This window comes from Aeoliella mucimassa (assembly GCF_007748035.1).
Lineage (GTDB): Bacteria > Planctomycetota > Planctomycetia > Pirellulales > Lacipirellulaceae > Aeoliella > Aeoliella mucimassa.
Genome location: NZ_CP036278.1, coordinates 5,075,086 through 5,132,756, shown reverse-complemented (window position 1 = coordinate 5,132,756; position 57,671 = coordinate 5,075,086). Strand labels below are relative to the sequence as shown.

Below are 57,671 nucleotides of genomic sequence, written 5' to 3'. Positions count from 1 at the left end.
GAAATCTGCATTCTCGCTATTATTCAAGGGCTCACTGAATTTCTTCCTGTAAGCTCGTCGGGGCATCTGGTGGTGGCAAACGCGGTTTTGGAATCGTTGGGCCATCCGCCAACAGAAGATCTGGTGGAAGTAAACATCGTGCTGCATCTTGGTACGTTGCTGGCCATCCTCGTGCACTATCGGCGTGAAGTCTTTCGTATGCTGCGAAGTGATTGGCATGTTGCCGCCTGCATCGTGATCGGAACCATTCCAGCCGCGGTGCTTGGCGTGTTGATTAAAAAGGGCCTGCCCGACGAATTGCAGGCGAGGGTGTTGGAAAACGTGCTGCTTGCTGGTTGCATGTTTCCGATCACGGCTGCATTGCTCTGGTTTGCGACTCGGCACAAGGATGGCGAATCGGATTATCCCCAGTTAAGCTTCGGCACCGCTTTCGGCATCGGCGTTGCCCAGGCCATGGCGCTGCTGCCGGGGATTTCCCGCAGTGGTTCGACCATCGCCGCAGGATTGCTTACCGGGTTGCGCCGGGAATCGGCGGCTACGTTTGCTTTTTTGCTTGCGATTCCTGCCATTGCAGGTGCGGGTGTGCTCGAGGGCATCGACATGCTCGAAGCCGAAAGTTCCACCACGCCGGCGGTCACGTTGCTGCTGGGATTCGTGGTTTCGTTCCTCGTGGGGTGGGGGGCATTGCTTCTGCTCATTCGCTTTGTCCGTCAGGGGAAGCTATCGCTGTTTTCCTATTACTTGCTGCCGCTGGGGATCGTGGTAGTCGCCTGGCAATTGTGGTTCAGCTAAGTTGCCAGCATCTTGTGTGAGGTTGGAAAGTCGCTATTTCTAGCGGTTTTAGGTCCCAAGATCGGTTCGCCGACGACGAAGACGAACTATTGGATACTATTGCCCCTTTCCGAATTTCGAGCCTTCCATGAGCATGGATCCCCAAGAACCCAAGGCCCAATCGGTCCACGATTACCTGCTATATTCGCTAAGTCTCCCCGAACGAGCCCTCCGCAGCACGGTTGGCGTCGCCGGCGGGGTGGTACGCGAGGGGGCCAATCTGCTGGTGCCCCAGGCGTTTCGCAGTTCGAAAAGCTACGAGATTGTCGTTCAACAAGGCCTCGACTTTCTGACACGGGATATTGGTGGAGTTCGTTCATCACAGCCGGAAGGGGAATCGGAAGTAGTAGAGGACTTTGTCGCCAAGAAGGCGGTCGGTGGTTTCATTGAAATGGCGAGTCTGGCGACGTTGCACCTTTCGCCAGCGTTGTTGCTAGCCATTGTGAGCGATGTGGCTTACGGGTCGCAGACCTACCTGAAAGAGCTGGCGATTGAACTGAAACGCGAAGGGGTGATCGACGAGAATTCGACCATCGACCATGCGAATGACCTGCTCGACGCGATTCGCGAATCGTCGGCCGTAGGGGCTAAGGTGTTCGATACGCCGCCGCTGTCGGTCGACGGCATGACCGAAGCCATCCAAACCACCACTGCGGCGGTTCGCAAAATCGATCCCACCAAAGTACTGCCGGCAGCGGAAATCGAACGACTCTGGCGCGAGATGCATGAAGTCTCCCGCGGCGAGGAAGTCTCGCTGCTCGAAGTCTCTGGTGCCATGACGCTGCATACGTTGGATCGACTCGGTAAGGTAGGGCAGGGGGCTATTTCGGGATTCACCATCGCGGGTACGTTGCTCGATCGTCATGTAATTGACCACTACGAAACCGCGTTGACCGACATCCATCAGCGCGGTTACTACAACACGTTGGCCGAAGTCAGTCGGCCTTATATCTCGGCGGTCTGGGAGAACTTCTCCACCGACCGGCGGACCATCACTGAGGAGTTGCTCGACGGCACCTTAGTTGGCCAAGCGGCCAGCTCGGTGCGGCGGTGGTTCGGCATGAGTCCTGCGGCCGATACCCCTGAGAACACCCCTCCTGCAGTGTAGTTTTTTGCAGCTATCGGAAATTTCTGGCAGAATGTTCGGAAACTCCCATGGACAGCCGCCCGCAAAGTTTCCCCGTCTTGTCAGCGGCGGACCACAGGTCGCAACTTTTCTGTCGTCGTAAGTTGTTTGCGCAAAAAGGCTTACGTCTTTCGGGTTTTACTATTCTGCCGGAATTATAGATTCGCTACCCTTCGCGGCAGTCTCGCATTACCGGAACAGACGATACATACCTTACTACCTGTCATTAGCTCGCCAACCAACTCCGTTGGATTTGTTCTCGTGTCCACATCAATCGCTCAGCTCTGTCATCATCTTCGTTCCATCCTCGCGGTTGGTTTGACGCTGGTAATCTGTACGCTGACCGGCGGAGTGGCCAACGCCCAAACCTCAGCGGCAGTTGAGCAGTCGTTCGGATCTCAGCCAGGGCTCGGTTCGCACTCGCAGTTTGGTTCGCTTTCGCACATCCTGCCGACGCAGTGGATTTCGGACGAGCCAACCGGAGCGGTTGTTTCGGAACCCGAATTGGTGCTCGGCGATTACTCGAGCGGTTCCGGTTACTGCAATCCCAACTCTTGGGGTGAGCAGTTGATGCCCGATGGTCTGATCTATCGCAGCTACATGGCTGGTCCTCGTGAGTCGAAGTTTCAGTTGAATACGTTAGAGGAAACTGGCACCGGTCAAACTCTCTGGGACGTGATCCTGGGTGGTCGTCGTGGTGTCTGGCGTTATGGCTCTTTCGATACGTTGCATCCCGAGGGATGGCAGCTCGATATGGAAGGTGCCGCGCTGGTGCGATTAAACCTTGATAACGAACGGGATGTCGATTCCTCCGATTTTCGTTTCGGCGTGCCGCTTACCTATGGTTCTGGCAAGTGGCAAACCAAGTTTGGTTACTATCACTTGAGTTCTCACCTGGGCGACGAGTTGATTGTTCGTACGCCTGGTGCGACTCGTAAAAACTACGTTCGCGACGCGATCATCTTTGGTCTCTCCTACAACCCGACACCCTCCTGGCGACTGTATGGCGAAACGGCTTACGCCTTCTTCACCGCCGGCGGGGCCGAGCCGTGGGAGTTCCAATTCGGTGCCGAGTACGCCAAGCCGGGGGTTACCGGCCGGGCGGGGACGCCGTTCTTTGCGACCAATGGCCATCTGCGTCAGGAAATCGACTTCGGTGGAGACTACACCGCCCAGGTTGGTTGGCTGTGGCGGGGTGGTTCCGGCAGTCAGTTCCGTACAGGCTTCAACTTCCAGACTGGTCATAGCAACTACTATCAGTGGTACAACGAGTCGGAGAAGCAGTTCGGCTGGGCCATCTGGTACGACTATTGATCGCGAGCAGCGACCACCAATCGCACGTCGGTGTAGGTCATGCCGGCGGCCTTGGCGGCAACGATGCCTGGATCGCCATCTTCGAATACATGGCACTTCGTGGGATCGACTCCTAGTCGCCGAGCGGCTTCGAGAAACACTTCCGGCGACGGCTTCGGTGGAACCGGATCGCTGGCAGTCACCAGTACGGGAAACAAGTCGAGCACGCTGATCTGCTCCAGCGTAGCGGTCACCACATCGACCGGACCGCCCGACACCACGGCCATCGGCAGCTTGCCGAAGTAGCTCTGCGCGGTTGCCACGACTTCCTCAATCGGTTCAACCAACTCGATGTGCAAGCGGAAGCGATCTTCTTTCTCTTCGCTGATGGCCGGGGGATCGAGCGTTACTCCCCAGCAGTTATTGATGTCTTCCACGATCAAATCGGTCGGCACGCCAGCGTGCTTGTCGATGAACTCGCGAGGCAAATCGACCCCGTGGGCGGCCATGGTCTCGCGCCAGGCTGCGTAGTGCAGCGTCATCGTATCGGCCAGCGTTCCATCGCAATCAAACAACAGCGCTTCGGTATCGGAGGGGAAAGGTAGCATGAATCCTCTTTATGGGGTTCGTTGAAAGGGTTATTCAGTAATCAGTTTTTCGAAATCCGCCTCGCTCAACACCGGTACGCCCAGTGAGTTTGCTTTGTCCAGTTTGCTGCCCGCATTTTCGCCAGCTACCAAGTAGCTGGTCGACTTCGACACGCTGCTGCTAGCCTTGCCGCCATGCTGTACGATTAGCTCTTCGATTTCTTTTCGCGAGTATTTCGTCAGCGTTCCGGTGACCACCAACGATTTACCCGCCAGCGAGGTGCCGGCCGATCCGCTGGTTTCGGCCTCCGGCATCTCCAGCGAAACACCTACCTCGCGTAATTCGGCAATCACCGCGGCGCCGGTACTCGAGTGGAGGAACGTATGAATCGAGCGGGCGATCTCGGGCCCGATGCCCGACTCGTTTTCTCCGATTTTGAAGGTGGCAATCTCTTCTTCGCTCGCTTCCAGCAAACCATCTATTGTACGATAGTGCTCCGCAAGAATTCGAGAAGCGGTAGAGCCAACATGCCGAATACCGAGCGACGCCAAGGTGCGTGCGAGTCCCCGCTGTTTCGACGCGTCGATTGCGGCAAACAAGTTCTCGGCTTTCCGTGTGCCCATCCGTTCGAGGGCGAGCACGTCGTCGCGTCGTTCGTGTAACCGAAACACATCGCCGATCGTTTTCACGAGATCGGCTTCCATCAATTGCTCGATCACTTTAATGCCCATGCCGTCGATGTCCATTTGCCCACGGCCGGCGAAGTGGGCCAGGCGTTCGCGGAACTGTGCGGGGCACTCCGGATTCATGCAGTACCGTGCCGACTCGTCGAGCCCCGACAGCGGATCGGGCTTAGGGATGTCGGCTGGCTCTTCCGAGTTTTTCTCCGCTCGCTTGCGTTCGCGCTCCACGCGTGCCTCCCACGATTCGATGTCGTGAACGCGACGCTTGTCATACTCGATAGAAATGCTGCCGCCGCACTCGGGACAACACTCCGGAGCCACCGCAGGCTCGGCGGTCTTCGGGCGTTCGCTCTTAACCACCTCGACCACCTGCGGAATGATCTCGCCCGCTTTTTCGAGGATCACGGTATCGCCGATGTGGACGTCTTTGCCAAGCACCTCGCCCATGTTGTGCAGTGTTGCGTGCTGCACCGTGGTGCCAGCGACGAACACAGGTTCGAGCTTCGCCCGTGGGGTGAGTTTGCCTGTCTTGCCGACCTGCCATTGAATCTCGAGCAGCTTGGTAGTCGCCTGCTCGGCCGCGTACTTGTAAGCAATGCACCACCGTGGGAACCGGCTCGTGAAACCGAGTTCGTCCTGTAGATCGAATTGATCAACTTTTACGACCATGCCGTCGACCGCGTAAGGCAACGTATGTCGCGTGGTGTCGAACGCATCGATCACCTCCAACACTTCGTCGATACTGCTGGCGGTTCGAGCGTAGGGATTTGTGGGGAGTCCCCATTCGGCAACCTGCTCGTAAAACTCCGTGACGCTGGTCGCCGTGACACCATCGAGCTCGCCTCGCCCGTGCACGCAGAACTCCAACCGGCGCTTGGCGACGATCGTCGTATCGTGTCGTTTCAGCAGACCTGCGGTCGCGTTCCGCGGATTAGCTAGTTGCTGTTGTCCTTCCTCTTCGAGTTCTTCGTTCCACTTCTGGAACACCTGCCAGGGACAGTAGACCTCGCCGCGCACTTCGAGCACTGCAGGCGGGGGAGTGCTGCTGACATCCAGCGACAACGGAATCGAGCGAATCGTGCGGGCGTTCTGGGTGACATCGTCGCCTTGTTGGCCATCACCGCGGGTGGCAGCCAGCACCAGGTGTCCCTCTTCGTAACGCAGGCTGATGGCAACGCCATCGATCTTGGGATCGATCAAAAACCGGTCAACTTCCGGCGGTAGGCGATCGGCCCATTTGTGCAATTCGTCGGCCGCGTAACTGTTGTCGATCGAGTACATCGGTCGGGCGTGGGCGACCGTCTCGAACCCATCGATCGGGGTACCGGCTACCCGCTGCGTGGGGCTATCGTTCGTGAGCAGTTCGGGGTGCTCGGCTTCAAGCGATTTTAGTTCGTCGAGCAAGCGATCGTACTCGCGGTCGCTGATCGAAGGGGTCGCGTCGACATAGTAGCGGCGATCGTGCTCGCGAATCTCGTGGCGAAGTTTTTCGATGCGGTCGGCGGCGGACATGGCAGCAGAGTCCATTCGTGAGTCGGGAAAACCGGTTTTTGCCCCCAGGGGGAAAAGTGGGGGCAAAACGATTTAACGTAAGGTGTTTGATGGCAACAGGTTGCAGAACTGCCCCCGCCACCAAATCGCGGAAAAACGATTCGTGGGGGCAAAATAACTCTCGCTATTCTCGCCGGTGGTGAGAATCTTGCCCAGAGTACTTGGTGATCGAGCGTTCATGATTGGCGGTTTAGAAGGAGGTTTTTCCCTGTTGCGAGTTCTAGGCTGCTAAATAACCTCTCTATTAGATCAAAGTAGGTGGCCATTTTTAAGCAAAAAATGGGGAAATCAAACACCTAATTGGGTCCGCAATTCGGCTAGTTTTTCGTGCGTTCCGTGCCGCTCGCACCAAGAGGCGATATAGGGCCAGTCGAGCGTTTCGTGTTGGGTCGCCATCACGTTTTGGGCGTCGTCCCTGTCTTTGCCTCTGCCGGTTTTTTGTGACCAATTGAGTTTCGTGATGATTGTATCTTCCGGGGTCGCTACCCACGCACGTTCGTCGTACAGATCGATCGGTAGTCGACGTTGAAATCGAGCTTGGTCATGTGGATCATTGCTCAATTCGAAGATCTCGACCTTGAAGTCTGTATCATCCGCGGTTAGCAGCACACGCTTGGTAGCCGTAACCGACTCAAAGCCGAGTTGGGGGTCGAGGTGAATTTCGGGATGCGACTGGGCGATTTCTCGGGCCGCAGCGATGAATTCTGCTTCGACTACCAGGTCGATATCCTGAGTACCGCGAGGGACGCAGTAGAGATTCGTCGCGTAGGAGCCCACTAGCATGAACGAGTGGCCGTGCTTACTCAGCGAGGCGAGCACCTGCTTGACAATTTCCTCCGATTTGAGCATCTCGAGACTCCCATTTCTGAATACGAGCCAGCCGTTCGCGACGAAGCTCGCGAAGCTCCGCTTCCGATAGATCGGGATACTGCATTTTGAGCCCTTGGGTCATCAAATAGATGGCCCTTTCAAACAACTCGTGCCCAATGCGTACCCGCTCCTGCGGGGTCATTTGCTTGGCACGTTCGATGTCTCGCCAGTAGTCGGCGTCCATCTGGGTGTTTTCGGGAATCTTCATGGCTCGTATATTCTACCACATAGCCTGCTTGTCGGAAGTTGCAGGAATCCCCCCTACTTACCCCCATCCCCACGCGAATTTTTATGGCCCTTGCTGAATTACGTGACGTTACCATCGCTTATCGAGGGCCGGCGCTGCTGGATGAGGTAACCTGTCAGATTGAAACAGGACAGCGAATTGGCCTGCTGGGGCGGAACGGGGCGGGCAAGACCACACTGATGCGGATGCTCGCAGGCAACGTGCACCCCGATCATGGCGATGTGGTCATCGCCGCTGGCGCGAAGGTGGCCATCCTGGCGCAGGACGTGCCGCATCATTTGCAGGGGCCGATCACCCAAGTAGTGGCCGACAGCCTGGCCGAGCACGATCCGCACCTAGAAGAGTGGAATCGGCTGCCAAGGGTCGAGAAACTGCTCTCCCGCATGGGGCTCGATGGTGATCTGCTGGTCGAGAATCTCTCGTCCGGCATGAAGCGTCGGGTGTTGCTCGCCCAAACCCTGGTGGCCGAACCCGATTTGCTGCTGCTCGACGAACCTACCAACCATTTAGACATCGACGCGATTACCTGGCTCGAAGAGCTACTGCTCGGCTGGCCGACCACGCTGCTCTTCGTGACCCACGACCGGGCGTTCCTGCGGCGTCTGGCGACGCGTATTCTAGAGATCGACCGTGGCCGGATCTTCGACTGGTCGTGCGACTACGACACGTTCCTGGTCCGCAAAGAGCAAGCCCTGGCGGCCGAAGAGAAGCAGAACGCGCTATTCGACAAGCGGCTCGCCCAGGAGGAAGCCTGGATTCGCCAGGGCATCAAAGCGCGTCGCACCCGCAATGAAGGCCGGGTGCGAGCCTTGAAGGAGATGCGCAACGAGCGAGCCCAACGCCGCGAAAAGGTGGGCAAGTCGAAGCTCGAGATCCAATCGGCCCAGAAAAGCGGAGCCCTCGTCGCCGAGTTGGAAGAGGTAAGCTTTGCCTACGACGAGCGGCCGATCGTAAGTAACTTCTCGACCTCCGTGATGCGGGGCGACAAAATCGGCATCGTCGGGCCCAACGGAGCAGGTAAGAGTACCCTGCTCAAGCTGCTGCTCGGCAAGCTCGAGCCGCAATCGGGCGGGGTGAAGCTCGGCACCAAGGTGGATGTCGCTTACTTCGATCAGCTTCGCAACACCCTCGACGGCGAACAGACCGTGCAGGAGAACGTGGGCGAGGGGTCCGACAGCGTCGTGATCAACGGCAACAGCCGCCATGTGCTCGGCTACCTGCAGGATTTCCTGTTCACCCCCGACCGCGCCCGCACGCAGGTCAAGTTCCTTTCCGGCGGCGAGCAAAATCGCATTCTGCTGGCCAAGCTGTTCTCGAAGCCAGCCAACGTGGTGGTGATGGACGAACCAACGAACGATCTCGATTCCGAAACGCTCGAGATGCTCGAAGAACGACTCATGGAGTTCGATGGAACGCTGCTGGTGGTGAGCCACGACCGGGCGTTCCTGAACAACGTAGTGACGAGCGTGATTGCCTTCGAGCCCGACGGAGTCCGCGAGTACGTCGGCGGCTACGACGATTGGATTCGCCAACGCAAGTTCGATAAGCAGTCGCCGCAGGAGTCGAAACCGAAGGCCGAGAAGAAGGCCCCGGTGGAAACGAAACCGGCCGCGTCGACGGACAAGAAGAAGCTGTCGTACAAAGATCAGCGAGAACTCGAAATGCTGCCGGCTCGAATCGAGCAACTCGAGTCGGAGACCGAAGAGCTGACTGCTGCGATGAGCGATCCGGAGTACTTCAAGCAGCCCGCAGAGAAAATTGCCGAAGCGAGCGAACGTTTGAAGCAGCTGAACGACGAGCTATCGCACGCCTACGCCCGCTGGGAAGAGCTGGAAGCGTAGCTCTCTCGAAGCTGGTCGACGGCAAGGCATAAAAAAAGAGCCCCGCACGATGGTGCGGGGCTCTTTGTGTTTAACACTCGGAGCAACTCGACTAGGCGGGTTGCAGTTCGGCTTTGCGTTCTTCGATGATGTCGGCCTGAATGTTCGACGGCACCGGAGCGTACTTGCAGAACTCCATGGAGAACGTGCCTTGACCCTGGGTCTGGCTACGCAGATCGTTGGAGTAACCAAAGGTCTCGGCCAGTGGTACTTCGGCAATGATCTTGGTAAGGCCATTGGTGGTTTCGGTCTCGACGATCATGCCACGCTTGGCGGAGATCTGACCAACCACCGAACCCTGGAAGTCTTCGGGGCACTCGATTTCCATCTTCATGATTGGCTCGAGCAGCAAAGGCTTCATGCGATTGAAGTGTTCGCGGAAGCACTCGCGAGCGGTGAGCTTGAACGCCATGTCGCTGGAGTCGACGTCGTGGTAAGTACCGTCTTTCAGCTCGACAGCCAGACCGACCACGGGGTAACCCGCCAGCGGGCCTTTGTCCATCATCTCTTCGAAGCCCTTCTTCACCGCGGGGATGTATTCCTTCGGAATACGACCACCGGTCACTTGGTCTTCGAAGTAGAACTCGCCAGAAGTTCCGGCTTCTTCCATCTTGGCACGGTCTTCGTCGGACATCGGACGCATGACGCCCACGATGTGACCGTACTGACCGGAACCACCCGATTGCTTCTTACGCTTGTGATCGAACTCGAAGGCCTGTTGGCCGCTTTCGCGGTAGCTAACCTTGGGAGCACCGACTTCGACTTCGACGCCATATTCACGCTTGATACGTTCGACGTAAACTTCGAGGTGCAACTCGCCCATACCGGCGATAATGGTCTCGTTGGTTTCTTCGTCGGTAAAGACGTGGAACGTGGGGTCTTCCTTGCGGAACCGTTGCAGTGCCTTGCCCAACTTGTCGGCGTTGTCGCGCGACAGCGGGTTGATCGACATCTTGATCACCGGCTCGGCGACGAAGATGTTTTCGAGCGTGCAGTAGTTGGCCGAGTCGCAGTAGGTATCACCACTGGCACAGTCGACACCCATGATGGCGATAATATCACCCGCTTCGGCGGAATCGATCTCTTCCCGCTTGTTCGAGTGCATCCGCACCAAACGGCTGAAGCGTTCCTTGCGACCGGAGCGTTGGTTGAAGTATGTGCCACCCTTCTCAACCTTACCCTGGTAAATACGGGTGTAGGTGAGCTGACCGTACTCGTCGTCGGTGATCTTGAAACCCATGGCCACAAGCGGCTGCTTGGAGTCGGGCTTCAGGGTGATCTTTTCGCCAGTCTCGGGATTCATGCCGGTGTTGACCACTTCGGTCGGCGAAGGCAAGTAACGCGAGATCGCATCGAGCAGCGGTTGCACGCCCTTGTTCTTGAAGGCACTGCCCATGAACACGGGGGTGAACTCTTGCTCGATCACTGCGTGACGGCAAATGTCGTGGATGGTTTCTTCGCTGATCTCTTCTTCGCCGAGCAGCTTCTCCATCAGCTCGTCGCTGTACATCGACAGTTCTTCGAGCATGTGGTGGCGGGCTTCGGTGGCAGTGTCGAGCATCGCGGCCGGAATCTCTTCAGCACGAACGGTCTCGCCGTTGGCGCCGTCGAAGTAGAGGGCCTTCATCGTGATTAGGTCGATGACGCCTTCGAACTTGTCTTCCTTGCCGATTGGCACTTGCATGGCCACCGCGTGGGCGCCGAGCTTGTCTTTGACCTGCTTGATCACGCTATCGGGGTTGGCACCGGTGCGGTCCATCTTGTTGATGAACGCCAGGCGAGGCACGTGGTATCGCTTCATCTGACGGTCGACCGTCATCGATTGCGATTGCACGCCACCGACCGAGCAGAGCACCAGGATGGCACCGTCGAGCACGCGGAGCGAACGCTCCACTTCGACGGTGAAGTCGACGTGGCCCGGGGTGTCGATCAGGTTGATCTTGTACTTGTTCCACTCGAGCGACGTGGCCGCACTGGTGATGGTAATACCACGCTCTTTTTCGAGTTCCATGTGGTCCATCGTGGCGCCGTCGCCGCCGCCGCGGACGTCTTCGATCTTGTGAATCCGCCCGGCATAGAACAGGATCCGCTCGCTCAAGGTCGTTTTGCCCGAGTCGATGTGAGCCGAAATACCAATGTTACGTACTTTACGAAGGTCCATTTTTTCTCTCTAACCTTTGACCAAACGTTCTCTGCCGGTAGCAGGTACCCCGCTTTCTAAGGAATAGCTGGGTTCGAAGGAACTATAGGGAATCATCCAGGACCACTCCATCGGGCTTGGGGTTCAGGATCGAAGCGATCCCAGGCCGAAGGCGTGGATATATTTTTCTCGTAGGGCTAACAGTATCTGGTGGTGCAACCAGGATTCGCGGCGGGCGAGGCGGAAGACGCTTTCGCCAGGAGGGAGCTATGTTTTGGCAGTTTTCGCTCCTGTGATTATGATCGTTTTCAGTCGCTCGCTCCTGAGCGAGACCGCGATCACCATCGAAGAAGCTAGGGTTAAACACCATAGTACGCTCCCCGCGCATGCTGGCGAAGCCTGTATAATAGCTGATCGACAGCCAATCGCTAGCCCAAATTCACTCGAACTCCAGTTAAGTTCGTGCAAAGAGGACAAGCAGGCGCGTAAAGCGAGGCACTGGGGGGGACTCTGGTGGAATTGTCGTAAGCTGTTGCAGCTGAGGATGTTACGGCATAATGTGGGGCCCGCCAGCGGGCGGATTCATCGGAAACTACCGGAGGCATCAAGCACTCAATGAGCGACGAAAATCTCTCTCCAGCGACCGCAACGTCGGAAGACACCAAGCACAATCAGCAACGAGCCCTGCTCGCGTTCCTGCTGCCGATGGTGGTTTACATGGTGATTCAGTCGGCCGAACCTACCCCTCCGAGTGCGGTGGTCGAGTCCGAAGCGGCCGAGTTCGACCTGGATCTCGCTAGCGACGACCCGTTGCTCGAGAACTCCGGGACCGACAAAGTGTGGCTCGGCATCATTACGATTCCTGCCGAATACTACCCCGTGGTCTACACCATCAAAGTGGTAGCGACGCTAGCGGTGGTGCTCGCCTTCTTGCCGGTGTACCTGCAATGGCCGTTTAAGATCTCGCTGCTAGCGGTCGGCGTGGGACTCGTCGGCGGCGGGCTATGGCTCTTCTGTAGCTACTTGAATCCGACTGGACACTTGGCCGACTGGCTCGGGCCCGAGCATTGGCTTTACTCCTGGATCGCCCCCGGCGAGCGGGCCGCGTACAACCCGTTGTCGGCTGAGGCCCTCGGACCCACGACCATGGGCTATCTGTTTCTCGCGGTGCGATTCATTGGGCTCGCGCTGCTGGTGCCGGTGATCGAAGAGGCCTTTCTGCGGGGCTTCCTCATGCGATTCGTAATGCACGACAACTGGACCGAGATACCGTTCGGCCATGTGAACCGCATGGCCGTGCTGGTCGGTGTCGGACTGCCGGTGCTGTATCACCCCGAACGACTGGCCGCCTTGGTGTGGTTCAGCCTGGTGACTTGGCTGATGGTTCGCACCAAGAACTACTGGGACTGCGTTACCGCCCACGCGATTACGAACCTGATGCTCGGCATCGTGGTCGTCACCACTGGGTGGTGGGAACTCTGGTAACTCACCCCGACTAGTCGCAGGCTTCTCCATGAGCGACCTCAAGTCACCCAAGCTGATGTACCTGAAGGGTGGTCTGTTCGTGGCGATCGGCCTGATAAGCGCCGTGTTGATGGTGGTGCTCACCCGCGACTGGCGCGTCGCAGTGCTACTTGCATTGTGTGTGTGGGCATGGTGCCGCTCTTACTACTTTGCCTTCTACGTGATCGAGCACTACATCGATGGTGAGTACCGCTTTGCCGGACTAATCGACTTCGTCCGGTACCTGCTTGGGCGAAAGAAATAGCTTGTCGGAGTCGGCCCGTAGAGGGGCGATAAGCGGGCAATCAACGAAAAAGGGCCCAGTCGCGCTCGATCGCGACTGGGCCCGCTCGTTCTCCCCCACCCTCTATACGATTGTGCTACTCGACGTAGCTGGCCTGTTGGATGTTACCGGCCGGCTCCGAGATGTAAGGTTGACCTTTGGTGTACAGCTGACGACGCCAAGTGTAGTTCTCACGGTCTTTCTCGGTAGCCATTTCCAGGGCTTTGTCCATCATCGCGACCGCGTTCTGGTAGTCGCCGCTGGCGGCCAGACCGGCTGCGAGGGTGTCGTATTCCAGATCGTCGGGCTCTCCGGACAACTCGATGGCTCGTTTGGCCAAGGCGACCGACTTGCTGGGGTTACGGCACTCGCGGTCGGGGCAAGTAGCGTACAACCAGGCCAGGCTGCGGTGAGCATCGGCAAAAGCAGGAGCCAGTTGAATGGCGGTTTCGTAGTCGTTCATCGCACTGCGGTAGCGGCCCATGTCGTACAGCAGGTCGCCACGGTTGTTGACGATGCGAGCATCTTCGGGAGCCAACCGAGCAGCGGCATCCAGGTGCTGCAGGGCGAGTTCCATCCGGCCCAGCATGTGACACACGCGGCCGCGACCTTTGTGAGCGACTGCCAGATCGGGATCGAGTGCGATCGCCTGGCGATAGTCGGCCGAGGCCTTTTCGAGCTCGCCGGCTTGCACGTACAGGGCACCCCGGTTCGAGTAAGCCTTGGCAAACTCAGGATTCAGTTCGATGGTCAGGTTGAAATCGTCGAACGCGTCGGCAAAGCGACCCGCCTGGGCGGCCAGCACACCACGGTTGTGGATGGCACGGTACCGCTTGGGATCAAGGCGAAGCGAATCGTTGAAGTCGAGCAGAGCTTCTTTGATGCGACCTTCGTCGGTCTTCAGCTCGCCGCGGCGATTAAGTGCCCAGCTTGCGAGGTCATGGCAGTAGGCCACAGCGACCGGTGCATTTTCGATCGCCAGCACGTGGCGACAAGCTTGCACGACCGCGGTGTAGTCTTCTTCGGTTTCCGCAGCACCAGCCAGCTTGTTGGCTTCGGCCAGCAGTTCCACCGACTTGGTCGAAGGCTGGTCGGCCACTTCCGGAGCCGGGGTTACCGGGTTGGAATGCATGGCAGCGGCCGCTTCCTGAGCCTGGATTTTCACCAACGGTTGGCGAGGACGCGACGCCTGAGTGCTGACGATAGGTGCAGGCCGTGGAGTCACGTGGTTCGAAGCCACATGCTCATTCACGATTTCTTGAGGCTTGGCGACTGGTGGCTGCGGCGTTGCAACGGGAGCCTGGGGCTTCGGCTGCGGAGCCACGGTGGCGACTTCGTCGGAGATCTGAACGATATGGCTACTGGCCGGCAGCTTAGCAGCCGCTTCGGCAATTTGTTGGCTGATGGCTTGCTTGACTTCCGGTTCGGGGCTCTCAGAAGGTTCGATCGCAGGGCTGCGGAACTCAGGAGTCGAAGTAACGGTAGCGTCGGCGTCCTGCATCGCGAGCTGGATGCCGAGGTCGGCTTGATCCGAAACCATGGCCACGTCGGCTGGCTCTTTCGGCATGGCCGGAGTTTGGTCGGTCACCATCGCATAGCTTGGCTCCTGGGGAGCCGAGGTGGTCATCGGCAACGGCAAAGGTGCGTTACGCATCGCAACTTGGTTCGGCATCGAAGGAACCGACTGAGCTACAGCGGTGCTAGCGCTACGCGACTTGTTGCCCCAGCTGCTCGGCTTCCGCGAGTTGCTGCGAGCAACTTGCTGAGGGCTGGTTTGCGAAGGGGTGTTTGCTTCGTTCTTATTCGAATCACCGGTCCACAGTGAGAACAAGCTGGTTGGTTGGTTGCTCGATCCATTCGAACGCAGTTGCATGTTCGAGTTGTTCTGACGGATGCCATTCGTGTTGGCAGTCGTCGAACCAGCGCGGCCTTGTTCGCTTTGCAACTGAGCCATGCGTTGCATGTTCTGCTGCTGGGCGAGTCGTTCCTCTTGTTCTTGGCTGGCATTCTTGTTGCCGCCGAACAGTCCGCCGAGTTTGCCGAACAAGGTTGGTGGTTCTTCCCGCTCGGGCATTGCGTTGGTGCGTGGCATTTCCAAAGGTGGTAATTGCTGCACCGAAGGCCGAGGGTAATTCGACGGAATCACCTGGTTGGAGGCTCGCAGCGGCATCGGCATGTTGCTCTGATAACCGTTGGCAGCCGCGCGTTGGCTTTGAGCGGCCAAGTCGTCGACGTAAACAACGCCCGACGTTTGTGCCTGGGCTAGGGAGCCCGAAATTGCCAGGGCCAAGCTCGTGGCCAGGGCAAAGTGCTTGGGCAAAGTGATTTGGGGCCATCCGGTGGTGGAAACCAGTTTAAGCATCGTGCTTCACCAATCTGGAGCGGTGGGGAGAAGGTTTTGCGATGAGCGTCGGCGACTATCTGCGACACGCTAGCACCAACATGGCAGTCGGCAGCCGAGCGCGGATAAATCGCCTGCAAACTCCTATCGGCAACCGGAACAGAGATCCTGACCCAAAAAACAGTGAAAACCGGAACTGCTTTTCTAACCGGCAACCTTTGCCACGGGGCATCCTGCCAGAGGGCAGCCGCTCGACTATGCTGGCAGTATCGAAAGTCCCATCCGACGAAGCGTAAGAGGTGCTGAGGAACCCCCCATGGATTTGTCTATCAGTTGCCGTGAGACCAAGGACCTGCTCGATGCTGCCACGCCAGCACCGGTGTTCCTCGATTGCCGCGAGCGCGAAGAGTACGACCTGGTTCACATCAAAGGTTCGATCCTGCTGCCGATGAGCAAGATCGGCGACCGCATCGGCGAGCTAGCAGGCCGCGAAGAAGATCACCTGATCGTATACTGCCATCACGGGATGCGGAGTGCCCAGGTCGCGCAGTGGCTAAGGACTCGCGGGTTTCCGAACGTGCAAACCATGGATGGGGGCATCGATCAGTGGGCCGAAGAAATCGACCCAAGCTTGCCACGCTACTGATTTGGGCTGCGTGCAAAGTGCGGGCTGCGTGCCACACGCCAGAAACAGTGGGCGGGCGAGATGCCCGCCACTGGAGAGTACCGCCGAGAGGAGTCGAACCTCCACCCACTTGCGTGGACATGGACCTGAACCATGCGCGTCTGCCAATTCCGCCACGGCGGCGTGTGCGAAACTAAGAGAATGCCACACCAGCGACGTTTCCGCAAGGGTGGCGGATCGCCTTTAGTCGCGAATGGGGACCTCGGCCTGCATCAAGGCCGTATAACCCTTAATTCCCAAGGCAATTTGCTCCAGTTCGATCCATTCGTCGACCGTGTGCGCCTGGGCGATATCGCCAGGACCAGTGACCAACGTGGGGATGCCGGCGGCGGCAAAATGATTGCCATTGGTGGTAAACAGTTCGCCGGAAATCTTGCTGGTGATGCCGACCGACGCCAGGGCGGCGACGGCCGCTTCGGACCAGGCTCCTCCATCCACTACCGCCATCGGCGGGGCCGACTCGAAGTGATGGTGGTCGACTTGCATGCCGGGGCGGCGGGCGATTAACTCGGCTACCAACTCCTTCACCCGGGTGAGCTCGGTTTCGCCGATCTCGCCAGGCACGAGCCGGCGGTCGAACGTCAGGGTGGCTTCGCTCGGAATCACGTTCACCTGGCGGCCGCCAGAGACGACCGTGCCTGCAGCGCTCGCCCGACCGACCAGCGGGTCGGTGGCTTCGATCTTGGCGATGTAGTCGTCTTCAAGCATCGTAATCAGCCGTGCCATGTCATAGATGGCATTGTGCCCTCGATCCGGCTGGCTCGAATGGCACGCTTTGCCGAGCGTGGTCATCTTCCAGCGGATGAAACCCCCGGTGGCTGCCAGCACGTTCATGCGGGTTGGTTCGCCGACCACCACCGCTGCAGGACGCCAGCCGAGCAACGCGAGGTGCTGGTCGACAAAGGCTCGGGCGCCGATCTGCACGTGTTCTTCGCCCACGCTCAGCAGCACCGCAATATTGTTAGGCTGCGACTCGCTCTGGGCATATTGTTTGAGCGACCACAGCATCGTGGCCCCGGTGCCCTTGGTGTCGCAGGCCCCCCGCCCGTACATGCGGCCGTCGCGAATCGCCGGCTCGAACGGCGGGATGCTCATCCCCTCGGTGCCGACAGTGTCGAGGTGCGAATCGAACATGATCCAGGGTGCCTGCTCGTCGACCAGGTGCTCGATCAGCAGATTCGGCCCCGCCCCGTCGACTGGTAATTCGCGTATCCGAAAGCCCCACTCAGTCGCCAAACCGGCCAAATAGTCGGCCAGCGGCTTCTCGGGAGCTTCGCGGCCCGACTGGTAAGCCACGACGGTGTCGAACTCGATCATCCGGGCAAGTAGTTCTTCACACGTTTGGGGGGGCTGGGGCATCGTATCGGATCAACGGGGGGCGAAAGGGCACGGAGACCGCGCACAACCGGGCGCGAATCGATGATTCTAACGTAGTCGCCAGCCGGCGAGGTAGCCCATCCGCGGGGTGGGAAAACCGATTCGCCAGGTGCGGCATTGGCAACTAAAATAGGTGTTTTTCTGCGAAAACTCTCGAAACCAACGGTGCCCCTCAGGGGTTTTATCGTTGGAGGTAAATTATGCACCGGTATTCATTCGTCGTTCTTTTGTTCGCCGCCCTGATGTGGGTTGGTTCCGCTGATGGTGTGCTTGCTCAAGGCCCTGGCGGGGGAGGTCCCCCCGGCGGTGGTTTTGGTGGCCGTGGTGGTTTTGGCGGCGGAGGTCCCGGCGGCGGTGGCGGCCCAGGCGGAGGATTTGGCGGGCGAGGCGGCTTCGGTGGCCGAGGTGGTGATCGCGGCGGTGACCAGGGGGGTGACCGAGGCGGTGATCGCGGAGGCGACCGTGGTGGAAACCGCGGCGGCGATCGGGGCGGCGATCGCGGAGGAGACCGTGGCGGCGGCGACAACGGCGGCCGCGAGCAACCTTCGGCCGACCAGCGCCGCGAGTGGTTCTTCCGCCGACTCGATCGCAACGGCGACGGGAAGGTCGAAAAGTCGGAAGTCGACGAGCGGATGTGGGGCTGGTTCGAACGCAGTGCGAAAGACGCTGGCCTCGATACCTCCAAGGCCGTGAGTTACGACCAATACATGAATGCGAAGAAGAATCAGGACCGGGAAAAGCTGCGGGAAGAGAACCCAACCGCCTTTCTCCCCCCGATAGAGCTGGAAAAGGTGCCTGGCTTCGACACTGAACTAACCGAAGATGAGCTCTACTTGCTGAATCCCGACAAAGTTCCATCGATGGAAGTCACCGCCGAGGAAGAGCCCGAAGAGCGTGGGCGGTGGTTCCGCGGCCGGGGCGGTGATCGACAAGAAGAGCGGGAACCTGCAGAAGACCGCGAACGCGACAGCGGCGATTCCGGCGACCGAGCCACCCAGTTTGCCAAAGGCGTCATGGAAAAGTACGACGAAGACAAGAACTCGGTGATCGAGGGGGGCGAATTCGAGAAGATGCGGAGTGCCGATCGCTACGATTCCAACAGCGATAAGCGGATTACCATGGAAGAACTTCTTGCGGTTGCCCGCGGTGGTAGTTCGGGCAGTCGTTCCTCGAGCGGCAGTAGCTCGTCCTCCGGCAGTGGCACCTACCGCTTCACCTCGGCCTTGGATCGGCTCCCCAGCAGCGCTCGTAGCTGGGTGAAACGGTACGACGAAAACGAGGATGGCCAGGTTTCGATGGCCGAGTTCAGCAGTACCTGGAGCGAAAGCAAGGTCCGCGAGTTCCAGAAGTACGATCTGAATGGCGATGGCATCGCCACCGGCCAAGAATACGCCTCGCGAAACGATCGCTAAACAACAGCGATCTTGCTGCCGTCTTTCAGTGAAATGGTTAGCTAGCTTCGAGAGAAACAGATCGGCCGCGACGCGCGGCTTCTGCCACGGCGGCAGTCGATCCATTGATGGCTACAGGCTTACAGCTTACTGCGGGGGATTCGCGGTAGTACCAGCTCTGCACCCAACCCTGCGATGCTCAGTCGAGCGACGTGGGGTGGTGCAGCTCGCTAGCTAAAGTGCCATAAAAGGCACAGTCCAGCTCCCTCAGCCCTCAGGGATTCTCACTTGGCTCGCAGTCGATGCGAGATCGCGAGACGCAAGCTGGGGAGGTCTACTCCTAGAGACTAAGAAAGAAACAGCCGTCGAGCACTTGCTCGACGGCTGTTATGGTTTCATTTTGTCGTTGGTCGATTGTCAGGTACCAACACGACCGGCCATTGCAGGCATCTGTGCTCGTTTAGCCGCGGCCACCGCCGCCACGACCACCACCGCCGGGGGCTCCTCCTCCGCCACCACCACGACCGCCACCGCCACGACCACCGCCACCGGGGAACCCTCCGCCGCCACCTTGCATGCGTTGGCGGAACTCTTGGATGCGGCGAATCATTTCTTGTTGCTGACGGGCCTGGTCGCCACCGTTGTTGTTATTGCCACCACGGTTCGCATCTTGCCCAGGTGCCTGGGTGGTGCTGGTGACCGCTTGGCTGCCGAGGAAGCTCGACAAAGCTTCCTTCATCATTTCGGGATTGCTGTTGCGAAGCGAGAGCACCACGGTGCTTTCGCTAGTATCAACTTGCACGGTATCGAGCTCTTCGACAAGCCGCTTTACATCAAAGAACAAGGCGTCTTCCGCTTTCACGATCAAGCTGTTGCTACGAGTGTCGACACCAATCGACATCTTCGAAACCTCTTGGCTATCGGCTCCGCCGCCTCCGTTGTTTCGCAGGGCGCGGATCAGGTCTTCGGGCGAAGGTTGTCCGCCGCTGGCTCCTTCGATCCTGCCGGGGTACATCTGCTTGACCACTTCGGCAATATCCGTGGCACTGGTGTTCACCACTGGAATCAAACGCGGAACGCCCTCGGCCTCGATCTCGGTGGGGCCGATGCGTTGGTCGAGCACCTGCAGCAGGCGGAAGGCCATGTCGATGTCGTCGGGACGTGCGTAAACGATGATCGCATTCAAACGGGCGTCGGTTACGATATCGACACCAGCCGCCGAAAAACCGCTGGAGGAGCCGGTGCCACCCAAACCGAGCAGGTCGCCCATCAGGCCACCGCCGATGTCACCCAGGGCGCTATCGACGATGCCACCCATCAGGTCCCCGCTCGACGAGGTGGAACTGCCGTAGATCTCGCCCAGGATGGCAGCGGCGGTATTTGCCTTGGCGTGCTTCAGATAGAACACCGCGTACTCGCGACCACCGGTGGTGTTTTGCAGGGTCGATGCTTCCAGCAACCGCTCAAAGGCATCCAGAGCTTCAATATCGTCCGAAGCAATAATCAGCCCACTCGGGCCAGGAGCCACCAGGATGGGGGCATTCGGCTTTGAGGGCGACTTGGGTGCTACCGGTTGTACGTCGCTCGGTTCACTCTCGGCGACCGAGTCCTCCGCAGCGGCTGCAACTTCGGGCTCGCTGGCAGCTTCCTCTTGAGGGAAGGCGGCCAGCATGAACTTCGACTTCAGGCTGTTGCGCGTTTCGCGGTCACTGCCCGAGGTGGGCGTGTCCTGGGGATCACCAAAGCGGAACAGCTGGTCGAGTTCTCTTTCGAGCTGATCCTCTGGAGAATCTTGCTCCGAAGGACTATACGACTTAATGGCAGTCGTCGGAGTCACTCGGCGAATGGGATTCGCTCGCAAGCTTGGCCAGATCGCTTCGAGCTGCTCTAGCGCCGTACGGGCTTCGGTGGAACTGAGCGGGACCACCCGAATGTTGCCACGATCAACGGCAGCCGCCGCGACGGCCGAGTCTTCCGACTCGCCCATCTGGTTGAGCAGCAATCGAATCTGCTCGATCTGGGCTTTGCTGCCTCGCACGAGCAGACTGTTGGTCGATAGATCAGCATCGACGATGGGAGCACGTGGATCGGGTTCCTCCTCGCCAGTCTTGTTCAGGCCAAACAGCTTGCTGATCGAAAGAATCGCTAGCTGCGGATCGACCGTCGAAAGTGGAATCACGGCAATTTCGCGGGCGTCCTCCTGCATTTGTTCCAGCGTGGCCCGAATGGTTGCGTGGTTGGCCAGCGAGGCCAGGGCAACCAGACTGCCGGTTTGCGGATCGATCGTCAGGCGGGTGCCAGGCTCTTCGGCCAGAATTGTTTGCAACACTAGCAGCGCTGCGTCGGGATCGGCTTTGCTAATGGGGTAGACGTTCAACTGCAAGGCAGCCATCTGACCACCCGCAGCGCTGGGAATATCGATGATCGTCAGCAACTCTTCCAGGCGGCCAATCATCTCCGGGTTGCCATAAGCCAGCAGGCGATTCGGCGAGGTCGAGTCGAGGGCAATCTGCAACGTGCCTTCGGGGGTGCTGAATGCGTCTTCCGGAATACCGAGCATCTGACGCAGCACCGGCAGCACTCCAGCAGCCGAAGCGTATTGCATGTCGTAAGGACGGATACCGCCGAGCTTCGACGACTCGGGGCTTTCGATTGCGTCGATCACGTCGCGAATCGCCCGCAACCGCCCGGCGGTTTCGGTGATTTGCAACATGCCAGCACGTGGCAGCACCACGACCTTGCCTTGCGGGCCAATTAGTCGGCTGACTTCGTCCGAAGCGGCTTCGGGAGTCATATTTCGTACGCGGAACAGCACACGAATCAACTCAAACTCACCACGCTGGTTGAGTTCTTCCAGCGGTACATCGGTCACCAGATTAGGCGGAACACCATCTTCCAGGTTCACGAGCACCAGCATTTGATCCCGTCGCACCAGAGTGTAACCCTTGGTGAGCAGCACGCTGTTGATCACGTCGAGCGCTTCGGCCGGCGTGTAACGTCGGGTGTCGGTGTAGTTAAACGTGCCAGACGGAGGCGATTCGATCAGCAGCGACAGCCCGTTTTGATCAGCGAACCAATCGAGCACGTCTTGCCAGGGTTGGTAGCGGAAGCTGAACGACAGCTTGCCGTCGGCGTCGATTTTGGGGAAGTCTTCGCGGCTCGAACCACTGCGTACCGATGAGCTACCGCTGCGGCTGCTGGAAGACTCGCGATCATCGCGTCCGAAACGCGAGCTGCTGCCGGAATCGCGGCCGAATCGTGAGGAACCACCTTCGTCGTCGCCACGCGAGAAGCGGCTGGATCCAAAACGGCCCGAAGGGGCTGGCTCGTCGCCGGCGTCTTCGTCGCGGCCCTCTTTGGCGGGGGCTTCTGCGTAGTCGTCCTCGGGAGCTTCCTCCATCGTCTCGTCGGCCGGCGCTTCGCCAGATTCTGTCGAGGCTTGCTCCTCGGCTGGTGCGGCGTCCTGGTCGGCAGCGGCTGGATCAGCCGGCTCTTCGCTGGTGGCTTCATCGTTGGCTGGCTCAGGATCGCCCCCTGCTTCTTCGCGGGCGAACTGCTCCATCATCATGTCTTCGTCGATCGGTTCTTCGTCGGCGGCCGGTTCGGCTTCGACGTTGGCCGCGGGTGCATTGCCAGAGAGCGGCTCGTAGTACGGATTCGGCTTGGCAGCAGCCATCGTGCTGAGTTGCTTGAGCTGGTCGTCGCTCAGGATGCCAGCCATCAAGCGTTGCGATTCCACACGCAGCGGCCGGAGCTTCTCGGCACGCTCTTCGCCCGACAAGCCACGGACCTGACTGGCCACGGCCAGGGCCGCCTGGTCGCGACTGTCCAAGAGATCGTAGAGCTTTTCTACTTGTTCTTTAGAAAGATCCAGCTCCTTGATGGTGCTGTCTTCGGCGGCCAGGGCTAGCACTCCCACCAGTTCGGCGTCGGCCGCGGTGGCCTCAGTGGCGGTTGCCCGCATGAAGAGGCCCGCTGCAGCACATAGCAGGAGCAAGCGGAGGGCAAGTGTGGTTTCGGTAAGGGTTGGCATCGCAGATTCTGAAGGGTTTAAGCGCGGTGAGCACAGGCGGTGAGCTAGGTTCAGCACCGCATAAAGGTGGCTTTAGAAAGCTAGCGTAAGCTGGGGGGAAGGGGAGTGATGGCGGGTGTTTTCATCATAAGTAGCCAAAAAACGTGTTGCTACACTCCCTAACCCAGCAAATATCCGATTTGTTTCGATCGTTTAAGTAGGAAAACCGACTTCGGGTAGCTCCCGAGGACTGGTGGTATTGGGGAATCTTGGCAAAATCGACATGTAAATATGGATGGAGTGGGAAAACTGTGACGATACAGCAAATGCAGTAAGCTAGCGACTGGTCATTGACGACCGGTCTGGCGAGCCAAGTTGAGCGGTGCTGAACCGCCTAAAACTGGGTTTGCCGAGCGTGCCAAGGACGACCAGGCCAAATCCAGCCACAGTATTCAACCCCAATCGCAGTCCTTGGTGTCGATGCGTTCCATGACCTCTCGCCCTGAATTTCTATTGTTTACCGAAGCGCTTCGGCAAAGCTCCGGCCAATTGATGTGGCGGATGCTGCTGCTCGAGGCTGGCAGCGACCACTCGATTACCGCCAGCGACGAGGTGGACGAAGATTCGGTTACCCGAGCCGAACTGCTGGCCGTTGTCCGCGGACTCGAGGCCCTCGATGGGCCGGCCAATGTCCGCCTGTTTACCGGCAGCGGGTACGTGAGCCGCGGTTTTTCTCGCGATTTGCCCCACTGGCGAGCTCAGCACTGGCACTGGGAGCGGTTTGGCCGCCGGGTGCCGATTCGGGATTCCGACCTTTGGCAACGCGTCGACCGAGCGCTAGAATTCCACCTTGTGGATTGCCGCCCTTGGGGCGAGCCGAGTCTCACAGGTGCCGAAGCGGTGGTGGGAGCCACCGAGGCGCCAGTCGAAGACCTATCGAACAAGACGACCACCAGAATCGACGAACCCTCCATTCTGGTGGTACCGAAACGTCCCCGCCGTCGTCGCGGCAGTCGCATTGCGGCCGCTTCGCGATCGACTCTGAGCCAGTTGCGGCGGGGCCTTGAGACACTCGTAGAACCAGCCCTGTTGCCCACTGGGTAGCAGGCGGCTTTGGTTCGCTCCACTCCATCCCGATCGTTTGCCACCTTAGCGAAATCGAACTTCCCCCCACTTCGATCCCAGAACCTGAAAATCATGCGTACGCAAGTTAGCTTGGATGCGGTTACCCCGCTTGTGAATGGATATCACGAAAACCCTTTCGAGGTGTTGGGGCCGCATGAAATCATCGGCGACGGCCGCCGGGCGCTTGCTGTACGGGCTTTTCTGCCCGAATCGCAACAAGCCTGGTTGGTGGACGAAGCCCACGGACGGCGACGTCCGATGCGGCGGATCCACCCGTCGGGGCTATACGAAGCCATCTGTCCCGCACAAGATGAAGGAAGAACTGCGATCGCCGGAGGCAATTACCATTTTCAATTAACCGACAAGCACGGCACTCATCGTACCATGAAAGATCCCTACGCATTCGACCCACTGCTCACCGACTACGACCTCTACTTACTTGGCGAAGGGAATCACTGGGATTGCTACAATCGCCTCGGTGCCCAGTTACGCGAGATCGATGGCACCAAAGGGGTGAACTTCGCCGTGTGGGCGCCGAACGCCGAAGGGGTGAGCGTTGTCGGTGATTTCAATGAATGGTCGGTGAAATCGCACCCCATGCGAAAGCACCTGCCCGGCGGCGTGTGGGAGTTGTTCATTCCCGAGTTGCCGGTTGGCACGCTCTACAAATTTGCGGTCAAGCAGCAAGGCGGCCGGGTGGTCGAGAAGTGCGACCCCTACGGCTTCGCAGCCGAAGTCCCTCCGCGGACGGCCAACATCGTGACCGACTTATCGGCCTACGAATGGCAAGACGAGCAATGGTTTACCGATCGTAAGAAGCACAACGCGCTCGACGCACCGATGTCGATTTACGAAGTGCACCTCGGCAGCTGGCAACGCGATCCGGAACGTCCCGACGAGTGGATGAGCTATCGCGAACTGGCTCCCAAGCTGATCGAGTACTGCCAGAAGATGGGCTACACCCACCTGGAATTGCTGCCGGTGAGCGAGCATCCCTTCACGGGTAGCTGGGGTTACCAGCCGGTCGGTATGTACGCCGCAACCAGCCGGTTTGGCTCGCCTCAGGACCTGATGTTCCTGATCGACATGTGTCACCAGAACGGCATCGGTGTCATCATCGACTGGGTGCCGGCTCACTTCCCGAAAGACGATCACGGTTTGCGTCGCTTCGATGGCTCGGCGTTGTACGAGCACGAAGATCCCCGTAAGGGCGAGCACCCCGACTGGGGCACCCTGATCTACAACTATGGTCGTAACGAGGTACGGAACTTCCTGATCTCGAACGCCCTGTTCTGGCTCGACAAGTACCACATCGATGGCCTGCGTGTCGACGCGGTCGCCTCGATGCTTTACCTCGATTACAGCCGTGAGGGAGACGACTGGATTCCGAACATGTTCGGTGGTCGCGAGAACCTCGAAGCGATTGACTTCCTCAAGAAATTTAACGAAGAGTGCCACCTGCAGCATCCTGGCACGTTGACCATCGCCGAAGAGTCGACCGCCTGGACCGGCGTGTCGCGGCCCACGTATGTCGGCGGCCTGGGCTTCAGCCTGAAGTGGAATATGGGCTGGATGAACGATACCCTGCGGTACATGCGGCACGAACCGATTCACCGCAAGTATCACCATGATGAGCTGACTTTCTCGCTCATCTACGCGTTCACCGAGAATTTCATTCTGCCGTTCTCGCACGACGAAGTGGTGCACGGGAAGGGTTCGTTGCTCGACCAGATGCCAGGCGACCTGTGGCAACGTTTTGCCAACCTGCGTTTGCTCTACGGCTACATGTTTGCCCACCCAGGCAAGAAGCTCAACTTCATGGGTGGCGAGTTCGGTCAGTGGAACGAGTGGAACTACAACACGAGCCTGCAGTGGGATCTGTTGCAGTGGGAATCGCACCAAGGCCTGCAAAACTACATGGCCCATCTGAACCACCTGTATACTTCGCAGCCAGCGTTGTACGAAGTCGACTTTGAGAACACTGGTTTCGAATGGGTGGATTGCCACGATCATGAAGCCAGCACCATGGCGTTCCTACGTAAGGCGAAGGATCCTAAGGACTTCGTACTGATCTGTAGCAACTTCACGCCGGTTCCGCGGCAGGGTTATAAGATCGGCGTGCCGGAAGCTTGCTGGTACGAAGAAATCAGCAACAGCGACTCGGCCTACTTCGGTGGCGGCAACGTCGGCAACGACGGTGGCATCAAAGCCGAACCGAAGGAAAGCCATGGCCGCCCAGCTTCGATGGAAGTCACGCTGCCACCGCTCGGCACGGTGATCTTCAAGCCGAAACGCGACTAGCACGCGAACGCGACGATTCACTACCCATGGACTACGCCTGGCCGGCGGAGCACTTGCTTCGTCGGCCAGCTAGTTTTGGTAAGCAAGTGAAGTCGCGCAGCACCTGATCGCGAGGGCTAATGCCCGAACGCTCCCCAGGCGTACACCGCCGTGAAGGTGACGAACAGCACCGTTAGCAGGTAATACCCCGCGGTAAGCCACCACCGCGTAAGGTGCGGCTTGACGTCGAACACTCCCTGCAGCGACAAGCGGATAGCCCAGAAAGCCAGACCGTAGCAGCAGAACGCCCGAGCGAGCAGACTGCCGCTGGCTAGCTCTTCGTGGCATACCAAGCAAATAGTGCCTAGCGATACGATGCCGAGCACGATGTAGCCGCCGTACACCCAGTACATCTGTCGGTGCAGCTTTGGCAGGGAGGCCAGTTCGCTTTTCCAGTTCAATTGCAGCGGCACCAACGCAGTGGCCACCAGCACACCAAGCTGTCCGATGCCTGCCAGGAAAATCGCGTTCGACAAAGTAGGTTGCATAGGGGATTATCGCTGTAAGCAGGAATCAGGACGCACCGATCGCTTGCATAAACGGTAACACGATTCGGCAGACAAAGGGAGCGTGAAACAGCCAAGGGGCCGGCCCAGCGACCACCGCAAGCGTGGTGGCTCGCGAGAGCCAGGCTTGGCCGAGCAAGGCCGAGGGAGCCCACCGAGTGCGTTGCCACTGAATGCCGAGCGCCTGCAGCAGGAAGTAGAGCGTGGGATAGCCATACCCACCGCCAGCAGGCAGCGAGATCACTGCGTCGTGCACCAGGCCGCTAAACAGGAACCCGATCAGAAACCCACGAGCGGGGCCCCAGTGTCGACTCAGCGGGCGGAACAGGAAGCGGTAGGTGAGGTCGCGGAACGCGGTATTCCACCGCTGCCCCCAGAACTCAGCGACCGTCTGGCTGGCGATCGGCCATTGCATCAGCGGCTCGGCCTGCACGCCGAGGAAACGCCAGAAGCACGAGAGCAGATGAAACAGCCCGAAGTGCAGCGTGAAGACGATGCCCACCATGCCGACCCATCCGAGCAGCAAGCGTTGTGAGGGAGCGATCACCCACTGCCCTCCATAAAGCAGCGTTAGCCCAAGGCCGAGCTTCACCGCGGCTAGCAGCCATTCCCCACGGCGGGGCGTGATGACCGAACTGGCCGGCGCGGCCAGAAACGCATCGGCATCGAGCCCTGGCCAGGCAAGCAAGTACGCTACGGCCCGCCAGCGGGAGGGGGACTCGACGCGGGCGCGACGCATGGTCAGCCATTTCACGCCGAGATAGATCGCGATGGCCAAGCACCACATCAGCACCCATCGCGGCCAGTCGACCGGCACGAACGTCTACACTGCCAGCGGTAGCACCAACAACGGCAGCCAGTCACTGCGCGATTTCATGTGCCTTACTGGAGCGGTGGAAACGAACTGAGTGGTGGATCTCGCCGCGACTCACCGAAAAACCAAGTGCTACTTGGTTTCGGCTTCGGTGTCCGCTTCCGACTCGGCTTCTGCTTCGTCGGCGGTTTCCTCGCTGTCGCTATCGGCTGCGTCCTCCCGTTTCCAGGTGAGGTTCAAGTCGTTGAGCAGAGCTTCGATCACGCTCGAGCGGAATTGACCCGCCTTGGCGTTGCGGAACTGACCGCGACCATCCCAGTAGTTGGCGACTTCGAGGAAGTTGCTCCGCAGCATCTCGGGCGATTCCACGTCGTCGGCGTTGCGAACGATGTAGATAAGCGACTTATCGAAGTTCTGCAGTGCGGTCACTTCGCCCTCGGAGAGCTTGAACAGCTCGGCGAGGAAGTCGGGACCAACGTCCTTCAGGCCTTGTGGCTGCGACGGACGGTAGGTTGCCTGTCCCGTGGGAGCAAAGTCGCCAGCGGTGTACAGCGTGAAGCTGGGGGTCTTGGTGACCTCAACCACCTTGTCGTCGCCGACAAAGTAGCTTTCCAGGGTGAGACCAGAGTCCTGAACCTTGATGGCCAGGGCCTTGGCTTTCTCTAGTGCCTTGTCGGCAGCTTGCTCGCGTTTCCAGGCGGCGATCACGTCGTCCTTCACTTCGTCGAAGGTCGGCACCCGACTCGGGGAGTCGCTGAGCTTGATGACCACGTAGCGGTCGCCGTAGCCGGCGATGTCGGAACTAATGGTCGGCTCAAAAAGGTCGATGATGTTACGGAACGCCGCGGCGTATACCTGGGCTGGCATGTCGCCCATGTACTTCGAGTCGCAGAACGACTTACCCGCTTCGGTTTCGAACAACTCGTAGAAGCTGAGTTCGCCGGTGTCTTCGACTTGCAGTCCGTACTTTTCGCCCAGTGTGGTCAAGTCGGAAAGCTTAATCGCTGGTTCAGGAGTTCCCTCGTCCATCGAGAGCGAATCGCTGACGTACTTGCGATAGGCAGGTTGAAGGTCACGGGCGGCCGACTGCATGACTTCGTCGATTTCCGTGGTATAGCGATTCTCAGCCAGCAGGCGGCGAATCTTGTCCTTCACCTTTTCGAGCGGTTCGTACTGAACCTCTTCGGTAACCTCAGGTTCGGCGGTCTCCTCAGCCATGACTGCTTCCGAATCGGTATCCGCCGCGGCTTCTTCCGCGGGGGCCTCTTCAGTTACCGCCGGCTCGGCCGGGGTTTCGGTTTCCGTTGCTTCCTCCGTCGCTGGCTCTTCGGCAGGAGTTTCTTCCTGCAGCGATACCAGGCGGAACGGGCTGGGACGCGACTCGGTGGCCTCGCCCGACTCGGTGTTTTCGCCTTCGGCTTCACCGGTCGCGGGCTCTTCCGTCGCGGGAGACTCGCCCTCGGTAGCTGGTTCTTCGGCCGGCTCAGCCTCGGGAGCCGGCTCTTCAGTGGCTGGCTCTTCCGCAGCGGGCTCTTCCTCGGCCGGAGCTTCTGGCTCCGGTTGTTCCTCGGTCATCGGCTCTTCGGCCGTTTCACCTTCGGCGGCGGGCTCTTCCGCAGCCGGTTCTTCGGTGGCTGGTTCTTCAGAAGCCGGTTGCTCCTCGGTCATTGGCTCTTCGGCTGCTTCCGCTTCGTCAGCGGGCTCTTCCGGGGCCGATTCCTCGGTAGCCGGAGCATCGGTATCGGTCGATTCTTCGGCCGCAGGTTCCTCGGCGGGAGTTTCTTCCTCCGGAGCCGGATCGTCGAAGATGCTCAGATCGTCGTTGATCGTGAACTGGAACTTGTAGTCTTCGTAATACTGGGCGATCTGCTCGTCGGTCACCTCGGACTCGAACTTCGCCACGATTTCTTCGTAGTCGGCGCGAAGATAGGCAAGCTTCACCTTGCGGGGGATCATGAATCCAGGGGTCGGAGCTGGCAGCATCGTGCCGTCTCGCAGCGGAATTGGGAACGCTGGATTGTCCTTGTACTTGACGTAGTAAGCCTGCAGTTCGTCGGCGGTTGGCTCGGGAACATCAACCATGGACGACGACGGATCGATCGCAGCGGCTTCGACAATGATGTAGTCGTTAATGCGTTTCCATTCTTCCCAGCGATCAACCGGCAATTCGGTCGCACCCAGGTCGAGCCCCGAGTAGGTGCCGCTGGCACCGTAGGCACGCAGCGCTGCTTCGGTCATCAGTTCGCTACGGAGCGAATCGAACAAATCGCTCGTCGAAGGAGACCGCCCGGCCGGATTCATGGCCGACAGGATTGCTAGCACATCGTTGGGGTCTAACTGTCCAAGTCCGAGTTCATCGATGTACCGACGAATCACATCGTCGGAGATATAGATGCCCATATCTTCGGCTCGCTGAGCAAGAATATGCCGGCGCACGACATCTTCTTCCAGCACGTCCCGGGTCCATTCCTGTCCGATCAAGGCAACCGGCACCACCCGGGGAACCGGGGTTAACTCGGCTTCGATGGACCGCTGGTAGCCAACCTGTGCAGCAGTCTGTACAAATCCAGCAACGATTTGCCGTTTGTAAAGAAGACTGCTAAGTTCCCCTTCGGAGAGCTTTCCGCCATCCCAGGTAACCGCAGTGGCATTTGGGTTGCGGCGGTCGCCCGAGTCGTCTTGCGACCGAACCCAGCCGTTTAACGCGTCGCCGACAGTGAACACCAGCATCAGGATGACGCCACCGACGACGATGAAAATTTTCTGGTGGCGGCGGAAAAACCGGAACATTGCGTATATCCTCTCGGTCTAGCTGGCCCCCTCGAAGTCGAGGGGCGGAACCCTTGACAGTTTGCCGGGCCGATCCTATTGGTTGGACAAGTAAGGCTGCTGAAGGCAAGCTATCGATTCTAGGATAGATCGACGTAAATGCAATCCCAGTCAGCAGTAGTGGAGAGACCCCCCGGGTACCCGACTAGACTTACTACCCCTGGCGAGGCGACGATCTACCCTGGCTGAGGGGCCACAAAATGCCCAAGGTTGGTTCAATCCAGTTAATTCGAATCTTCCGCAGAGTCCGCAGACTATTCGCCGATTGGGAGATCGATACAGCCTGCGACCGACGAATGACGAAGTACCGAGATAAACGCAGCCAAAAGCGCAACCCATATACCCACTGAGCACCCACATGGCAAAGAAGAAGGCAGCAGGCAGCAACCAGGCATTGGTGATTGTGGAATCACCGGCCAAGGCCAAAACCATCGGAAAGTACCTGGGCCCCGGCTTCACGGTCGAGGCTAGCATTGGCCACGTTCGCGACTTGCCGCAGGGAGCCAAGCAGATTCCCGCCAAGTTTAAAGGCGAGTCGTGGGCGAATCTCGGGGTGAATGTCGAGAACGACTTCGAGCCGATCTACGTGGTACCGCCCGGCAAGAGCAAGCATATCAAGATGCTCAAGGACAAGCTCAAGGAGTCCGACGAGCTCTATCTGGCGACAGACGAAGACCGCGAAGGAGAGGCCATCAGCTGGCACCTGCTTGAGATCCTCAAGCCCAAGGTGCCGGTCCGGCGACTGGTGTTCCACGAAATCACCAAGGATGCCATTCAGGCCGCCTTGGCGTCGCCCCGCGACGTGGACGACGGGCTGGTTCGAGCGCAGGAAACTCGCCGAATCCTCGACCGTTTGTATGGCTACGAAGTCTCACCGCTCTTGTGGCGCAAAGTCCGCCCGAAGCTCTCGGCTGGTCGCGTTCAAAGTGTCGCGGTGCGGTTGATCGTCGAGCGCGAACGCGAACGCATGGCGTTTGTCTCGAGTATGTGGTGGGATTTGCTCGGGCTGTTCTCGAATGCCAAGCAGGAGAAGCTGGAAGCCACGTTGGTTTCGGTCGAAGGACAGAAGATTCCCAGCGGTAAGGACTTCGATCCTGCGACGGGCAAGCTCAAGAACGACGGACTCCGCCTGCTCGGCGAGGCCGAAGCGATGGAGTTGGCCGAACGCATACGCGCTGGCGAGTTCACCGTGACCAAGGTGGAAGACAAGCCGTACACCACCAAGCCTTACGCCCCATTCACCACCAGTACGCTGCAACAGGAAGCGAACCGTAAGCTCGGCTTTACCGCTCGTCGCACCATGCAGGCGGCCCAGAGCTTGTACGAAAACGGTCATATTACTTACATGCGTACCGACAGCACCAATCTGGCGTCGGTCGCGGTGGAAGATGCCCGCAAGCTGATTGTCGATGAATACGGCGACCAGTACTTGCCGGCCTCGCCGCGTACGTACGTGGGCAAGGTGAAGAATGCCCAGGAAGCTCACGAAGCGATTCGCCCCGCAGGTCATCCGTTCCAGTTGCCCAGTGCGATTAAGGGTTCGCTCAACGCCGACGAGGCGAAGATCTTCGATCTGGTTTGGAAGCGAACCGTCGCCAGCCAGATGGAGGACGCCCGCGGCCGCCGTATCTCGATCACCATCGAGGGGAGCGGTTGCGTATTCCAGGTGAGCGGCAAGACCATCGACTTCCCAGGTTACCTGCGGGCGTACGTCGAAGGTTCCGATGATCCCACGGCCGATCTCGCCGACCAGGAGCGGATTCTCCCCTCGGTCGAAGTTGGCGAGAAGCTCGATTGTCGTGAGATCACGGCCAAAGAGCACAACACGATGCCACCGAGTCGTTTCAGCGAAGCGGCCCTGACCAAGGCGCTCGAAGAGCGAGGTATCGGTCGCCCGAGTACCTACGCTTCGATTATCGAGACCATTCAGGCACGCAATTACGTGTTCAAAAAGGGTAACGCCCTGGTGCCGACCTGGATCGCCTTCTCGGTGACCAAGTTGCTGGAAGACCACCTGGCTCGGTTGGTCGACTATCAGTTTACCGCCCAGATGGAAGACGATCTCGACGCGATTAGCCGCGGGGAACGCAAGCACATTGAGTACCTCGAGTCGTTCTACTTCGGCAACGGCACGCCCGGGCTGAAGAAGCAGCTCGAGCACAAGGTCGACGAAATCGACGCCCGCGGCATCAGTCGCATCCTGATCGGCAAGCCCGAAGGGGGCGAAGAGGTTTACGTGCGGGTGGGGCGTTACTCGCCGTTCGTGGAGCAAGGGGAGCAAACCGCCTCGCTGCCCGAAGACCTTCCTCCCGATGAAGTGACGATGGAGAAAGCCCTGGAGCTGTTGGCCCAGGCTGAAAAAGCGGACGAACCTCTCGGTACTTGCCCCGAAACAGGCAAGCCGGTCTACCTGAAGATTGGGCGGTTCGGTCCCTACATCATGCGTGGCCATCCCGACGACGAAGAAAAGCCGCAGAACGCGGGGCTGCTCAAGGGAATGTCGCCGGAAGACATCGACTTTGAGACCGCGCTGAAACTGCTGTCGCTCCCCCGCGAACTCGGGGAGTATCACCCCCCTGCGCCGGCCGAGGCGGAGAAGAAAGAGTCGGACGAAGAAAAAGCCAAAGAAGGCGAGACCGACGAGAAGAAGGAAGAAGCCAAGAAAGAGGCCAAGGGTGGCAAAGTGATGGCCTACAACGGTCGTTATGGTCCCTACGTGAAGTGTGGGAGCGAAACCCGTTCGCTGCCGGCCGACATCTCGCCGTTGGATGTGACGCTCGAGCAGGCGATCGAGCTACTGAAGACGCCGAAGACCCGCGGCCGCGGTGCTGCCAAGAAAGAACCGATCAAGGTGTTCGATGGCGAGTCGCCGGTGACCGGCATGAAGGTCCAGCTGCTCGATGGTCGGTACGGTCCGTACGTGACCGATGGCGAAACCAACGCGTCGCTTCCCAAGGGTACCAGTCCTGAGGAGCTGGAATTCAACGAGGCCTTGAACCTGCTGGCTGCTCGTGCTGCTGCAGGTGGTTCGAAGAAGAAAGCGACTAAGAAAAAGTCGACCGCGAAGAAGAAAACCACCAAGAAGGCTGCTAAGAAGAAGTCGACGAAAAAAGGCACGACCAAACGCAAGACGACCAAGAAGGAAGCCTAACCCGCTTGCTGCGGGAGGCCTTCGATGGATGGAACTGCGGTGCGTTTATTCTCCCTCGGCGATCGCGTAGGCAATCGCGTGCGAACGGGCGTGCGAGATGCTGATGTGCACGCGGGCGATGCCCTGCGAGTCGGCCACTTCGCGGGCACCAGCGTGCAGTTCGATAGTGGGTGCCCCGCTCGAGAGGTTCACGACTTCGACGTCGCGCCAGCTGATGCCGCGCTGCCAACCAGTACCGATCGCTTTGAGCACCGCCTCCTTGGCCGCCCAGCGGCCAGCGTAGTGCTGTGTGGCGGCTTTGCGGGTGCTGCAGTACTCGATTTCTTGCGGTGTGTAGACTCGGCAGATGAACAGCTCGCCGTGCCGTTCGATCATATTGGCAATGCGCAAGCACTCGGTGATGTCGGTGCCGATTCCAATGATATGCATAAGTAAGACGCTAAAGAGTGGAGTGCGGCCAGTGCCAGGTTGCACTAGCCTTCGTCGCTTGTTGACTGCCAATAATTGCTTAACACGACGATACCTACCGCAGCAGCGGCCAGCAAGCAGGCGTCGAGGCTCCACCACATGAGTGCAGTACTCGTGGCTTCGGAGCTCATGTACGAGAAGAACCCCTCTTCGGCCCAGCCAGGACGGAAGAGTCCTGCGGCCGGTTGCTTTGCCAACGCTTCGCGGCGCAGTCGCAATGCGGTCAGGTACAGCCAATAGTGTTCCGCGAATACCGCAACTATTGCCGCGAGCAGCGGAGTGATCCAGTGGATCCTCGCGGCTCGGGCCATCGTCAGCACGCCTATTAGCATCACTCCCAGCACCAGACCAGCTAGGAGCGATTGCACGCCGACGCGGAAGTAGCCCGCGACCTGCGGCATCGCAGCCAACATGCCTACCAACGCACCCACCAGCACGGCGGCTGCGAGTTGCAGCGGCCACTTAATGGATGCTCGCGGCGACGGGAGTGGGGAAGGGGAGTCCATCCCGCTATTGTCGAGTGGTTACGCGGTTGTGTCGAGCGCCTGCGATAGATCGGCGATCAGGTCATCGCTATCTTCAATACCGCACGACATGCGAATCATATTATCGGGAATCCCGAACTTCTGGCGATCTTCTGGAGCGTAGCTGTAGTAGCTAATGACCATCGGTTGCTCGATAAGCGACTCGACTCCGCCCAGGCTGGGAGCGATGCGGGGAATGGTCACCGAGTCGATCACGTCGGCCGTGGCTCGCCAGTCGGCGTCCTTGATCAAGAAGGTGATCAGCCCGCCGAAACCGGTCATCGAACGCTTGGCGACTTCGTGGTCGCGATGCGATTCGAGGCCGGGGTAGTACACCTTTTCGACGCGGGGATGCGATTCGAGGAACTGAGCGACCTTCAAGCCGTTCTCGTTGTGCCGGGCCATGCGAAGCTGGAACGTCTTCAGGCCGCGGAGCAGCAGGTAGACGTTCTGTGGACCGTTGATGCCACCCATTATGCCGCGGAGGTTGCGTACTGACTCCATGCTTTCGGTGCTGCCAGCGACCACGCCGGCCAGCAGGTCGTTATGACCGCCTAGGTACTTGGTAGCCGAGTGTAGCACGTAGTCGACCCCTGCTGAGATCGGGCGGAGGTTGTAGGGGGTCGCCAGCGTGGCGTCGATCAGCGTTTCGACCCCGGTGCGCTTGCCGAGGTCGGCAAAGCGTTCGAGGTCGACCACGCTCATGTGCGGATTGGTCGGCGACTCGCTGATCAGCAGGCGCGTGTTCGGCGTGATGGCTGCTTCCATCGCGTCGTAGTCGCACGCTGGTACCTGGATGGTCTTCACCCCGAACCGCGACATGTGCTTGGCACAAAACTCACGGCTGCGGTGGTAGCACTCGTCGAAGAAGATCACTTCGTCGCCCGAGCTGAGCTTGGCCATCAGCAAACCGACCAAGGCGGCCATGCCGCTGGCGAACAGCACTGCGTCTTCCGCACCTTCGAGGGCGGCCAGCTTGCGCTCGGCGACGCGTTCGCCGGGGTTGCCGTAGCGGCCGTATTCCTCGCGTGGCTGCTCCTGCTCGATGTAATCGATAATGGCTTGCGTGTCGCGGAAGGTGTAGGTCGACGCGCAGAAAATGGGGTCGGTGATTGAGTCGCCTGGTTTTTGACGCTGTTCACCGGCATGCACCGCAACGGTCGACATACGACGACCTTGCGAGTTGGATGATTGGGAGCTCAAGGAATCGACCGTTTCCTCTGGGAGTTCGACGCTACTCATCTGACTAAACCTTCGCAAATTACGGGGGCAATCAGGGTTGCGTCGATCTGGCGCACAAAAATCCGCAGACTGCCCGTCACTAGGCATCTGCGGCATTGCACCCGATAGAGTTTGACACGCAACTTGGGGCGCAAAAGGCCCTGGGTCGCGTGGGCACTTTAGCAGTTCGGCTGCAAGCGGCCACAAATCCCAGTCTCCCTTAACCGTACCCGGGAGACGCGTTGAAATCAAGGAGGTAGATTGCCTATTTCATCACGAACGGCCAGCCGAGGGCTAGCCGAACGGGCGTCGCATGAATCTGGCCCCCGGGGGAGGGGCGGGGGGAGCTTACTGCCGAATTGGATTTCGCAAATCAACTCCTGAAACCGTTACTTCCTGCGCGGGCGACAATTTCCACCTGCTAAAACGCGCAACATTTGGCGACGAGCTGCAAGATTGTCGAGGTACACTTTCGTGTATCAGATGGTCGATGCAGTGAACGCGTCGCTTCGTTACTCCCAAATCCGTGCGGAGGGATTTCCCATGGAATTCGGCTTCTACCTTTACCAACGCGGCATCATCACCAGCGAACAGCTGGTCGAGGCGCAAATGCTGCAAAGCGATAGCAAGCTGCCGCTCGGCGTGCTGGCCATGGAGTCGGGCAAGCTCGATGTCCGCGACGTGTTGAGCATCTTGCGCGTGCAAAGCGATTTGCCTCAGGACCGCTTTGGCGATATTGCTGTCGAGCTCGGCTTGATGACCCGTCGCGACTTGGCCGAGCTGCTGCTCGAACAGTCGGACCGCCGACGTCGCATTACCGAGTGCTTAGTAGAACTCGATTTCATGACGCAGCAGCAGGTCGACGAGGAGCTAGCCGCTTTCCGTCGCGACCGCGAACGCCGTGGCTCGGGCCGAGTGCAACGCGTGGTCAAAAAGGGAAGCACACCGGCCGAAATCCTGCAGCAAGCAGCCACTCGCTAGTCGCGCCGCTGCAGAGCGTTGGCTGTTAAATCGACTCTTCCACAACTGGGTTCGTGAGGTCGCCAATCTGGTCGATCGACACGGTGACTTCGTCGCCTGCCTTCAGGTAGACCGGAGGCTTGCGGGCGAAGCCAACCCCGTGCGGTGTACCGGTGAAGATCGCGGTTCCGGGAAGCAGGGTGGTGCTACCGCTCAGGAACTCAATCAGAGTCGGCACATCGAAGATCATGTCGTCGGTGTTCCAGTCCTGCATCACCTCGCCATTCAGCACCGTGCGAATGTCGAGCGAATTGGGATTCGGAATCTCGGCGGCAGTCACCAGCACTGGGCCCAGCGGGGCGAACGTGTCGAAGGTTTTGCCGCGAACCCATTGGCCGCCGCCACCGTTGCGCTGCCAGTCGCGGGCGCTCACGTCGTTGCCGCAGGTGTAGCCAAACACGTAGTCGAGCGCTTGCTCACGGCTCACGTTCTTGCAGGCTTTGCCGATGATCACCACCAGCTCGCATTCGTAGTCAACCTTGTCACTGTTCAGCTTGCGGGGCAGGGCGATCGCTTCGCCGGGGTGCTGCACTGCTGCGCTGCTCTTCATGAACACTACCGGATTCTCGGGCACCGGCTTGCCACCTTCTTCAGCATGGCGGGCGTAGTTGAGTCCGATGCAGTACAGGTCGCACGGCATCACCGGTGCTAGTCGTTTGGCCTCGGCTACCGACTCGCCGGTGTCGGTCAGGGTGCCGAACAGGTCGCCTTCGAGCCGGGTGATCGAGCCATCAGCCTGCTCGCAACCGAGTACGACTTCGCCAGCGGTGTTTTCGACTCGTACGATTCTCATGATTGCTTTCCACTCTTTGGGGGAAGGATGGTGGTAGTTTTCTTCGCGTGGGGGATTCTCGTCCCTCGAGCGGTGTATACTGTGTGTTATTGAGATAGAGAGTCGCTCGGCGGGGTGCCTGCGTTCGCTCTGCTGTTTGTTGAACGTAGGAAAACCATCATGGATAATCCGTATTCGTCTCCGCAAGTGGCCACGGCGTTGGACGTAGCTGAATCGGTTCCGCCGCCGCCCGACCGAGAGCGACTCGCCTTGTTAGGCGAAGTGTTTATCGCATGGGAGCGTTTGCGAATCTGGTACAATTTGGTGCTGGGGGGCGTGAGCTAGTTCGTGGTCCTTATTCTCTCGTATGACTTGTTTTTTCTCGTCAGGCAAGCTGAAGATCTTTTATTGGCCGCCATGGGAGCTAACCTCTGCTTCATGGCTGGTCCATGGCTCGAAGGCTATGTCACATGGTGGTGCGGTCGAGTGCCATGGTTGCGGATGGTGGTTTTTACGATTGGTACTCTGGGGGCTGTGGGGCTGACAGTCTATGTGCTGTGTACGCTTTCTGGGATTTCAGCGGGACTCGTCTTGCCCTACTAAAAGCTAGCCATCAGTTGCTCGACTCTCCATGGTTTGCCGAGCACCGCAGTGGCTCCCAACTGTTTGGCGGCTTGTTCGCGGTCGGCTCGCGGAAAGTCGAGTAGCACCACCAGCGGAGCCCCTTCGGCTAGTGTTTGCTGGAACGCTGCAAGCTGTGCTTCTTCCGCGGAGTCGAGTTGACTGCCAACCCACACGCCGGCATCGGGGGGCGAGGCCAATCTTGGCGTTTGCCGGCGAGGTTGCCAGATGGCGCGACCTCCGTGATCTTCAATGGTGGTCACCAGTGTGTCGGCCGAAGCGTGATCGACCGCGTCGATGGCAATCACTTTGCCAGCCAGCGAAGTCGTGGTGGGCAGAGGTTGACCGCTTGGGCGTTGCCAGTCGGTCGCTTCGCCACGTTGCCATTGGCCGCGAGCGCGCTGCCACCAGGCAGGAAACTGATACCAGAACAATCGTTCCGCGTGCGGCAGCGGAGTGCCGGTACGCATCTCCCCTTCGCACCAACTACCGAGCACCACCACCAGCCCTGCGAGCGGCATTCGCTCTCGCAACACTTCGACATCATTAGCGCACACCGTACCTGGCCGCGCTTGGAACACCACCACCAACGCGTACGGTTCCTGCGGACCTACCAACTGCGTGTGGTCGTCACTAGCGATCGCCGAATAGGCTTGCTGAAAATCGCGATGCGTGGTGTCGCCCCACGCTAGCACGCGAAGTTTATTGGTCATTTGTTTGTCGGGCTTGGGTCGAATTGGGCACGATGCCCGAGGATTAGAGCCCGTTGATAATGGTCGTGAAAACAAGGTAAACTCATTGCTCGTTGAACTGCATGCTAGCAATTGTTGGGTGCAATTGCCAAGCATTGCGAGTAGCACAAAGTCGTGCAAACTCGCCTTGACAGTTTTTTGTGATTCCGCGAAACAGGCCCTTGTCGGCTGCAACACCCGCGCTGCCAAGGATGGTAGCAGCAGCAGACAACCACCGTTAGGTGGACCCACACGGCAAGACAGGAGGTCGCGCCGATGATTGCTAACACTCATCCCTTCCATTCCCACGCAACATTCATTTCGCAAGCTTTGCCATCCGCCCAGTTGGCAAGCGGCGTCGATGTTGCCGTGACGAGTTGTACCAACCAGTCGACCGCGGTACGCCCGGGCGATGCGTTTGTGGTTTGCCAGAACAATACGCTGGCAGCCGACATCGCACGCGAGGCCGTCGAGCGGGGAGCGACTGCAGTGATCGCCGAGCAGTACCTGCCGGTGTTTGGTGTTCCTCAATACCTGGTCGACGATGCCAGCCAGGCTTACAGCGAACTTTGCAACGCGTTGCTGGGTCATCCCGGACGCGAGCTGAATCCCATCGCCATCGCTGGCACGCATGGCAAGACCTCGATTGCCATGTTGGTCGATTCGATCTTCAACATGGCCAAACGTCCGGTCGCGACCGCGACCAATCAGTTCACACGCGTCGATGGCGAGTGCCAGGCGTTGCTGCCACCGACCACGGCTCCAGCGATTGCCGACTTCGTCGACGAAGCCTTGGCAAGTGGTTGCCGTCAGGCAGTCGTGGAACTCGACGAGCAAACGCTGCACACCCAAGCCGCTAGTGCGATTGAGTTCGACGTTGTTTGCCTGGCCAATATGCATGGCGATAGCAACTCGCCAGAAAACGCAGCAGCTCAGCGTGAACAACAAGCCATGGCACTCGACCTGCTCTCGCCGCAAGGCATGGCAGTGCTGAATGCCGACGATCCCAACTCGATGCGAGTGCTGGCCGAATACGATGGCCCGGCGCTCACCTTTGGGTTGTCGGACGCTGCCGACATCACCGCTTTGGTGACCGAGCAGTACGTGAACGAACAAACCTTTGTGTTGATATGTGGCGACGAGTCGGCTGCAGTGCGGGCCAAAGTGGTCGGGGAAACGCACGTGCAGAACTGCCTGGCCGCCGCGGCGATCGCCAAGGTCTACGGCATTTCGCTTACCGACATTGTTCGTGGTATCGAACGAGTGACCGTAATACCGGGCGTGATGCATCGTTTCGATGCTGGTCTCGGGGTTTCGGTTTTTGTAGATCGCGGAAATTCGGCGATCGCCCGCAGTTCGGCCTTGAAAAATGTTCGAGAAGTTACTACTGGAGACATGTACGTTGTGGTTGATCATCAGTGCGTCGTAACCGACACACTCGCCGACCGCACGATTGCGACGAGTTGCTTGCAAGATTGCCGAGTCGTGACCAACGCGGTGGCCCGCGTGCTGGCAGCCTTGGAAGTAACCAACGACGAGCACCTGCGAACGATCGTCCAAAAACTTGGCGGCGTCGCCCAGGCGTTGCTCTTGGCCGAAGAAGGCGACACCGTCGTCGTAAGCGGCTGGGGCACACTGGTGCCGAATGGTCGTCGGGCAACGACGGCCGTTACCGAAGAGCAACTGCTGCAGTCGTTGATGTACGAAATTGCCAGCGAATGGAAACGAGCAGCTTAGCCCAATCTTCCGCGTGCGGAACTGCGAGCCGTGCGAGTCGGATTGGAGAGTTGTCGGAGTCATTGGCATTACGAAAGAGTGAAACCAAACCATGCTGTAGTTCCGTCGTTAGGCTACGCGGATTGCGGGGTCTTGCGTGGCTGCCCTCCCCTTGGGTTGGAGCAATACAGCCAGTCCCTGGGCGATTACTGGGTCGATCGCCCTTGATTGGTGCTTCGCGATGGAACTAATGAACTGAGCGTCGGGGTGGCGAATCATCGCCGCCTCGACGACTCAGTGGATACAACCGATTTCGCTGTGCGGAGTTCGAAATCGACCACCTGCCTAAACCTCGCTCCGCTATCTGCACCACCCCCGCTTTCTGCATTTCCATGTCCAGTTCGCTTGAAATTGTGATTGCCGGTGGCGGCTCGCCCAGCCATGTCCATCCTGGTTTGGCTTTGGCCGAGGCTCTCGAAAGCCATCTGCCTGGCGTATCGCTCCTGTTTGCTGGTACCGGGCGGCCCTTCGAGCGCCACCTCGTCCGCTCGGCGGGATACAACTACGTTGCCTTGCCGGCTCGACCTGCTCCGCACAACCCGATCGAAGCGGTGCGGTTCGTTACCGACAATGCGATGGGCTTTATGGCCGCCGCTTGGATGCTTCGCGAACAACAATCGTCGCTCGTGATCGGGCTTGGTGGTTTCGCTAGCGCTGCGACCGTGCGAGCGGCCGTTGGGCGAGGGATTCCGACGGTATTGATGGAACAAAACGCCGTGACCGGCCGCACCACGCGTTGGCTCTCCGGCATGGTCGAATCGGTTTGCACGGGATTCTCGGAAGTGAACGCCTATTTGTCGCCGCTGGCCGAGGTGGTGCACACCGGCACGCCCTCCCGCCCGCAGTTCCTCAAGCAGTATCGCCAGCGCCAGCAGAAGCCAGTACTGCCAGCGTCGCGCGAACCACGCCTGGTGATTCTCGGCGGAGCCTCCGGTGCCCAAACCTTGAACCAACACATGCCGCAGGTGGTTGCCATGCTTGGCGACGAGCTGAAGGACTGGCGCATCGTTCACCAAACCGGCGAAGGCCAGTTGCAGGCGACCGAAGCTCGTTACCCGGCCGATCAATCGCGGGTGCTGACCGTAAGTTATATCGATGAGCTTGCCTCGTTGTTGTTCGAAACCGATATTGTGGTTTGCCGCGCGGGGGGCAACACGCTAGCCGAGCTAGCGCTGGCCGGCGTGCCGGCCGTGGTGGTGCCGTACCCCGATGCGGCCGAAAATCATCAAATGGCCAACGCTCGGGTGTATGCCGAAGCGGGTGCCTGCGTGGTAGTCGACGAATGGCAAGCGGGTGCGCGACTCACCGAGTGCCTGGCGACCGAAATCCGGCAACTCGTTGCCAGCCAGGAGCGTCGCAACCAAATGCGAGAAGCGATGGAAACGCTGGCTCGCCCGAACGCCGCCGACGACATCGCCCGGCGGTGCTGCGAGATTCTCGACGTCGGTTTCCTGCATGCTGCCGCCTAGCGGTTACCAGCAGCATCTCTCTGGCAGCAGGGAAAATAGATTCCCAAAACTGCGTAACACGATTCGATGGGAAACTATTTTCCCGCGACTTACGTCGACGCGCGGTGAAGTTTGCTCGATGTTTCCAGGCTGTTTTTGTCATGCTCTCGTCGTAAGTGATGAAACAGGCCGAAAATAGATTCCCACCGGTGGGAATCTATTCGCCGGATGGGAATCTATTTTCCCACAGCCAACACCCGATCGGGGGATGTGGCTGCCAGTGCTGTCAGCGGCAGCTACCGAATACTGTACGGGCGCACATATCCACCCTTGGTTGTAGCACAAGAGGTGGCCAATTGCTACGAAAAAGCTGGAAGGGCAGGGGCATCGAACCGCAGAGAAAGCTCAGTCGAACTTAGTGACGCCCGAGCTCCACGTCAGGTTGCTCGTGAGCACCTCGTGGTACTTAGGGATGTGGTTGGTTGGCATGAAAGTCAACGCGTACTCATCTCCTCCGGTGTCGAACGACACTAACGACCGACCGGTCTTACCAACCAAACCACTTACATGACGAAAGAAGACCTCGTTGTCGCCATCGAACGACTTCAGGGTTTCCCAGTCCAAGTCGATGTTTCTCGCTGAACGGAGACTCTGAAGGCTCTCAACGATCGCATCGGTGAACTCTCTCCAGTCGACCACCGCTACGATGTTGTTTTCGCTAAGGCACTCAATTAACGCGAACCAGAAGTCATCCTCGGATTTCGGAGCATCTACACTGGTGAGCAGCTTCTTGTGCCAGCCGCGAACCACTTGCGAATCGTTTTCGGCTAGCGCTTCGGCAACGCTTTGCAGCCAACGGGGAATCGTGATGTTCTTCTTAGGTGAGCGATGTTTTGGCCAGACTCGGTGTATCCGAGCGACTGTCTTCTCAAGACGCGGATTGGCGTACTTCGCAAGAGCCTGATCGATCGCTGTGTTTATCAACTCGGTCGTCGCGCCCGTCGGTAGCACCGGTTTGGTGGGATCGTTGGTGTTGGGGTGCGGAGTGAACTCCGCTAGGGCGTCGATGCCAACCAAGCAGTGTTCTTTATCTCCTCGAATCCATAGGGTGAGTTCTTCCCAGGTGGGATTCAGGTCGCGAAGCAGGCGGCCCCATTCCAAGTCGGCCGGCGAAGTGAACTGTTGACGCAACCAGGTAATCGCTTGTCGCTCCCCAAGTGCTTGCAGGGCGGTGAGCGCTTGCTTGCTGGAAAGCCAATGGCGACGGTCGATATTCGACAGGCGTGAAAGTTGGGGCAGTTCTGACATGACAAGCGACACGAAACGAATAACGGCAATGCACTACAGGCCCTCCAGCTTACTTGCTTGTGCTGCGGGGTGCCAGTTTGTGTGACGTGTGCTAAGTCGGAGAGATACTTCGCTTGCTAGACCACCGAGCCGATGTTCCAGCTCTCCAGGCCGAGCGAGTTCAGCTCGCTGGTCACTTGATCGGCGGCAGCCGGATCGACCACCAGCACCAGGCCGACGCCCATGTTGAAGACGCGCGCCATTTCGGCGTCGTCGACTTCGCCGAGTTGTTGCAGCCACGAGAACACGGGGGGCACGGTCCAGCTATTCGGCGTGACCTCGATCGCTCGTCCGGCTGGCATGATGCGGGTGACGTTCTCTTCGAGTCCGCCGCCGGTGATGTGAGCGATGCCGTGAATCGGTTGACCTTCGACAATCGTGGTTAGCAGCTTGCGGATCGGCTTCACGTAGATGCGCGTGGGGGTGAGCAGCACATCGGCCACGGTATTGCCGCCGCACTCGGCGATGGTGTCGTCGATGCCGAGGCCGGCGATTTCGAACACAATCTTGCGAACCAGGCTGTAGCCGTTGCTGTGGATTCCGCTCGAGGCGATGCCGATCAGTTGGTCGCCTGCGGCAATCTGGCGGCCATCCAGCAGATTGTCGCGCTCGGCCACGCCGACGCAGAAACCGGCCAGGTCGTAATGTCCGTGAGCGTAAACGTCGGGCATGATGGCGGTTTCGCCGCCGACCAGGGCCATGTCGCCTTCCAGGCACCCGGCGCTAATGCCTTCGACCAAGGCTTCGACCCGCTCGGGGTCGTCGTGGCTCATCGCCATGTAGTCGAGAAAAAACAGCGGTTCCGCGCCCATGCAGAGGGCGTCGTTCACGCACATGGCGACCAAGTCGATGCCGACGGTGTCGTGCCGGTTGGCCATCTGGGCGACCACCACTTTGGTGCCGACTCCATCGGTGCACGAAACGAGCACGGGGTCCTTATAATCGCGACGAAACAGTTTTCCCGGAAAATCGAGCGAGAAAAGTCCGGCAAATCCTCCCTCGGCCGGCAATACCCGCGGAGTGTGGGTTCGCCGCAACAGCCGAGGCAGCTTGGCCATGCTCTCGGCATAAACCTCCAGGTCGACACCAGAATCTTTATAAGTTGCTTTCGCCATAAAACTTCCCTGAAAAAACGGAGTGGTCCGATTGTAGGACTCACAACAAATGAGTGTCAACGTGCGGCGAGATTAGGGGATGTCGAAGCACAATTGGTGCCTATTGTAAAGGAAGGAAGGATAAATCCAGTGTTTCTTGCCGTAGCATCCCCGGGAACCATTCTGGGGAGTGAAACTGTAAGGTACGATGATTCGTAAGTGCAGGGCTGCGATTCAGGTGGCCGACGAGACCCTTCAGCCGATCCGTGTTTGCGCACGGTTCCCGTTTCGGCTAGTTTCGCGTCATCCTTCCTGTGAGCCCTCCCCCCATGCAATTACAGGCGACCTCACTTTTTGCCCGTCCAGCGGGCATTGTAATGCCTCAGAAGCAATCCGCTCAGCCCATCCCGCAGTTTAACTATCCCCTGCCGTATGGCGCGATTCTGCACGATCACGGTGTGCAGTTCGCCGTGTACAGCCGGTCGGCTACGGCCATGCGCGTGTTGATCTACAATCGCGTCAGCGATCGAGAACCCTCGAAAATCGTGGAACTCGATCCCATAAACGATCGCTGGGGCGACATCTGGAGTGTGGTGGTACCCGACCTCAAGGCCGGTGCCCTCTACCACTTTCAGGCCGACGGACCCTACGAACCGGCCAAGGGATTGCGATTCCAAAAGAACGCCCGCTTGATCGATCCGTACGCTCGGGCGCTGGCTGGCAAGTACCAGCGATCGTCCGACGGAGTGGTCCGCCCGCCGAAGTGCGTGGTGGTCGACGACACCTTCGATTGGCAAGGCGATCGCCATCTGCGTCGCCCGCTGGCCGAATCGATCATCTACGAGATGCACGTGCGTGGGCTCACGCGCAGCTCGACCAGCGATACCAACCAACCAGGAACCTACCTGGGGGTGATCGACAAGATTCCTTACCTCAAATCGCTCGGCGTCACTGCAGTTGAGCTGATGCCGGTGCATGAGTTTCCCATGGCCGAGAGCGATGGCTCGAAGCCGCGGCGAAGCAACTACTGGGGCTACGACCCCATGGCGTTCTTCGCGCCGCATCGGGGTTACATGCATGGCAACAAGCCAGGTGCCCAGGTCGATCAGTTCAAGACCATGGTTCGCGAACTACATGCGGCCGGCATCGAAGTGATTCTCGACGTGGTGTTCAATCACACGTCGGAAGGGAACGAGCATGGCCCCACGTTCAGCTTCAAAGGCCTGCAAAACAACGTGTACTACATGACCACCGAAGATGGTGGTTACAAGAACTACTCGGGGTGTGGAAACACCGTGAATGGCAATCATCCGATTGTCCGCGAGATGATTTTCCACTGCCTGCGTCATTGGGTATACAACTACCACATCGACGGGTTCCGTTTCGACCTAGCGAGCATTTTGAGCCGCAACCGGAAAGGCGAACTGGTACCGAACCCACCGTTGGTGGAACTGATTGCTGAAGATCCGATGCTGGCCGATACCAAGATTATCGCCGAAGCGTGGGATGCAGCCGGGGCGTATCAGGTCGGTACGTTTGCCAACCTGCGTTGGGCCGAGTGGAATGGTCACTACCGCGACGATATCCGCCGATACTGGCGGGGCGACTTCGGCGTGACCGGTGCCATGGCCACCCGTTTGGCAGGTTCCAGCGATCTGTACCAACCGAGTGGTCGCAGTCCGTATCACAGCATTAACTTCATCACGTCGCACGACGGCTATACGCTGAACGACTTGGTGAGCTACGAGCGGAAGCACAACCTCGACAACGGCGAGGACAATCGCGACGGCGATAACAACAACTACTCGGCCAACTATGGGGTCGAAGGCCCCACGCGCCGGGCGGCGATCGTCTCGCTGCGGCAGCGGCAAGCAAAGAACATGATTTCTGCGCTGCTGCTGAGCCAAGGCGTGCCGATGATAGTCTCCGGCGACGAAGTGCTGCGTACCCAGCGGGGCAATAACAACGCCTACTGCCAGGACAACGCAACGAGTTGGTTCGATTGGCGACTCGTGGAACGCAATGACGAGATGCTGCGATTCACTCGCGAAGTCATCGCGTTCCGTCGCAGCCAACCGGTGCTCCGTCGGCAGAAGTTCCTGACCGGCACCGCTAGCCGACCAGGGGAACTGCCAGATGTCAGCTGGTACGGCGTCGAAGGTCAGTCGATCGACTGGGAGAGCACGTTCCATAGCCTGTCGTGTGTGCTCGGCACCTGTTGGCTTGAGGATCCCGCGGCTCGTCCCGTGTTGATCTTCATGCACTCCGGTGGCCAGCCGCAGGAGTTCCATGTGCCCGAAACAGCTCGCCAACTGAAATGGCGGTTGCTGATCGACACCGCTGCCGAGGCTCCCAAGGACGTGTATCCCAAGCACGATGGTCCAGTGATTTCTGGCCATTCGCCGGTAACGCTCGACCACCATTCGCTACGTTGCTATGTAGCCGAATAGCGAGCGGTCAGTTGTCAGTGGTCTGTTGTCGGTGGTAAATTGAGCGAATTCAACTCACGCCACGGACAACGGACAAATGACAAAGATCTCCATTATCGGCATTGGTGACGATGGCTTGCAGGCGGTGTCCCCCGCGGTTAGCAAGCGAATTGAAGAAGCCCAAGTATTGCTGGGACCGGAGCGGGCGCTCGATTTGCTGCCCACTTCGGTCTCCGGCGAGCGGGTATTGCTGAGCGGAGATCTGGCAGAACTGGCCGACCAGATTCGCAAGGTCGGCGATCGGGCTGCCGTGGTGCTGGTGTTTGGCGATCCCATGTTCTACGGACTCGCCCGCTACATTACCGACGAGTTCAGCAAGGATCAGTTCGAGGTCATTCCGCACGTCAGTAGCATGCAGCTGGCGTTCGCCCGCGTGATGGAGAGTTGGGACGAAGCGTTCCTGACCAACTTGGCGAACCACAGTATCGACTCAGTGATCGAGAAGTGTCGCATCGCCGACAAGGTGGGCTTATTCACCACCGCGGAAGTCGGTCCGAGCGAAGTGGCCAAGTCGCTGCTCGCGAAGCAGATCGATTACTTCGATGCTTACGTGTGCGAAAACCTCGGTGCCCGCAACGAACGGGTGACGCGCGGATCGCTCGAGGATATCGCTCAGCAAACGTTCGAACCGCTGAACGTGATGATCCTGGTGCGGCAGCGAGAGCTCCCCGATCGTCCGCGCGAAGCAGTCGGCAAGCGATTGTTTGGCAACCCCGACGAGGCGTTCATTCAATCGCGGCCGAAGTATGGCTTGATCACCCCGGCCGAGGTTCGCTCGCTGGCGCTCGCCCAGATGGACATCTGGCGCGACAGTATCGTATGGGACGTTGGTGCGGGTAGCGGTTCGGTTAGCATCGAGGCCGCCCAGCTGGCGACCGAAGGTACCGTGTATGCCATTGAGATGGACCCCGAAGATCACCAGTTGATCAAGGCCAACTCCAAACGCTTTAACGTGGCAAACGTGCTGCCGATCCAAGGTCAGGCCCCCGAAGCTTGGGAAGCCCTGCCCGATCCCGATTGTGTATTCATTTCGGGAGGTGGTCGTGAGGTTTGCCGAATCGCCGAGGCCGCTTACGCCCGGCTCCGCCAGAGCGGCCGCCTGGTCGTGAATCTGGTGAGTATCGACAACCTGACCGAACTCACCACGGCGCTGCGTGCCAAGAACGACGGGGTGCAGGTCTGGATGGTCAACATCTCCCGCGGCACCGAGCAGCTCGAGCGACTGACGTTCGATGCACTGAATCCCAGCTTCCTGATCGCGGTTACCAAGTAGCCATCGCTACCGGTCCGCCCTGGCAAACTGTCGGGCGAGGTCGATTTGTTTCCGCTCCCAAAACGTTGCCTAATAAATAGGTATCGAGCGGCAAGGGTTTGAATGCCTAACTGTACTAACTGTCAAAGTCGCACCCCTACTACGCTCGGCGTGTCAGAAGCTGGTTGTTTGTAGCGGTTGTTCGCGCTGGATTGGTTCTAACGCTTAAGCCTGCGTGATCGTCACCGCCATCAACAACTCGCCTGCAGGTATCCAAGAGTGAACTGCGTTGGTCCATCCAATAGGCCAAGCTCATGCAGCGTACACCTGGACCGGTCTAGTCTCGCTGCAATGCAGGCTATGGAACCAGACACTTAGGGCATAATTCGGCCTCTAAAGGCCTAAGGCACTCACCAGCGATGAGCTTCTGCTGGCCAGGCGGCCATCCCTTGATTCGCCGGTGAAATCGCAAGTTTAGATGCGATTATCGAAAAACAATTTAGCGATCACGGACAACCGATGGACGCTCGAATATGCGTGCTTTCTACCAGTTGATCCTCCTACAATCGCACTATTTGGAGCATCACGAACCTACGAGGCATTTCTTTTTAGACAAACCGTGAAGACTAACTTGTAGGTACTATACTTCCTGTGATGTCCAACAGGGCGGGCACTGAATCGTCCTGAACGACTACCAGGACATTAGGGTATCGCAATGAGGCTCGCGAATGTCTCGCAGTGTGACAGGTCGCAATTCTCTAATGAAGGTCCAAGCATGTTAATCGATCAACTCTCACAACGCTCCGATATACTCAACCTCGACGACCTGAAAAATCGTTGCCTTGGTAACGTCGCGTTTGTCGAGCAAGTTCTAGAACTACTTGCCGAGCGAGGCGAAGCGGATATCGCCTTGTTAGAGGAATCGCTCAACAAGTCCGACTACGAGAAGTTGTATCACGTGGCCCATCGTCTGAAAGGTGCCTTCGCCAACGCGTCGGCCAAACGGATGAGCTCCACGGCCGAAGAGCTGTGTGACGCTTCCCGCTCGCAAGAAGAAAGATGCTTGCGCGAAAAAGTGGAATCGCTTCGCAATCAATGGAACGAATTCACAAACCTGATCGATCGCAACTCCGGCGACAGCCAGCATGGTGCGTTCGCTGTCGAGGGCGCCGAGATGACCAATCGCAATGCGGTGTCGGTATAACAACATGTCTCGCAGAGCGAAGTAGTTCGTATGAAAGTCTTGGTAATTGACGACGACGTTGTCTCGGCAGAAATTGCAAAGTGCACCTTGCAGCACTTCGGGTACGAGGTTCGCTGCGAGTACGACGGCATTGAAGGCTTCGAGCAGATTCGCACCGGCGAGTACAGCATTGTCATATCCGACTGGGACATGCCTGGCATGCCAGGCGACGAACTCTGCCGCTTAGTGCGTCAGCGAAATTGGAGCAGCTACATCTTCTTCATCCTGCTTACCTCCCATTCCGATATGGGGCATCTGGTGCAGGGATTGAAGGCCGGGGCCGACGATTTTCTCGTCAAGCCATTCGAGCCGGAGGAACTCATCGTCCGCTTGCGAACCGGCGAGCGGGTGCTGTCGCTGCAAAGCCGCGACGTGCTACTGTTCACCCTCGCGAAGCTCACCGAATCGCGCGATAACGAAACTGGTTTGCACCTGGAACGGATGCGAGAGTACGGGCGGATTCTCGCGATGGAACTCTCGGGGTGGAGTGAATTCAAGGACGAAGTCGATGGCGACTACGTGCAGATGCTGTACCTCACGTCGCCGCTGCACGATATCGGCAAGGTCGGCGTCCCCGACTCGGTGCTGCTAAAGCCTGGCAAGCTCTCGCGGGAAGAGTTCGAAATCATGAAACGTCACCCCCTGATCGGCGGCGAAACGCTGGCCGCTGCGGTGGAAGTGGCTCCTGATGCCAAGTACCTGCAGATGGCTAGGGACATCGCGCTGTACCACCACGAAAAGTTCGATGGCAGTGGCTACCCCTACGGTCTCAGTGGCGAAGACATTCCCCTGTGCGGCCGTTTGATCGCCTTGGCCGACGTGTACGATGCGCTGACTTCGAAGCGGGTTTACAAAGAAAAGTTCAGCACGCAGAAGGCCAAAGAGATCATTCTCGAAGGGACTGGCACCCACTTCGATCCAAAGATCGTGGAAGCCTTCCTCGCCCAAGAGAAGGCCTTCGTCGAAGTGTCCAATCACTTGGATGCCTCGCTGGCCGACGAGAATCACTCGAGCGCCGAATCGCTCTTCGGTATCGGTGAGCCGCTAGCCGCGAATTAGATTTGTCGCAAACAGGGCCGTTGCGAACCAGACTAGTTCAGTGCTGCTAGCAGCGAAATGCCGCAGAAAACTGCATGTGCTCTTTGCTAGCAACTGCACTTTCGTGATGGGCGTACCAGCTCCTCTCTTTGTCTAAGTTGCCTGATCGGCACAACGCGTCCCCCCCGTTTGATTCTCGGTACAAGCCTTAGAATCGCATCAAGCGGTATCTGGCCCCCAGTCGATGCTCGAAACCATAGAAGTGTGGACGCGAGGGGAGTACAGATCCGTTCGCATTTCTTGATGGTGTCTTTCGTGTTTGCCGGCTTACCAAACTCAGCATGGTTTGGAGCCAGGCGATCACTCACCTTAGGGGGCATGAAGTGCGTCGATCAATCAAGTCGTGGATGTTGCTGTGCTGTCTGATGGCAGCTGCTGCTTTGATGGAACGTCGTTGCCAGGGCGATGGCATTACGCTCGATGGCGTCTCGGCCGTGAGCATCGGCCGTGGCGGCACGAATCTCGGCTTCGCCGACAATGGCTCGATGCTGCACGACAACCCTGGCGCACTGGGGCAGATGAAAGGCGACGTCATGCTACAGCTCGGTGCCACCGCGCTGTTCACGCAGTTCGACTATGGCGATGCCGACAATGTGCAACAGCGTTCGCAGAACCAAATGTACGCGCTGCCCGAATTCACTTACATCAAGCGGCTCAACCAGCAGTGGACCTCCGGCTTTGGTATCTACACGCCGACTGGGTTTGGTTCGATCTATAACCTGGAGGGCCCTGCACCTTTTGGTGGTCCCCAGCATTACGAGTCGTTTGGATCGCTGACTAAGGTGCTGTTCGGTGCGTCGTACACGCCTTGCGGTCACGAGTACGTATCGTTTGGTGGAACAATTGGCCCCGCGATTTCGTTCGTGAATGTCGAAGGCCCATACACGTTGCAGGGACCCACGGCTGCTGGTTTGCCCGGTTTGCTTGACTTAGGTGTCGAGGGAGCGGGGCTCACTTGGTCGTTGGGTGCCTCGTGTCAGCTGACCGAAAGCACGTCGATGGGCTTCTCGTACTTGGCTCAAGTGGACGTCGACGCCGATGGCGAAGTCGGGCTAACCTCGCCGCTGGGACGTACGACCTACGATACCGACGTGGAGGTCAAATGGCCCGCTTCGGTTGGATTAGGCTTGAAGCAAGATCTCAGCAGTCGCACGACGATTGCTTGCGACGTGATCTGGACCAACTGGTCGAACGCCTTCGACCAATTCGTTCTCAATCTAAGCTCGCCAACCAATGTGGCTTATCCTGCCGTGGCCGTGGAGAGCTTCCCTCTGAATTGGAGCGACACCCTTTCCACTCGCGTCGGTATCGAGCATCGGCTCTGCAATGGGCACATCGTGCGGGCTGGTTACGTCCATCACAAGAGTCCCATTCCACCCGAAACGATCAACGTATGGATGCCTGGCGCTTTGGAAAACGCATTCTCGCTTGGCTACGGGGTTCACATGTTCGACTGGGACGTCAATCTGTCCTACATGTTTTCGGTAGGACCGACGGTCGAAGTAGGAACCAGCGACTTTATTGGCGGTGATTTCGATAACAGCGTGCATCGCAATAAGTCGCACGCAGCTTCGATCTCGTTCACCCGCACCTTCGGTACCGGCGAGAAGTCGTACTAATCGCGTTAATGAGTACCACTCAGGCCGCTTGAGTAGACCTGAGTAATGCCGTGGGGCCGATTACGAGGTCGACGCCGAGGATTGTGAGTTGTCGACCACCACCTGACCACGAGGTACCGTTGGTACCTTGTGCGGCAAGTCGGGGCGACGGAATGCCTTGGGCACGTGATGCGTCTCGGTAGCAGCTCCTGCAGCGGTGCAGAACTGATAAATCGAGAACAAAGGATCGGTGGTCTCGGGGAAGTAGACATCCGAGGTCACCACATCCAGGCATCGCAGCCCGGCTTTCTCGAGCAATTCTTGTGGGGCATCGCTGCCAAACACAAAGGGCTCGCCGAGAATCTGCATGCCATGCATGAAGTTCTGAATGCTCTCAGGGAAGGCCGCGGGATTCACAACTGGTTCGCGATCGACAAGGTCGAACCACAACATGCTATCGGAGTGCGTCAGCATCGACTTGATCTCGCCGAGAATCCGCAATGTATCGGGCTCCTCGAAGTACATGCTCATCCCTTCCCAAACGAACAGTATGGGTTCGTCTTTGGGGACGACTCCGTCGAGTACGTCGGGCAAGGTCATGCACCGCAAGTCAATTGGCAGCGGCACGCGGGCGATGCCCTTGGGGATTTTGAAATTGTTCTTTTCCAAACGAACGGTTCGCTCGTCGAGAGTCGACGGAAAATCTAACTCGTAGAACGTGGTACCCTCGGGGGGATTGAGTCGGAAGAGACGCATGTCCCAGCCAACACCAATGTTCACGATGTGCCGGCCACCGCTTTGCATAAAGCGATGCATCAGTTCGTCGAGGTGCCGGGTGCGGGCGGCGACCATGGGGCCCAACTGGGGAGTCCGCTGACAGAAACGCGAAGCCACGGCGACGCCGTGTTGTCCGGCCATGGTCTCGGCGTAGGGATCCGAGAACAACGTACCATTCTCTTGCGCACGTACACCAGCGATCATCTCGGCCGACGACGTAAGCTTCAGCGCGTACAGTGAGTTAATTTTGCCGTTGTTAATGCCGTTGGTCTGCAGCGCAGTCGACTGACGCGCAAAGTACGTGCAGGTACCTTCGGCAATTAATTCGTCGCCATTCATGAACTGCATGGTGATGGTCTCAATCACCGGTTTTCCCTGGAGAAAACGCTTCTGAATGCGTTCGTGACGATCGCTGTCGACCGAGGCCTTTACGGTAAGGTCGCCAGTGCTGGGTCGGACGTATTTCATCTCGGCCTTGAGCAGCCACATCGAGACCGACTTCTGCGAATCGACCGGGTGCACGCCGATGACCGGCCAACCTAAAAACAGCGAAGCCAACGCAGCCCCACCGGAATAGTCGGCCGACAACACGATGAGTGCGGCCTGGTGAGTGAAGTGTTGGTTCGTCGAGTTGGGATTCAATGGTAGTACGGTTTCTACCTCACCAGGTCGAACCGCAGTGATCTTCCAGTCGACATACTCGAGTACCGGAACTTGTTCGCGAAGAAACGCGGTGAACATCGGAGGGTTCGTACGGCAGGCGAAATCCTCGGACCAATCAATTTCAAACAAAGCGGAGGCTGCTCTGGAGCCATCGTCGAGACTTTTCATCATTCAGAAGTTCCTGCTCAAAGCAGAGTACGAAACAATGCGAGGCGGTTCAAAGGAGAAGGGAAGGCGATATCGGAATATGATAGACAGTCTAATTACAAATCACAGAAGAAACCTATTCGATTCTGTTGAACTTCGTTCATTCCATTGGATTCATTCGTACAATCGGACTACTTTTACAGTACTGCAGAGGGGGTAGGTGCAATCGATACCACCCTTTCTGGTGGACTGTTCGAGACAGAGAGTCACCGTGCAATCGAATGCAGTAATCACGCTAACACTCAAATTGTTGTCAAGTTCGGGATACTCCGCATCATCCTGCAGCGGTGACGTAGGCTTTTCTAGCAACCCTCTTCCTGCACGTTTCTAGCAAGATGCCAAAGCGATCCTCTTTCACGAGAGAAAGGTTCGCCTTGGGATGCCGCGTGAAATCGAAGGCCTGTTGTCGAAGAGGAGAGCAAGTGATTACACGTTTGGGTTGGATAAGTTTCATTCATACACCAGTTGTGCGTCGATGCCGGAGTCGCATTACAGCGAAGAACAAGTTTCGTTTAGCGCTGCAGCCGAAGGGGTGCAGAGATGCGTCGGGGGACGCTTTCACTTAAAGTCGCTCTTAGCCAATCGACAAGGGGCGACGTACTATTCCGCCCTCGATTCGGCAACCAACAGGTCGGTGACCCTGAAGCTCGTTCCCGAAACGATGCTCACCAACGCGGTGCAGATGCGACTGGACTACGAAACCAGCGTCTTGCAAGACTCCAGTAGTCCGTTTCTCGCTAAGCGAATCGATTCCGGAACCGATGGAGTCGACTATTTTCTTGCTTACGAGGCCTGCACTGGTGCGACGCTTCATAGCCGGTTGAAGCAAGGACCTTTGGGGGTTGCCGAAACGATCGACTTAGCGCGCAGCGTGTTAGCGGGGTTGCGTGATCTGCATGCTGCCAAGGTACTGCATCGGAATCTCAGGCCAGAGAGCATTTATTGCGAAGCAGGCCGAGACCTTCGCCAGGTGCAACTTACCGACTATGGACTGGCTTTGACCGTTGAGCCGGATACTCCACTGAAGTTGCAGCCATTGGAAGTGGCCAGATACGCCTCGCCCGAACAGGCGGGGTCGATTGACTGTAGCGTCTCCTCATCGTCCGATCTCTATAGCTTAGGCGCTATCCTCTTTTGCTGCGTGACCGGCAAGCCACCTTTCGATGGCGACACGGTTGGCTCGGTGTTGTTCAAGCATCTTACCGACCCTGTGCCTGATATTGCTGGTGCCAAGAACGACGTGCCGATTGTGCTCGACAATTTCATCCAGCGCTTGTTGCGTAAGGATCCGTGCGATCGTTACCAAACAGCGGTTGCCGCGCTGGTGGATCTCGAGGCGATTTCCAAGCACCTGGAGTCGCCAGAGTCGAATTCGAACATTGTTTTGGGATCGCGTGACCGTCGCGATACGCTAACGGAGCCCGCTTTTGTCGGACGCTCCGAGCAGATGACCACCTTAACGGAAGCGATGGACGATGCCGAGAACGGTCGGAAGGTTCTAGTGTCGATCGAAGGCGAGTCGGGCTCGGGAAAGTCGCGACTGCTTGCCGAAATGCTCCGCCACGCATCCAAGCAAGGTTTCCGAGTACTGCGGGGAATCGGTGCGAACGAGGTTTCCTCGACGCCATTCCGACTACTTGATGGTGTCGTAGATGGATTGCTTGCCGAGATCGCCAGCGATCCAAAGCTGCGCAGTACGCTCACCGCATTGTTGGGCGACCGCTTGCAGACCGTGGTTTCAGCCCTGCCTGAACTGCAAACCGTATTGGCCTACGACGAACAATGGGTTGCTCCTGAAGAAACTGGTGAAGCTCGTACGCTGGAAGCTCTCGTGCTGTTTCTCGAGTCGCTCGGCCATCTCGGAAAGCCGACACTGTTGCTGCTCGACGATTGCCAGTGGGCGGACGAACTAACTTACAAATTGCTGCGGCGTTTCTCCTCGGCTTCGTTCCGCGGTCCGTGTACGCTATTGGTGTCGCTCGCTTACCGGTCGGAAGAAATTCCGGAAGATCACCTATTGCGGGCGGTCGACGTGCGAACCACGATCCGCCTTAACCCGCTCACTCCCAGCGAGATTCGCCAGCTGGCGTTCTCGATGGCCGGCGAGCTACCCGAACAAGTCGTGACCACTGTCAATCGCCTGGCAGCTGGCAGCCCGTTCATGGCGTCGGCCGTGTTGCGTGGGTTGGTAGAGTGTCAAGCATTGGTGCCGGGCGAATCAGGATGGGTAGTGGATGAAGAGGCCTTGGCCGATGCGGGATCGTCGTCGCAGGCGGGGTCGTTCTTGGCGCGTCGTCTGCAGTTGCTGCCTCCTCGATCGCTACACCTTCTATCCGTAGGTGCAATACTTGGCAAACAGTTCGATTTGCATACCGCATTGCAACTGTCCGACTTGACGCCGACTGCCTTTATCGAAGCCCTCGAAGACGTGAAGACACGTCATCTGGTGTGGTTGCGCCCCAACGGATCGGACTGCGTGTTCTTTCACGACAAGATTCGTTCCACGTTGCTAACGGGGCTCGATCATGAAACACGCGCCTCGTATCATCTGGCAGCCGCTCGATACCTCTTGGAAGAGTTTCCAGATCGAGTTGCTGATGTTGCTTACCACTTTGATGCGGGGGACGAGTCGCGGTCGGCATTTCCTTTTGCGACCGAAGCGGCCGAGCAAGCGCGAGCGCAATACGCACTGGACGTAGCCGAACAGCAATACGAAATCGCCCTTCGCGGAGCTACCACGAACGCCGAGCGACACCAGATCATGGAAGGTCTCGGCGACGTGCTCATGTTGCGAGGCCGTTACGAAGAGGCTGATCGGTGGTTCGAGGATGCCGCTCCGCTGGCAGAGCCTGGTTTTCCCCAGGCTCAAATTCGTGCGAAAATTGGTGAACTCTATTTCAAACGGGGCGAGATGGCCGCCGCGATTCAGAGTTTCGACGCTGCTTTGCGTTTGCAGGGATACTATGTTCCTCGGCGAGTGATTTCGCTGTTGTTCATGGTGCTGTGGGAAGTCGTCGTCCAAACACTACATACCTGGTTTCCCGTAGTGTTCTTGCATCGGATTCGCCGCAAGCCGGATCGGTCGGAACGACTTACGATGCGTCTGCTTAGCTACATGGCTCATGGATGCTGGTATTCCAAGCAGCAGATGCTGATGCTCTGGTCGCACCTGCGCAATATTAACATGGGCGAAAAGTACATGCCCAGTGAGGCGTTAGCTCAGGCCTACTCGGAGCATGGCCCAGCGATGACCGTGGTGGGCTACTTCAGCCGAGCGGTTCGCTACGCGAAACGCGGCATCAAGATGCGCGACGAACTAAACGACACTTGGGGACGCGGTCAATCGCTCGTGTTCCTTGGTATCACGCTATTTGCCGCTTCGCGCTATCGTGAATGTATTGATAGCTGTCGGGCGGCCATTCGTATCCTCGAACGGATGGGCGACTATTGGCAAATCCATATGGCACGCTACCAGATTGCGGCCAGCATGTATTATCTCGGGGAGTTACACGGTGCGATTGAGGAATCGAAGGTCAATCGAAAATCGGGCCTCGAAACTGGCGACCAACAAGCGTCGGGTATCATTCTCGACGTGTGGGCGCGGGCCTCAAACGGCCGCGTGCCGAAAGACATGATGCGGGTCGAATCGCAGCGGGAACGAAGCGATGCTCAAGGTGCCAGCCAGGTATTGCTGGCCGAGGGTGTCTGCCTGCTGGCCGACGGTAAAACGTCCGAAGCCATCGAGGTGTTCGACCG

41 protein-coding genes and 1 tRNA gene (2 of these 42 only partly in view) are annotated in these 57,671 nt (G+C 58.5%); 22 read left to right on the top strand and 20 right to left on the bottom strand.

Going from position 1 to position 57,671, the window contains the following annotated elements:
* The 3 genes from Pan181_RS20075 to Pan181_RS20065 all read left to right on the top strand — a co-directional run.
* A protein-coding gene (locus Pan181_RS20075; RefSeq protein WP_231943653.1) for an undecaprenyl-diphosphate phosphatase crosses the window boundary here: on the top strand, positions 1-792 show its 3' portion. 216 nt of this gene lie to the left of the window's left edge; only the last 792 of its 1,008 coding nucleotides appear in the window; its start codon lies off the left edge, out of view; it ends in the stop codon at positions 790-792.
* 133 nt (positions 793-925) lie between these two features.
* On the top strand, positions 926-1,939 hold the full coding sequence (locus tag Pan181_RS20070; RefSeq protein ID WP_145249464.1) for a hypothetical protein: 1,014 nt from the start codon (positions 926-928) through the stop codon (positions 1,937-1,939).
* 279 nt (positions 1,940-2,218) lie between these two features.
* Positions 2,219-3,271, top strand: a complete 1,053-nt coding sequence (locus Pan181_RS20065; RefSeq protein ID WP_145249462.1) for a DUF1207 domain-containing protein — start codon at positions 2,219-2,221, stop codon at positions 3,269-3,271.
* Here Pan181_RS20065 and Pan181_RS20060 read toward each other — a convergent pair.
* The 4 genes from Pan181_RS20060 to Pan181_RS20045 form a co-directional block, all read right to left on the bottom strand.
* Entirely contained in the window at positions 3,265-3,858 is a 594-nt protein-coding gene (locus Pan181_RS20060; protein WP_145249461.1) for an HAD family hydrolase, read from the bottom strand. The genes Pan181_RS20065 and Pan181_RS20060 overlap by 7 nt on opposite strands.
* Before the next feature lie 30 nt (positions 3,859-3,888).
* Positions 3,889-6,033, bottom strand: a complete 2,145-nt coding sequence (ligA, locus tag Pan181_RS20055) for an NAD-dependent DNA ligase LigA (RefSeq protein WP_197528546.1) — start codon at positions 6,031-6,033, stop codon at positions 3,889-3,891.
* Positions 6,034-6,360: 327 nt separating this feature from the next.
* Positions 6,361-6,921 (bottom strand): hypothetical protein, encoded by a 561-nt coding sequence (locus tag Pan181_RS20050; RefSeq protein ID WP_145249457.1) that lies wholly within the window; start codon positions 6,919-6,921, stop codon positions 6,361-6,363.
* The gene (locus Pan181_RS20045; RefSeq protein WP_145249456.1) at positions 6,872-7,150 is read right to left on the bottom strand and encodes a hypothetical protein; all 279 of its coding nucleotides are present in this window, start codon (positions 7,148-7,150) and stop codon (positions 6,872-6,874) included. Before Pan181_RS20045 ends, Pan181_RS20050 begins: the two co-directional genes overlap by 50 nt.
* Positions 7,151-7,233: 83 nt before the next feature.
* Here Pan181_RS20045 and Pan181_RS20040 point away from each other — a divergent pair, with 83 nt between their 5' ends.
* Positions 7,234-9,030: an ATP-binding cassette domain-containing protein gene (locus Pan181_RS20040; protein WP_145249454.1), complete on the top strand. Its 1,797-nt coding sequence runs from the start codon at positions 7,234-7,236 to the stop codon at positions 9,028-9,030.
* 91 nt (positions 9,031-9,121) lie between these two features.
* On the opposite strand, the gene fusA is transcribed toward Pan181_RS20040, so the two are convergent.
* The gene (gene fusA, locus Pan181_RS20035; protein WP_145249452.1) at positions 9,122-11,230 is read right to left on the bottom strand and encodes an elongation factor G; all 2,109 of its coding nucleotides are present in this window, start codon (positions 11,228-11,230) and stop codon (positions 9,122-9,124) included.
* A 594-nt stretch (positions 11,231-11,824) separates the two neighbouring features.
* Here fusA and Pan181_RS20030 point away from each other — a divergent pair.
* Positions 11,825-12,694 carry a CAAX prenyl protease-related protein gene (locus Pan181_RS20030; protein WP_145249450.1) on the top strand — a complete coding sequence of 290 codons (870 nt, stop codon included), beginning with the start codon at positions 11,825-11,827 and terminating at the stop codon, positions 12,692-12,694.
* 28 nt (positions 12,695-12,722) lie between these two features.
* Positions 12,723-12,977: a hypothetical protein gene (locus tag Pan181_RS20025; RefSeq protein ID WP_145249449.1), complete on the top strand. Its 255-nt coding sequence runs from the start codon at positions 12,723-12,725 to the stop codon at positions 12,975-12,977.
* A 115-nt stretch (positions 12,978-13,092) separates the two neighbouring features.
* Here the strand turns inward: Pan181_RS20025 and Pan181_RS20020 are convergent, their stop codons facing one another.
* The gene (locus Pan181_RS20020; RefSeq protein WP_197528545.1) at positions 13,093-15,315 is read right to left on the bottom strand and encodes a tetratricopeptide repeat protein; all 2,223 of its coding nucleotides are present in this window, start codon (positions 15,313-15,315) and stop codon (positions 13,093-13,095) included.
* Positions 15,316-15,652: 337 nt separating this feature from the next.
* Between Pan181_RS20020 and Pan181_RS20015 the strand changes: the two genes are divergently transcribed.
* Complete coding sequence (locus Pan181_RS20015) at positions 15,653-15,982, top strand: rhodanese-like domain-containing protein (protein ID WP_145249445.1); 330 nt, start codon at positions 15,653-15,655, stop codon at positions 15,980-15,982.
* A 78-nt stretch (positions 15,983-16,060) separates the two neighbouring features.
* On the opposite strand, the gene Pan181_RS20010 is transcribed toward Pan181_RS20015, so the two are convergent.
* Both Pan181_RS20010 and Pan181_RS20005 read right to left on the bottom strand, forming a co-directional pair.
* Positions 16,061-16,144 (bottom strand) — tRNA-Leu (locus tag Pan181_RS20010).
* Positions 16,145-16,204: 60 nt separating this feature from the next.
* Entirely contained in the window at positions 16,205-17,380 is a 1,176-nt protein-coding gene (locus tag Pan181_RS20005; protein WP_145249443.1) for a M20 family metallopeptidase, read from the bottom strand.
* A gap of 218 nt (positions 17,381-17,598) precedes the next feature.
* Here Pan181_RS20005 and Pan181_RS20000 point away from each other — a divergent pair, with 218 nt between their 5' ends.
* Positions 17,599-18,810: an EF-hand domain-containing protein gene (locus Pan181_RS20000; RefSeq protein ID WP_145249441.1), complete on the top strand. Its 1,212-nt coding sequence runs from the start codon at positions 17,599-17,601 to the stop codon at positions 18,808-18,810.
* A 439-nt stretch (positions 18,811-19,249) separates the two neighbouring features.
* Here Pan181_RS20000 and Pan181_RS19995 read toward each other — a convergent pair whose 3' ends face one another.
* A complete protein-coding gene (locus tag Pan181_RS19995; RefSeq protein WP_145249439.1) occupies positions 19,250-22,822 on the bottom strand; it encodes a secretin N-terminal domain-containing protein in 3,573 nt (1,190 codons plus the stop codon).
* A gap of 468 nt (positions 22,823-23,290) precedes the next feature.
* Between Pan181_RS19995 and Pan181_RS19990 the strand changes: the two genes are divergently transcribed.
* Together Pan181_RS19990 and glgB are read left to right on the top strand one after the other, a co-directional pair.
* Positions 23,291-23,905 carry an RNase H family protein gene (locus Pan181_RS19990; protein ID WP_197528544.1) on the top strand — a complete coding sequence of 205 codons (615 nt, stop codon included), beginning with the start codon at positions 23,291-23,293 and terminating at the stop codon, positions 23,903-23,905.
* A gap of 93 nt (positions 23,906-23,998) precedes the next feature.
* Positions 23,999-26,227, top strand: coding sequence for a 1,4-alpha-glucan branching protein GlgB (glgB, locus tag Pan181_RS19985; RefSeq protein ID WP_145249435.1), 2,229 nt, complete (start codon positions 23,999-24,001; stop codon positions 26,225-26,227).
* Positions 26,228-26,343: 116 nt separating this feature from the next.
* On the opposite strand, the gene Pan181_RS19980 is transcribed toward glgB, so the two are convergent.
* Positions 26,344-26,742 (bottom strand): hypothetical protein, encoded by a 399-nt coding sequence (locus tag Pan181_RS19980; RefSeq protein ID WP_197528543.1) that lies wholly within the window; start codon positions 26,740-26,742, stop codon positions 26,344-26,346.
* Between the two features lie 37 nt (positions 26,743-26,779).
* Positions 26,780-27,550, bottom strand: a complete 771-nt coding sequence (locus tag Pan181_RS19975) for an MBOAT family protein (protein ID WP_197528542.1) — start codon at positions 27,548-27,550, stop codon at positions 26,780-26,782.
* Between Pan181_RS19975 and Pan181_RS26275 the strand changes: the two genes are divergently transcribed.
* Entirely contained in the window at positions 27,543-27,680 is a 138-nt protein-coding gene (locus tag Pan181_RS26275; RefSeq protein WP_197528541.1) for a hypothetical protein, read from the top strand. The genes Pan181_RS19975 and Pan181_RS26275 overlap by 8 nt on opposite strands.
* Before the next feature lie 38 nt (positions 27,681-27,718).
* On the opposite strand, the gene Pan181_RS19970 is transcribed toward Pan181_RS26275, so the two are convergent.
* Positions 27,719-30,376, bottom strand: coding sequence for a hypothetical protein (locus tag Pan181_RS19970; protein WP_145249429.1), 2,658 nt, complete (start codon positions 30,374-30,376; stop codon positions 27,719-27,721).
* Between the two features lie 397 nt (positions 30,377-30,773).
* On the opposite strand from Pan181_RS19970, the gene topA reads away from it, so the two are divergent.
* Complete coding sequence (topA, locus tag Pan181_RS19965) at positions 30,774-33,566, top strand: type I DNA topoisomerase (protein WP_145249427.1); 2,793 nt, start codon at positions 30,774-30,776, stop codon at positions 33,564-33,566.
* A gap of 45 nt (positions 33,567-33,611) precedes the next feature.
* Here the strand turns inward: topA and acpS are convergent, their stop codons facing one another.
* Genes acpS through Pan181_RS19950 form a run of 3 tightly spaced genes read right to left on the bottom strand, consistent with a single transcriptional unit; the run spans position 33,612 to position 35,725 of the window.
* Positions 33,612-33,995, bottom strand: coding sequence for a holo-ACP synthase (acpS, locus tag Pan181_RS19960; RefSeq protein WP_145249426.1), 384 nt, complete (start codon positions 33,993-33,995; stop codon positions 33,612-33,614).
* 44 nt (positions 33,996-34,039) lie between these two features.
* Positions 34,040-34,540 carry a hypothetical protein gene (locus tag Pan181_RS19955; protein ID WP_145249424.1) on the bottom strand — a complete coding sequence of 167 codons (501 nt, stop codon included), beginning with the start codon at positions 34,538-34,540 and terminating at the stop codon, positions 34,040-34,042.
* A gap of 18 nt (positions 34,541-34,558) precedes the next feature.
* Positions 34,559-35,725 (bottom strand): trans-sulfuration enzyme family protein, encoded by a 1,167-nt coding sequence (locus tag Pan181_RS19950; protein ID WP_231943880.1) that lies wholly within the window; start codon positions 35,723-35,725, stop codon positions 34,559-34,561.
* A gap of 597 nt (positions 35,726-36,322) precedes the next feature.
* On the opposite strand from Pan181_RS19950, the gene Pan181_RS19945 reads away from it, so the two are divergent.
* Positions 36,323-36,760, top strand: a complete 438-nt coding sequence (locus Pan181_RS19945) for a hypothetical protein (protein WP_197528540.1) — start codon at positions 36,323-36,325, stop codon at positions 36,758-36,760.
* A gap of 25 nt (positions 36,761-36,785) precedes the next feature.
* Here Pan181_RS19945 and Pan181_RS19940 read toward each other — a convergent pair whose 3' ends face one another.
* Positions 36,786-37,592, bottom strand: a complete 807-nt coding sequence (locus tag Pan181_RS19940; protein WP_145249418.1) for a fumarylacetoacetate hydrolase family protein — start codon at positions 37,590-37,592, stop codon at positions 36,786-36,788.
* 159 nt (positions 37,593-37,751) lie between these two features.
* Between Pan181_RS19940 and Pan181_RS26270 the strand changes: the two genes are divergently transcribed.
* Positions 37,752-37,916: a hypothetical protein gene (locus Pan181_RS26270; protein ID WP_197528539.1), complete on the top strand. Its 165-nt coding sequence runs from the start codon at positions 37,752-37,754 to the stop codon at positions 37,914-37,916.
* Positions 37,917-38,170: 254 nt separating this feature from the next.
* On the opposite strand, the gene Pan181_RS19935 is transcribed toward Pan181_RS26270, so the two are convergent.
* Positions 38,171-38,905, bottom strand: coding sequence for a hypothetical protein (locus Pan181_RS19935; protein ID WP_145249416.1), 735 nt, complete (start codon positions 38,903-38,905; stop codon positions 38,171-38,173).
* Between the two features lie 294 nt (positions 38,906-39,199).
* On the opposite strand from Pan181_RS19935, the gene Pan181_RS19930 reads away from it, so the two are divergent.
* Both Pan181_RS19930 and Pan181_RS19925 read left to right on the top strand, forming a co-directional pair.
* Positions 39,200-40,660 carry a Mur ligase family protein gene (locus Pan181_RS19930; protein ID WP_145249414.1) on the top strand — a complete coding sequence of 487 codons (1,461 nt, stop codon included), beginning with the start codon at positions 39,200-39,202 and terminating at the stop codon, positions 40,658-40,660.
* Positions 40,661-41,031: 371 nt separating this feature from the next.
* The gene (locus tag Pan181_RS19925; protein WP_145249412.1) at positions 41,032-42,168 is read left to right on the top strand and encodes a UDP-N-acetylglucosamine--N-acetylmuramyl-(pentapeptide) pyrophosphoryl-undecaprenol N-acetylglucosamine transferase; all 1,137 of its coding nucleotides are present in this window, start codon (positions 41,032-41,034) and stop codon (positions 42,166-42,168) included.
* A gap of 384 nt (positions 42,169-42,552) precedes the next feature.
* Here the strand turns inward: Pan181_RS19925 and Pan181_RS19920 are convergent, their stop codons facing one another.
* Entirely contained in the window at positions 42,553-43,455 is a 903-nt protein-coding gene (locus tag Pan181_RS19920; RefSeq protein WP_145249410.1) for a DUF6630 family protein, read from the bottom strand.
* 116 nt (positions 43,456-43,571) lie between these two features.
* Positions 43,572-44,609: a phosphoribosylformylglycinamidine cyclo-ligase gene (gene purM, locus Pan181_RS19915; protein WP_145249408.1), complete on the bottom strand. Its 1,038-nt coding sequence runs from the start codon at positions 44,607-44,609 to the stop codon at positions 43,572-43,574.
* Between the two features lie 356 nt (positions 44,610-44,965).
* Here purM and glgX point away from each other — a divergent pair, with 356 nt between their 5' ends.
* From glgX to Pan181_RS19890, 5 genes are all read left to right on the top strand, one after another.
* Entirely contained in the window at positions 44,966-47,038 is a 2,073-nt protein-coding gene (glgX, locus tag Pan181_RS19910) for a glycogen debranching protein GlgX (RefSeq protein ID WP_231943652.1), read from the top strand.
* A gap of 76 nt (positions 47,039-47,114) precedes the next feature.
* Entirely contained in the window at positions 47,115-48,350 is a 1,236-nt protein-coding gene (gene cbiE, locus Pan181_RS19905; RefSeq protein ID WP_145249404.1) for a precorrin-6y C5,15-methyltransferase (decarboxylating) subunit CbiE, read from the top strand.
* A 754-nt stretch (positions 48,351-49,104) separates the two neighbouring features.
* Positions 49,105-49,533, top strand: coding sequence for an Hpt domain-containing protein (locus tag Pan181_RS19900; RefSeq protein WP_197528538.1), 429 nt, complete (start codon positions 49,105-49,107; stop codon positions 49,531-49,533).
* A gap of 30 nt (positions 49,534-49,563) precedes the next feature.
* The gene (locus Pan181_RS19895) at positions 49,564-50,631 is read left to right on the top strand and encodes an HD domain-containing phosphohydrolase (RefSeq protein ID WP_145249401.1); all 1,068 of its coding nucleotides are present in this window, start codon (positions 49,564-49,566) and stop codon (positions 50,629-50,631) included.
* 362 nt (positions 50,632-50,993) lie between these two features.
* Positions 50,994-52,289, top strand: coding sequence for an OmpP1/FadL family transporter (locus Pan181_RS19890; RefSeq protein ID WP_197528537.1), 1,296 nt, complete (start codon positions 50,994-50,996; stop codon positions 52,287-52,289).
* Between the two features lie 60 nt (positions 52,290-52,349).
* On the opposite strand, the gene Pan181_RS19885 is transcribed toward Pan181_RS19890, so the two are convergent.
* Positions 52,350-53,786: a YiiD C-terminal domain-containing protein gene (locus tag Pan181_RS19885; protein WP_197528536.1), complete on the bottom strand. Its 1,437-nt coding sequence runs from the start codon at positions 53,784-53,786 to the stop codon at positions 52,350-52,352.
* Positions 53,787-54,294: 508 nt separating this feature from the next.
* Here Pan181_RS19885 and Pan181_RS19880 point away from each other — a divergent pair.
* On the top strand, positions 54,295-57,671 hold the 5' portion of the coding sequence (locus Pan181_RS19880) for an ATP-binding protein (RefSeq protein ID WP_145249395.1). 2,695 nt of this gene lie beyond the right edge of the window; only the first 3,377 of its 6,072 coding nucleotides appear in the window; it begins with the start codon at positions 54,295-54,297; the stop codon falls past the right edge of the window.

Coding starts and splice junctions, on each gene's coding strand:
- Pan181_RS20050 (WP_145249457.1), bottom strand. CDS start 6,921: ATGCTCAAATCGGAGGAAATTGTCAAGCAGGTGCTCGCCTCGCTGAGT.
- Pan181_RS19990 (WP_197528544.1), top strand. CDS start 23,291: ATGACCTCTCGCCCTGAATTTCTATTGTTTACCGAAGCGCTTCGGCAA.
- Pan181_RS20045 (WP_145249456.1), bottom strand. CDS start 7,150: ATGAAGATTCCCGAAAACACCCAGATGGACGCCGACTACTGGCGAGAC.
- ligA (WP_197528546.1), bottom strand. CDS start 6,033: ATGTCCGCCGCCGACCGCATCGAAAAACTTCGCCACGAGATTCGCGAG.
- Pan181_RS19895 (WP_145249401.1), top strand. CDS start 49,564: ATGAAAGTCTTGGTAATTGACGACGACGTTGTCTCGGCAGAAATTGCA.
- Pan181_RS19940 (WP_145249418.1), bottom strand. CDS start 37,592: ATGAGAATCGTACGAGTCGAAAACACCGCTGGCGAAGTCGTACTCGGT.
- Pan181_RS19935 (WP_145249416.1), bottom strand. CDS start 38,905: ATGACCAATAAACTTCGCGTGCTAGCGTGGGGCGACACCACGCATCGC.
- glgB (WP_145249435.1), top strand. CDS start 23,999: ATGCGTACGCAAGTTAGCTTGGATGCGGTTACCCCGCTTGTGAATGGA.
- Pan181_RS19950 (WP_231943880.1), bottom strand. CDS start 35,725: ATGTCGACCGTTGCGGTGCATGCCGGTGAACAGCGTCAAAAACCAGGC.
- Pan181_RS19970 (WP_145249429.1), bottom strand. CDS start 30,376: ATGTTCCGGTTTTTCCGCCGCCACCAGAAAATTTTCATCGTCGTCGGT.
- Pan181_RS20005 (WP_145249443.1), bottom strand. CDS start 17,380: ATGCCCCAGCCCCCCCAAACGTGTGAAGAACTACTTGCCCGGATGATC.
- fusA (WP_145249452.1), bottom strand. CDS start 11,230: ATGGACCTTCGTAAAGTACGTAACATTGGTATTTCGGCTCACATCGAC.
- Pan181_RS19930 (WP_145249414.1), top strand. CDS start 39,200: ATGATTGCTAACACTCATCCCTTCCATTCCCACGCAACATTCATTTCG.
- Pan181_RS20040 (WP_145249454.1), top strand. CDS start 7,234: ATGGCCCTTGCTGAATTACGTGACGTTACCATCGCTTATCGAGGGCCG.
- Pan181_RS19920 (WP_145249410.1), bottom strand. CDS start 43,455: ATGTCAGAACTGCCCCAACTTTCACGCCTGTCGAATATCGACCGTCGC.
- Pan181_RS19885 (WP_197528536.1), bottom strand. CDS start 53,786: ATGTTCACCGCGTTTCTTCGCGAACAAGTTCCGGTACTCGAGTATGTC.
- Pan181_RS19995 (WP_145249439.1), bottom strand. CDS start 22,822: ATGCCAACCCTTACCGAAACCACACTTGCCCTCCGCTTGCTCCTGCTA.
- Pan181_RS19925 (WP_145249412.1), top strand. CDS start 41,032: ATGTCCAGTTCGCTTGAAATTGTGATTGCCGGTGGCGGCTCGCCCAGC.
- purM (WP_145249408.1), bottom strand. CDS start 44,609: ATGGCGAAAGCAACTTATAAAGATTCTGGTGTCGACCTGGAGGTTTAT.
- Pan181_RS20015 (WP_145249445.1), top strand. CDS start 15,653: ATGGATTTGTCTATCAGTTGCCGTGAGACCAAGGACCTGCTCGATGCT.
- Pan181_RS20060 (WP_145249461.1), bottom strand. CDS start 3,858: ATGCTACCTTTCCCCTCCGATACCGAAGCGCTGTTGTTTGATTGCGAT.
- topA (WP_145249427.1), top strand. CDS start 30,774: ATGGCAAAGAAGAAGGCAGCAGGCAGCAACCAGGCATTGGTGATTGTG.
- Pan181_RS20000 (WP_145249441.1), top strand. CDS start 17,599: ATGCACCGGTATTCATTCGTCGTTCTTTTGTTCGCCGCCCTGATGTGG.
- Pan181_RS26275 (WP_197528541.1), top strand. CDS start 27,543: ATGGCCAAGCACCACATCAGCACCCATCGCGGCCAGTCGACCGGCACG.
- cbiE (WP_145249404.1), top strand. CDS start 47,115: ATGACAAAGATCTCCATTATCGGCATTGGTGACGATGGCTTGCAGGCG.
- Pan181_RS19945 (WP_197528540.1), top strand. CDS start 36,323: ATGGAATTCGGCTTCTACCTTTACCAACGCGGCATCATCACCAGCGAA.
- acpS (WP_145249426.1), bottom strand. CDS start 33,995: ATGCATATCATTGGAATCGGCACCGACATCACCGAGTGCTTGCGCATT.
- Pan181_RS20025 (WP_145249449.1), top strand. CDS start 12,723: ATGAGCGACCTCAAGTCACCCAAGCTGATGTACCTGAAGGGTGGTCTG.
- Pan181_RS20070 (WP_145249464.1), top strand. CDS start 926: ATGGATCCCCAAGAACCCAAGGCCCAATCGGTCCACGATTACCTGCTA.
- Pan181_RS19900 (WP_197528538.1), top strand. CDS start 49,105: ATGTTAATCGATCAACTCTCACAACGCTCCGATATACTCAACCTCGAC.
- Pan181_RS20030 (WP_145249450.1), top strand. CDS start 11,825: ATGAGCGACGAAAATCTCTCTCCAGCGACCGCAACGTCGGAAGACACC.
- Pan181_RS19955 (WP_145249424.1), bottom strand. CDS start 34,540: ATGGACTCCCCTTCCCCACTCCCGTCGCCGCGAGCATCCATTAAGTGG.
- glgX (WP_231943652.1), top strand. CDS start 44,966: ATGCCTCAGAAGCAATCCGCTCAGCCCATCCCGCAGTTTAACTATCCC.
- Pan181_RS26270 (WP_197528539.1), top strand. CDS start 37,752: ATGGATAATCCGTATTCGTCTCCGCAAGTGGCCACGGCGTTGGACGTA.